General features: G+C 57.5%; 56 protein-coding genes and 1 pseudogene (2 of these 57 only partly in view). 39 read left to right on the forward strand and 18 right to left on the reverse strand.

What is annotated here, in order from left to right:
- Positions 1-32: the 5' portion of a multidrug effflux MFS transporter gene (locus G5179_RS11185; RefSeq protein ID WP_421251493.1), read on the reverse strand. The gene continues 1,096 nt to the left of window position 1, outside the view; the window shows 32 of its 1,128 coding nt (coding positions 1-32); its start codon is at positions 30-32; its stop codon lies beyond the left edge, outside the window.
- Positions 33-124: 92 nt separating this feature from the next.
- Between G5179_RS11185 and G5179_RS11190 the strand changes: the two genes are divergently transcribed.
- Complete coding sequence (locus G5179_RS11190; RefSeq protein ID WP_421251492.1) at positions 125-949, forward strand: AraC family transcriptional regulator; 825 nt, start codon at positions 125-127, stop codon at positions 947-949.
- Here G5179_RS11190 and G5179_RS11195 read toward each other — a convergent pair.
- Complete coding sequence (locus G5179_RS11195; RefSeq protein WP_421251491.1) at positions 879-1,112, reverse strand: hypothetical protein; 234 nt, start codon at positions 1,110-1,112, stop codon at positions 879-881. The genes G5179_RS11190 and G5179_RS11195 overlap by 71 nt on opposite strands.
- A 293-nt stretch (positions 1,113-1,405) precedes the next feature.
- Here G5179_RS11195 and G5179_RS11200 point away from each other — a divergent pair, with 293 nt between their 5' ends.
- Positions 1,406-2,656 (forward strand): valine--pyruvate transaminase, encoded by a 1,251-nt coding sequence (locus G5179_RS11200; RefSeq protein ID WP_421258374.1) that lies wholly within the window; start codon positions 1,406-1,408, stop codon positions 2,654-2,656.
- Positions 2,657-2,728: 72 nt separating this feature from the next.
- On the opposite strand, the gene G5179_RS11205 is transcribed toward G5179_RS11200, so the two are convergent.
- Both G5179_RS11205 and G5179_RS11210 read right to left on the reverse strand, forming a co-directional pair.
- On the reverse strand, positions 2,729-3,169 hold the full coding sequence (locus G5179_RS11205; protein ID WP_005339297.1) for an Hsp20 family protein: 441 nt from the start codon (positions 3,167-3,169) through the stop codon (positions 2,729-2,731).
- A 92-nt stretch (positions 3,170-3,261) separates the two neighbouring features.
- Entirely contained in the window at positions 3,262-3,675 is a 414-nt protein-coding gene (locus tag G5179_RS11210) for an Hsp20 family protein (protein ID WP_005339298.1), read from the reverse strand.
- Positions 3,676-3,954: 279 nt separating this feature from the next.
- Here G5179_RS11210 and G5179_RS11215 point away from each other — a divergent pair, with 279 nt between their 5' ends.
- Both G5179_RS11215 and G5179_RS11220 read left to right on the forward strand, forming a co-directional pair.
- Positions 3,955-4,725, forward strand: coding sequence for an MBL fold metallo-hydrolase (locus tag G5179_RS11215; protein WP_421258375.1), 771 nt, complete (start codon positions 3,955-3,957; stop codon positions 4,723-4,725).
- Between the two features lie 91 nt (positions 4,726-4,816).
- Positions 4,817-5,779 (forward strand): helix-turn-helix domain-containing protein, encoded by a 963-nt coding sequence (locus G5179_RS11220; protein WP_421251488.1) that lies wholly within the window; start codon positions 4,817-4,819, stop codon positions 5,777-5,779.
- 99 nt (positions 5,780-5,878) lie between these two features.
- Here the strand turns inward: G5179_RS11220 and gyrB are convergent, their stop codons facing one another.
- The 4 genes from gyrB to dnaA form a co-directional block, all read right to left on the reverse strand.
- A complete protein-coding gene (gyrB, locus tag G5179_RS11225) occupies positions 5,879-8,290 on the reverse strand; it encodes a DNA topoisomerase (ATP-hydrolyzing) subunit B (protein ID WP_421258376.1) in 2,412 nt (803 codons plus the stop codon).
- Positions 8,287-9,390 (reverse strand): DNA replication/repair protein RecF, encoded by a 1,104-nt coding sequence (gene recF, locus G5179_RS11230; RefSeq protein WP_005339305.1) that lies wholly within the window; start codon positions 9,388-9,390, stop codon positions 8,287-8,289. The genes gyrB and recF overlap by 4 nt, the downstream gene beginning before the upstream one ends.
- 2 nt (positions 9,391-9,392) lie before the next feature.
- Complete coding sequence (dnaN, locus tag G5179_RS11235; RefSeq protein ID WP_421236167.1) at positions 9,393-10,496, reverse strand: DNA polymerase III subunit beta; 1,104 nt, start codon at positions 10,494-10,496, stop codon at positions 9,393-9,395.
- A gap of 83 nt (positions 10,497-10,579) precedes the next feature.
- Positions 10,580-11,950: a chromosomal replication initiator protein DnaA gene (gene dnaA, locus G5179_RS11240; protein WP_005339307.1), complete on the reverse strand. Its 1,371-nt coding sequence runs from the start codon at positions 11,948-11,950 to the stop codon at positions 10,580-10,582.
- A gap of 311 nt (positions 11,951-12,261) precedes the next feature.
- Here dnaA and G5179_RS11245 point away from each other — a divergent pair, with 311 nt between their 5' ends.
- The 9 genes from G5179_RS11245 (at position 12,262) to G5179_RS11285 (ending at position 18,882) form a co-directional block, all read left to right on the forward strand.
- The gene (locus tag G5179_RS11245; RefSeq protein WP_005339308.1) at positions 12,262-13,020 is read left to right on the forward strand and encodes an amino acid ABC transporter substrate-binding protein; all 759 of its coding nucleotides are present in this window, start codon (positions 12,262-12,264) and stop codon (positions 13,018-13,020) included.
- A complete protein-coding gene (locus G5179_RS11250) occupies positions 13,021-13,689 on the forward strand; it encodes an amino acid ABC transporter permease (protein ID WP_019445518.1) in 669 nt (222 codons plus the stop codon).
- Positions 13,690-13,701: 12 nt separating this feature from the next.
- Positions 13,702-14,436, forward strand: a complete 735-nt coding sequence (locus G5179_RS11255; RefSeq protein ID WP_040068428.1) for an amino acid ABC transporter ATP-binding protein — start codon at positions 13,702-13,704, stop codon at positions 14,434-14,436.
- A 270-nt stretch (positions 14,437-14,706) separates the two neighbouring features.
- Positions 14,707-14,841: a 50S ribosomal protein L34 gene (gene rpmH, locus G5179_RS11260; protein ID WP_005307156.1), complete on the forward strand. Its 135-nt coding sequence runs from the start codon at positions 14,707-14,709 to the stop codon at positions 14,839-14,841.
- Entirely contained in the window at positions 14,841-15,200 is a 360-nt protein-coding gene (rnpA, locus tag G5179_RS11265) for a ribonuclease P protein component (RefSeq protein ID WP_005342318.1), read from the forward strand. Before rpmH ends, rnpA begins: the two co-directional genes overlap by 1 nt.
- A complete protein-coding gene (gene yidD / locus G5179_RS11270; RefSeq protein ID WP_075116235.1) occupies positions 15,167-15,415 on the forward strand; it encodes a membrane protein insertion efficiency factor YidD in 249 nt (82 codons plus the stop codon). Before rnpA ends, yidD begins: the two co-directional genes overlap by 34 nt.
- A 5-nt stretch (positions 15,416-15,420) precedes the next feature.
- Positions 15,421-17,067, forward strand: coding sequence for a membrane protein insertase YidC (gene yidC, locus G5179_RS11275; protein ID WP_421251486.1), 1,647 nt, complete (start codon positions 15,421-15,423; stop codon positions 17,065-17,067).
- A gap of 99 nt (positions 17,068-17,166) precedes the next feature.
- The gene (mnmE, locus tag G5179_RS11280; protein ID WP_421251485.1) at positions 17,167-18,528 is read left to right on the forward strand and encodes a tRNA uridine-5-carboxymethylaminomethyl(34) synthesis GTPase MnmE; all 1,362 of its coding nucleotides are present in this window, start codon (positions 17,167-17,169) and stop codon (positions 18,526-18,528) included.
- A 162-nt stretch (positions 18,529-18,690) separates the two neighbouring features.
- Positions 18,691-18,882, forward strand: a complete 192-nt coding sequence (locus tag G5179_RS11285; RefSeq protein ID WP_421223552.1) for a hypothetical protein — start codon at positions 18,691-18,693, stop codon at positions 18,880-18,882.
- Here G5179_RS11285 and G5179_RS11290 read toward each other — a convergent pair.
- The 9 genes and pseudogenes from G5179_RS11290 to G5179_RS11330 form a co-directional block, all read right to left on the reverse strand.
- Positions 18,835-19,815, reverse strand: coding sequence for a hypothetical protein (locus G5179_RS11290; RefSeq protein WP_421258377.1), 981 nt, complete (start codon positions 19,813-19,815; stop codon positions 18,835-18,837). The genes G5179_RS11285 and G5179_RS11290 overlap by 48 nt on opposite strands.
- Positions 19,816-19,831: 16 nt before the next feature.
- Positions 19,832-21,106: a hypothetical protein gene (locus G5179_RS11295; RefSeq protein WP_421258378.1), complete on the reverse strand. Its 1,275-nt coding sequence runs from the start codon at positions 21,104-21,106 to the stop codon at positions 19,832-19,834.
- Between the two features lie 40 nt (positions 21,107-21,146).
- Entirely contained in the window at positions 21,147-23,021 is a 1,875-nt protein-coding gene (locus G5179_RS11300; RefSeq protein ID WP_227341692.1) for an HAD-IB family phosphatase, read from the reverse strand.
- Positions 23,022-23,210: 189 nt separating this feature from the next.
- Positions 23,211-23,444 (reverse strand): annotated as a pseudogene (locus G5179_RS11305) (IS3 family transposase); the annotation flags it as partial.
- Between the two features lie 24 nt (positions 23,445-23,468).
- Positions 23,469-25,451, reverse strand: a complete 1,983-nt coding sequence (fhuB, locus tag G5179_RS11310; RefSeq protein ID WP_421258379.1) for a Fe(3+)-hydroxamate ABC transporter permease FhuB — start codon at positions 25,449-25,451, stop codon at positions 23,469-23,471.
- Positions 25,448-26,332, reverse strand: a complete 885-nt coding sequence (locus G5179_RS11315) for an ABC transporter substrate-binding protein (protein WP_421258399.1) — start codon at positions 26,330-26,332, stop codon at positions 25,448-25,450. The genes fhuB and G5179_RS11315 overlap by 4 nt, the downstream gene beginning before the upstream one ends.
- A 34-nt stretch (positions 26,333-26,366) precedes the next feature.
- Positions 26,367-27,131, reverse strand: a complete 765-nt coding sequence (locus tag G5179_RS11320; RefSeq protein ID WP_421258380.1) for an ATP-binding cassette domain-containing protein — start codon at positions 27,129-27,131, stop codon at positions 26,367-26,369.
- A 46-nt stretch (positions 27,132-27,177) separates the two neighbouring features.
- Positions 27,178-28,824, reverse strand: a complete 1,647-nt coding sequence (locus tag G5179_RS11325) for a multidrug ABC transporter permease/ATP-binding protein (RefSeq protein WP_421258381.1) — start codon at positions 28,822-28,824, stop codon at positions 27,178-27,180.
- Between the two features lie 79 nt (positions 28,825-28,903).
- On the reverse strand, positions 28,904-31,000 hold the full coding sequence (locus G5179_RS11330) for a TonB-dependent siderophore receptor (RefSeq protein ID WP_421258382.1): 2,097 nt from the start codon (positions 30,998-31,000) through the stop codon (positions 28,904-28,906).
- A gap of 396 nt (positions 31,001-31,396) precedes the next feature.
- Here G5179_RS11330 and mioC point away from each other — a divergent pair, with 396 nt between their 5' ends.
- The 26 genes from mioC (at position 31,397) to G5179_RS11460 (ending at position 57,463) form a co-directional block, all read left to right on the forward strand.
- Positions 31,397-31,846, forward strand: a complete 450-nt coding sequence (gene mioC / locus G5179_RS11335; RefSeq protein ID WP_033138545.1) for an FMN-binding protein MioC — start codon at positions 31,397-31,399, stop codon at positions 31,844-31,846.
- A gap of 508 nt (positions 31,847-32,354) precedes the next feature.
- Entirely contained in the window at positions 32,355-34,244 is a 1,890-nt protein-coding gene (gene mnmG / locus G5179_RS11340; protein WP_421258383.1) for a tRNA uridine-5-carboxymethylaminomethyl(34) synthesis enzyme MnmG, read from the forward strand.
- Positions 34,245-34,265: 21 nt separating this feature from the next.
- Positions 34,266-34,892 carry a 16S rRNA (guanine(527)-N(7))-methyltransferase RsmG gene (rsmG, locus tag G5179_RS11345; RefSeq protein ID WP_033115246.1) on the forward strand — a complete coding sequence of 209 codons (627 nt, stop codon included), beginning with the start codon at positions 34,266-34,268 and terminating at the stop codon, positions 34,890-34,892.
- A gap of 26 nt (positions 34,893-34,918) precedes the next feature.
- Entirely contained in the window at positions 34,919-35,722 is an 804-nt protein-coding gene (locus G5179_RS11350) for a ParA family protein (RefSeq protein ID WP_216952494.1), read from the forward strand.
- Positions 35,719-36,627, forward strand: coding sequence for a ParB/RepB/Spo0J family partition protein (locus tag G5179_RS11355; RefSeq protein ID WP_005342343.1), 909 nt, complete (start codon positions 35,719-35,721; stop codon positions 36,625-36,627). The genes G5179_RS11350 and G5179_RS11355 overlap by 4 nt, the downstream gene beginning before the upstream one ends.
- Positions 36,628-36,817: 190 nt before the next feature.
- Positions 36,818-37,228 (forward strand): ATP synthase subunit I, encoded by a 411-nt coding sequence (locus G5179_RS11360; protein WP_019445506.1) that lies wholly within the window; start codon positions 36,818-36,820, stop codon positions 37,226-37,228.
- An 8-nt stretch (positions 37,229-37,236) separates the two neighbouring features.
- Complete coding sequence (atpB, locus tag G5179_RS11365; protein ID WP_005339335.1) at positions 37,237-38,019, forward strand: F0F1 ATP synthase subunit A; 783 nt, start codon at positions 37,237-37,239, stop codon at positions 38,017-38,019.
- Between the two features lie 58 nt (positions 38,020-38,077).
- Positions 38,078-38,320 carry a F0F1 ATP synthase subunit C gene (atpE, locus tag G5179_RS11370; RefSeq protein ID WP_005307205.1) on the forward strand — a complete coding sequence of 81 codons (243 nt, stop codon included), beginning with the start codon at positions 38,078-38,080 and terminating at the stop codon, positions 38,318-38,320.
- 54 nt (positions 38,321-38,374) lie between these two features.
- The gene (gene atpF / locus G5179_RS11375; protein ID WP_421251609.1) at positions 38,375-38,845 is read left to right on the forward strand and encodes a F0F1 ATP synthase subunit B; all 471 of its coding nucleotides are present in this window, start codon (positions 38,375-38,377) and stop codon (positions 38,843-38,845) included.
- Positions 38,846-38,858: 13 nt separating this feature from the next.
- Positions 38,859-39,392: a F0F1 ATP synthase subunit delta gene (gene atpH, locus G5179_RS11380; RefSeq protein ID WP_204480539.1), complete on the forward strand. Its 534-nt coding sequence runs from the start codon at positions 38,859-38,861 to the stop codon at positions 39,390-39,392.
- A 15-nt stretch (positions 39,393-39,407) separates the two neighbouring features.
- Positions 39,408-40,949: a F0F1 ATP synthase subunit alpha gene (gene atpA / locus G5179_RS11385; protein ID WP_216952485.1), complete on the forward strand. Its 1,542-nt coding sequence runs from the start codon at positions 39,408-39,410 to the stop codon at positions 40,947-40,949.
- A gap of 42 nt (positions 40,950-40,991) precedes the next feature.
- The gene (gene atpG, locus G5179_RS11390; protein ID WP_041210471.1) at positions 40,992-41,858 is read left to right on the forward strand and encodes a F0F1 ATP synthase subunit gamma; all 867 of its coding nucleotides are present in this window, start codon (positions 40,992-40,994) and stop codon (positions 41,856-41,858) included.
- 33 nt (positions 41,859-41,891) lie between these two features.
- The gene (gene atpD / locus G5179_RS11395) at positions 41,892-43,280 is read left to right on the forward strand and encodes a F0F1 ATP synthase subunit beta (protein ID WP_026455856.1); all 1,389 of its coding nucleotides are present in this window, start codon (positions 41,892-41,894) and stop codon (positions 43,278-43,280) included.
- An 18-nt stretch (positions 43,281-43,298) separates the two neighbouring features.
- Entirely contained in the window at positions 43,299-43,727 is a 429-nt protein-coding gene (locus tag G5179_RS11400) for a F0F1 ATP synthase subunit epsilon (RefSeq protein ID WP_005339345.1), read from the forward strand.
- 93 nt (positions 43,728-43,820) lie between these two features.
- Positions 43,821-45,188, forward strand: coding sequence for a bifunctional UDP-N-acetylglucosamine diphosphorylase/glucosamine-1-phosphate N-acetyltransferase GlmU (gene glmU, locus G5179_RS11405; RefSeq protein ID WP_421258384.1), 1,368 nt, complete (start codon positions 43,821-43,823; stop codon positions 45,186-45,188).
- Positions 45,189-45,208: 20 nt separating this feature from the next.
- Positions 45,209-46,612 carry an undecaprenyl-phosphate glucose phosphotransferase gene (locus G5179_RS11410; protein WP_421258385.1) on the forward strand — a complete coding sequence of 468 codons (1,404 nt, stop codon included), beginning with the start codon at positions 45,209-45,211 and terminating at the stop codon, positions 46,610-46,612.
- The gene (locus G5179_RS11415) at positions 46,596-47,951 is read left to right on the forward strand and encodes an outer membrane beta-barrel protein (RefSeq protein ID WP_421258386.1); all 1,356 of its coding nucleotides are present in this window, start codon (positions 46,596-46,598) and stop codon (positions 47,949-47,951) included. Before G5179_RS11410 ends, G5179_RS11415 begins: the two co-directional genes overlap by 17 nt.
- 1 nt (position 47,952) lies before the next feature.
- Positions 47,953-48,492 (forward strand): polysaccharide biosynthesis/export family protein, encoded by a 540-nt coding sequence (locus tag G5179_RS11420; protein WP_266135142.1) that lies wholly within the window; start codon positions 47,953-47,955, stop codon positions 48,490-48,492.
- A 15-nt stretch (positions 48,493-48,507) separates the two neighbouring features.
- The gene (locus G5179_RS11425; protein ID WP_421258387.1) at positions 48,508-50,649 is read left to right on the forward strand and encodes a GumC family protein; all 2,142 of its coding nucleotides are present in this window, start codon (positions 48,508-48,510) and stop codon (positions 50,647-50,649) included.
- The gene (locus G5179_RS11430) at positions 50,646-51,860 is read left to right on the forward strand and encodes a lipopolysaccharide biosynthesis protein (protein WP_421258388.1); all 1,215 of its coding nucleotides are present in this window, start codon (positions 50,646-50,648) and stop codon (positions 51,858-51,860) included. Before G5179_RS11425 ends, G5179_RS11430 begins: the two co-directional genes overlap by 4 nt.
- Complete coding sequence (locus tag G5179_RS11435; protein WP_421258389.1) at positions 51,857-53,236, forward strand: capsular biosynthesis protein; 1,380 nt, start codon at positions 51,857-51,859, stop codon at positions 53,234-53,236. The genes G5179_RS11430 and G5179_RS11435 overlap by 4 nt, the downstream gene beginning before the upstream one ends.
- Positions 53,233-54,243: a glycosyltransferase family 2 protein gene (locus G5179_RS11440; protein WP_421258390.1), complete on the forward strand. Its 1,011-nt coding sequence runs from the start codon at positions 53,233-53,235 to the stop codon at positions 54,241-54,243. The genes G5179_RS11435 and G5179_RS11440 overlap by 4 nt, the downstream gene beginning before the upstream one ends.
- Positions 54,240-55,457 (forward strand): glycosyltransferase family 4 protein, encoded by a 1,218-nt coding sequence (locus tag G5179_RS11445; RefSeq protein WP_421258391.1) that lies wholly within the window; start codon positions 54,240-54,242, stop codon positions 55,455-55,457. The genes G5179_RS11440 and G5179_RS11445 overlap by 4 nt, the downstream gene beginning before the upstream one ends.
- Positions 55,454-55,945, forward strand: a complete 492-nt coding sequence (locus G5179_RS11450) for a serine acetyltransferase (RefSeq protein ID WP_139394388.1) — start codon at positions 55,454-55,456, stop codon at positions 55,943-55,945. The genes G5179_RS11445 and G5179_RS11450 overlap by 4 nt, the downstream gene beginning before the upstream one ends.
- Positions 55,932-57,059, forward strand: a complete 1,128-nt coding sequence (locus tag G5179_RS11455) for a glycosyltransferase family 4 protein (RefSeq protein ID WP_421258392.1) — start codon at positions 55,932-55,934, stop codon at positions 57,057-57,059. The genes G5179_RS11450 and G5179_RS11455 overlap by 14 nt, the downstream gene beginning before the upstream one ends.
- Positions 57,056-57,463: a hypothetical protein gene (locus G5179_RS11460; RefSeq protein ID WP_421223517.1), complete on the forward strand. Its 408-nt coding sequence runs from the start codon at positions 57,056-57,058 to the stop codon at positions 57,461-57,463. Before G5179_RS11455 ends, G5179_RS11460 begins: the two co-directional genes overlap by 4 nt.
- Positions 57,464-57,495: 32 nt before the next feature.
- Here G5179_RS11460 and G5179_RS11465 read toward each other — a convergent pair whose 3' ends face one another.
- Positions 57,496-57,535 carry the 3' end of a DUF4832 domain-containing protein gene (locus G5179_RS11465; protein ID WP_421236156.1) on the reverse strand. It continues 1,358 nt past the right edge of the window, so only the last 40 of its 1,398 coding nucleotides appear in the window; the start codon falls outside the window, past its right edge; the stop codon is at positions 57,496-57,498.

Genomic DNA, 57,535 nt, shown 5'->3' on the forward strand with positions numbered 1-57,535 from the left:
ACCAGCCAGAGCGGTGGCAACTTGTTGTTCATGACAAACCTCCTTCACAAGAGGTCGCCATTCTAGAGAGATGCCGCTTGTCTGATTACAATAAGCAGGACTATAAACATCAAAAATCGGACATATGGCCTTTATTCTTCCCGATCACCCTTTTGACCCCGACCAGCTGACGGGCAGCGTGATCGGCATCGCCTCCGCCCTCGGCTGGCACGACTCGGGCCTGCATCAACATCAACGCCATCAGCTGCTGTTCGCCCAATCCGGCTGCATGACCATGGAGCTGGAAGGTCGGGTCTGCCTGCTGCCACCCACCCGCGCCGCCTGGCTGCCTGCAGGCACCGCCCACCGGATCTTGATGCGTGGCGTGGTGGCCTACCGCTCTCTCTACTTCCAGCCGCACCCCGAGTTGCCCGGCACGATGGAGGTGCTGGCGGTCAATCCGCTGCTGCACGAACTGATCGAGCGGATGGCGCTCTGGCCGTGGGACAAACCGCAAGAGCAGCAGCAACGGACGGTGACACTGTTTATGGAGGAGTTGGGGCAGGCGCCGCGGGAGTCGTGGCAGTTGCCGCTGCCGACGGATCCCAGACTGGGCGACTGGCTACAGCAGTTGAAGCGGGAGGATGTCCTGCCCGATCGGCTCAACCGGCTGGCCGAACGGGTGGGTGCCAGTGACAAGACCATTGGCCGCATCTTCATGCGGGAGACCGGCATGAGCTATCAGGCGTGGCGTCAGCAGTGGCGGCTGTTGCGCGCCATGGAGCTGCTGGCAGAAAGCGAGTCCATCAGCCGGATTGCCGCTGCGCTGGAGTTCGCCAGTGACAGCGCCTTCATCAGCTTCTTCAGACAACACACGGGGCAGACCCCGCTGCGCTATCTCAACTCTCGGGGTGAGTCGCATCGGCCGAGCTCGCCTCCACCACCAGGGTCTCCAGTGCCAGCGGCTTGAGGTTGTGGATCGCCTCCTCTACCACCGCATGGGAGGCCTGCTGCAACTCGCTCTGCACATCCTGCTCCAGCTGGACACTCTCCAGCTCGGGCCGCGGGTTTTCGTTGGCCATCACGTTCAGGCTCAGGGCACTCACAATCAGGGTAGCGATCAGGCTTTTCATCTGGTTTGCTCCGGTATGGTTGAGATCACCAGATAGCTATTCCAATAGTTGTGCCAATCCTCACGCAATTCATAACATCATGATTTTGTTTAAATTAACTATATCTCGATACCAAATTGAGTCGCAAAATGCATCCCGCTCGGTCATTTTTAAACCAACAGTTGGTGCTTTTAACCACGCTTGATTTTTGCACCATGTTCCACGTGGAACGTCCCATCTTTTTGATCGACACCCGCTTTTAAACTGAGCTATGGTGCTACATCCCCGTAACTCAAATCTGGATCTGTCACCGAATGGAATTTTCCTTGTTCGGCGAGAAGTTCACTCGCCACGCCGGTATTACCCAACTCATGGATGACCTCAATCAGGGGCTGACCAATCCGGACGCCATCATGCTGGGTGGCGGCAATCCGGCCCCCATCCCCGCCATGCTGGAACGCTTTCAGGCCGAGGCCAAGAGCCTGCTCGACAACGGCGAGCTGGTCAAAGCGATGGCCAACTACGACGGCCCCCAGGGCAAAGACAGGTTCACCAAGGCGCTGGCCGCCCTGCTCAGCAAGGAGCTGGGATGGGATATCTCGTCCCGCAATATCGCCCTGACCAACGGCAGTCAGAATGCCTTCTTCTACCTGTTCAACCTGCTGGCCGGCGAATTTGCCGATGGCCGCAAGAAGAAGGTGCTGTTCCCGCTCGCCCCCGAATACATCGGCTATGCCGACTCGGCGCTGGCCGACGACTACTTCGTGGCCTACAAGCCTACCATCGAGAAGCTGCCCGACGGCCAGTTCAAGTACCATGTGGATTTCGAGAGCCTGCAGGTGGGTGACGATATCGGGGTGATCTGCGTCTCCCGCCCGACCAACCCGACCGGCAATGTGCTCACCGACGAAGAGATCGAACATCTCGATCAGATCGCCCGCGACAAGGGGATTCCGCTGCTGATCGACAACGCCTACGGTGTCCCCTTCCCGGGCATCATCTTCAGCGAAGCCAAGCCGTTCTGGAATGCCAACACCATCCTCTGCATGAGCCTCTCCAAGCTCGGCCTGCCAGGCACCCGCTGCGGCATCGTCATTGCCGACGAGAAGATCATCCAGGCCATCACCAACCTGAGCGGCATCATCAATCTGGCACCGGGCAGTCTGGGGCCTGCCATCACCATCCCGATGATCGAGAGCGGCGATATCATTGCCCTCAGCGAACAGGTGGTGAAGCCCTTCTATCAGCAGAAGGCGGAGCTGGCGGTGCAGCTGCTGCGCGAAGCGATCCCCGACCCGCGCTTCCATATCCACAAGCCGGAAGGCGCCCTCTTCCTCTGGCTCTGGTTTGAAGGCTTGCCGATCCACTGTCAGGAGCTTTACGAGCGACTGAAGGCGAAGAATCTGCTGATCGTGCCGGGTCACTACTTCTTCCCCGGTATCGATGACCCCGAGTGGCGCCACAGCCAGGAGTGCATTCGCCTCAACTACTCCCAGAGCGAGGAGCTGGTGCGTCGCGGCATAGCCATTCTGGCCGACGAGATCAACGCCCTCTACGCTGGTTAATCCAATCCAGCGATACAAAAACAGAAAGGCCTGCAGATGCAGGCCTTTGTCGTTTATCGCTATCAGGTTTGCTTAGCCGGGCAACGCCAGCTGCTCGGGTTTGCCGATGGGGATGGCTCTGGGCTTGAGCGCCTCCGGCAACTCACGGGCCAGATCGATGGTCAACAGACCATGCTCCAGCTTGGCACCCTGCACTTCCACGTGCTGGCTCAGCTTGAAGGCGAGCTCGAAGTCACGCTCGGCAATCCCCTGATGGAGGAACTGACGCTCACCGGCCGCAGCCCCTTTGCGCCCCTTCACCTTGAGGGTGCCGTTTTCGGTCTCCAGCTCCAGCTCTTCGCGCTCGAAGCCAGCCACGGCGACCGTGATGCGATAGCCATCCTGATCGCGCTTTTCAATGTTGTACGGGGGGTAAGCAGCGGTCTTCTGCTCGAACAGACCTTCCAGCTCACGGGCCATCCGCTCGAAGCCGACGGCGTTGGAATAGAGATGAGAAAAATCGAGGTTACGCATAATCCTATCCTTCTAATAAGCAACAGGTTCAACTCTCCACAGGCCCGTCATCGGCACCCGGGAAATTTTAAAATTTCTGTGAATTCAGGCTATCAGCCGTTGATCTCTATCTTGCGCGGCTTCATCGCCTCGGGCACTTCACGCACCAGCTCGATGTGCAGCAAGCCGTTTTTCAGGTCGGCCCCTTTCACCCGCACATAGTCGGCCAGCTGGAAGCGACGCTCGAAACCACGTTCGGCAATCCCCTGATAGAGATAGTTGCGCCCGGTGTCGGCCTGCTTGTTGCCCTTCACCGTCAGCAGATTTTCCTGGAAGCTCAGCTCCAGCTCTTCCTGGGTAAAGCCCGCCACCGCCATGCTGATGCGGTAGTCGTTGTCACCCAGCTGCTCGATGTTGTACGGGGGATAACCGGCATTGCCATTGCTGGCCGCAGATTCGATGAGATTGGCCAGACGATCGAAACCGATGGCAGAACGATAGAGCGGAGAAAAGTCGATAGAACGCATAGTATTACCCTCTTGTGAGCGATAACGGATTGTTTGCCCTCCTTATGGACGGGCGCCTGGTCGAAACCTCTGTCGAGCGTTCCGGCCTTGTTACCTATATAGGGGCTCACTTTTTCCTTTCAAGGGGATTTTTCAAATTTTTTAAATGGCCTCGCCGACCTTTGGCACATCAACCAGTTGGCCCGATAGTGATGATAATCGACCCGTGGGCCACTGATGGCAATGCGCTCCGCACCCCATAATTGGTTGCATATCCACCAGCCAACATGGAGCCATCCCATGAAGATTACCCAGGTTCGCAACGCCACCTTGCTGCTCGACTATGCCGGCACCCGCTTTCTGATCGACCCCATGCTCTCGGCCAAGGGGGCCTTCCCCGGCTTTGAGGGCACCGCCAACAGCCAACTGCGCAATCCGCTGGTCGAGCTGCCGCTGCCGATCGATGAGCTGGTCGATGTGGACGCCGTGATCGTCACCCACGACCATCCCGACCACTTGGATGATGCCGCCAGAGCGCAAATCCCCAAACATCTGCCGCTCTTGGTGCAACATCAGAAGGATGCCGATGCCATTCGTGCCAGTGGCTTTGAGGATGTGCGCCTGCTGAGCGACCAGCCCGAGTTTGCCGGCATTCACCTGCAGCAGACCGGTGGCCAACACGGCAGCGGCCAGTTGATGGCGGTACTGGGCGAGCGCATGGGAGAGGTATGCGGCGTGGTCTTCTCCCACCCCGATGAGCAGTGCCTCTATCTGGCCGGTGATACCATCTGGCATCCCACGGTCGAGCAAGCCCTGCAACAGCATCAGCCCGAGGTCATCATCCTCAACTGTGGCGATGCACAGGTGCCCGGGCTCGGTTCCATCATCATGGGCAAGGAGGATGTCGCCGCCGTTTATCAGGCCGCACCGCAAGCCACGCTGATCGCCAGCCATATGGAGGCGGTCAATCACGCCGTGCTGTCACGCCAGGAGCTGCGCGACTATCTGGCGGAACGGGGCATGACGGATCGGGTACGGGTGCCAGAAGATGGCGAGGCGATATCACTGTGACCCGCAGGAGGGCCATGCCAGAGATGGCCCTTCGGCTTTCACTGCCGAACGCTTATGATGAGTGGTCTGCGCGCAGAGAGGAGTCAACATAATGCCCACCCCGATCGTTGCCGTGGTGACCTTCGATCACTTCAGCCCTTTTCACTGCGCCGTCCCCTGTCTCATCTTCGGCGACATCCTGCCGGGCCAGCCGCTGTTCGAGCTCAAGATCTGCTGCGGCGATGGCAACCCTCATTCACACTCGGCGCAAGGCTTCACCATTCAGGCTCCCCATGGGCTGGAGATGCTGGCCGAGGCGGAGATCATTGTCATCCCCTTCTGGCACGACCCGGCAGCACGGCCACCCGCAGCGCTGCTCGATGCCCTGATTGCCGCCAGAGCCAGAGGTGCCCGACTGGTCGGGCTCTGTCTCGGCACCTATGTGCTCGCCTACGCCGGGCTGCTCAATGGTCGCAAGGCATCGACCCACTGGGAGTACGAACAGGATTTCTGCCACCGCTTTCCCTGCGTGCAACTCGATACCAACGCCCTCTATGTGGATGACGATGGGCTGGTCACCTCGGCAGGCACTGCCGCCGGGCTGGACTGCTGCCTCTATCTGGTACGCCAGTACCACGGCTCGGCCATCGCCAACAAGGTGGCACGGAGGCTGGTGATCCCGCCTCACCGGGAAGGGGGCCAAGCCCAGTTTATCGAACAGCCGGTGCCCGCCTCCACTCGCGATGTCAGGATGAACCAGTTGCTCGATCACCTGCGTGCCCATCTGGCCGAACCCCACACCCTGGATTCTCTGGCGGCCCACACCCTGATGAGCCGCCGCACCTTTACCCGCCGTTTTCATCAGGCTACCGGCCTCTCGGTGGGTGAATGGCTGCTGGCGGAGCGGCTCAGGCGCAGTCAGGAACTGCTGGAGGTAAGCGGCCATTCCATCGATCGCATCGCTGAGCTGGTCGGCTTCAAGAGTGCCACCTCCCTGCGCAATCACTTCCGTGCCCGCTTTGCCATCTCCCCCAGCGAGTGGCGACGCTCTTTTCGTGGTAGTCGGGCAACATAATCAGGCTCCACGTTTCACGTGGAACATGCTTTCAATTCCCCAAAAACAAAAAAGCCGCTCACAAGGAGCGGCTTTTTACTATCTGTCTGACTGCATCGATTAGACGTCGAGGTTGGCTACGCGCAGGGCGTTGGTCTCGATAAAGTCACGACGGGGCTCAACGGCATCACCCATCAGGGTGGAGAAGAGCTGGTCAGCACCGACGGCGTCGTCGATGGTGACGCGCAGCATGCGGCGGGCTTCCGGATCCATGGTGGTTTCCCACAACTGGTCCGGGTTCATCTCACCCAGCCCTTTATAGCGCTGGATGTAGATGCCGCGTTTGCCTTCGCCCATCAGCCACTCGACGGCTTCTACGAAGTTGGCAACCGGCTTCACCTTCTCGCCACGCTTGATGAAACCACCCTCCTCGATCAGGTTGGCGATCTCCTTGCCCAGCGAAACCAGCTGACGGTACTCACCGGATTGCAGGAAGTCGTAGCTGAGCGGATATTCGCGGTCGACACCGTGCTGACGTACCACGGCGTGCGGCACGTACAGGCTGCGCTCTTCGTCACGACGAACCTGGATCTGGTACTGGATACCGTGGTTGCTCTCGTTGAGCACGGCTTCCATACCCTGACACCAGGCCAGCAGATCGTTCTCGCTGTTCAGCAGCGCTTCATTCAACTCCGGCTGATAGATCAGCTGGGTCAGCACGGCTTCCGGCGCACGACGAGACATGCGGGTGATCAGGTGAGTCACCGAGCGGTGCTGGTTGACCAGACGCTCCAGTGCCTCGCCACCGATAGCCGGGGCAGATTCGTTAACGTGCAGGGTCGCACCATCCAGCGCCATGGCGGTCTGGTACTGCAGCAGCGCATCTTCGTCTTTCAGATACTGCTCCTGCTTGCCCTTCTTCACCTTGTAGAGCGGCGGCTGGGCAATGTAGACATAGCCACGTTCGATGATTTCCGGCATCTGACGATAGAAGAAGGTCAGCAGCAGGGTTCGGATGTGCGCACCATCGACGTCCGCATCGGTCATGATGATGATGTTGTGATAACGCAGCTTGTCCGGGTTGTACTCGTCGCGACCGATACCGCAGCCCAGTGCGGTGATCAGGGTGCCCACCTCTTGTGAGGAGATCATCTTGTCGAAACGGGCCTTCTCCACGTTCAGGATCTTGCCCTTGAGCGGCAGAATGGCCTGGTTCTTCCGGTTACGACCCTGCTTGGCGGAACCGCCAGCAGAGTCCCCTTCCACTATGTAGAGTTCGGAGAGAGCCGGGTCTTTTTCCTGACAGTCAGCCAGCTTGCCGGGCAGACCGGCGATATCCAGCGCGCCTTTGCGGCGGGTCAGTTCGCGGGCTTTGCGGGCCGCTTCACGGGCACGGGCCGCATCGATGATCTTGTTGACCACGATCTTGGCATCGCCCGGGTTTTCCAGCAGGAAGTCAGCCAGCTTCTCACCCATCGCCTGTTCAACGGCGGTCTTCACTTCGGAAGAGACCAGTTTGTCTTTGGTCTGGGATGAGAACTTGGGATCCGGCACCTTGACGGAGATAACGGCAATCAGACCTTCACGCACGTCGTCGCCACTGGCGGCAGACTTGGCCTTCTTGCTGTAGTCCTCTTTGTCCATATAGGAGTTCAGAGTACGGGTCAGCGCGGTGCGGAAGCCAACGAGGTGAGTACCACCATCCCGCTGCGGGATGTTGTTGGTGAAGCAGTAGACCCCTTCCTGATAGGCATCGTTCCACTGCATCGCCACTTCAACACCAATCCCATCCTGCTCGGTAGTGAAATGGAACACCTTCGGGTGGATCGGGGTCTTGTTCTGGTTCAGGTATTCAACGAATGCCTTGATGCCACCCTCGTAGCAGAAATGCGCCTCACGGCCGTCACGCTCATCCATCAGACGGATGGAAACACCGGAGTTGAGGAAGGAGAGCTCGCGCAGGCGCTTGGCCAGGATCTCGTAGTGGAACAGGGTGTCGCTGAAGATGGTCGGGCTTGGCCAGAAGCGAACTTCAGTACCGGTGCCGGTGCTGTCGCCAATCTGCTTGAGCGGAGCTTGCGGCTCACCCAGATGATAGGTCTGTTCGTAGACGTGGCCGTTACGACGAATAGTCAGCAACAACTTGTCAGAGAGGGCGTTAACGACGGAGACACCCACGCCATGCAGGCCGCCGGATACCTTGTAGGAGTTGTCATCGAACTTACCGCCAGCGTGCAGCACGGTCATGATGACCTCTGCGGCGGAGCGGCCCTCTTCCGGGTGAATATCGACCGGAATACCACGGCCGTTATCGCGCACGGAGACGGAGCCATCGGAATGGATCTTGACCTGAATATCGGAGCAGTAGCCAGCGAGCGCCTCGTCAATGGAGTTATCGACGACCTCGAACACCATGTGGTGCAGACCCGAGCCATCATCCGTATCGCCGATATACATCCCCGGGCGCTTGCGGACCGCATCCAGGCCCTTCAGCACCTTGATATTCGAGGAGTCGTAAGTATTTTCACTCATAGCTTACTCTCTGCCTTCTCTAACGTTTCGGAGATTTTACCCTGTTCCACGTGGAACAACTTGCAGTCATTCGCATCCATCATGTCTGCGAGCTGACCGGTGTCGATGGCGGTGATAAACACCTGGGACGCACACTGCTTCAGCCTTGCGGCCAGCAAGCGGCGCTTGTCGACATCCAGTTCAGAGGCAAAATCGTCAATTAAAAAAATACAGCCACGGCTGCTATGTTGATTCAAATAGAGCCCTTGGGCCAGTCGCATGGCGCAGACCAGCAACTTCAGCTGACCCCGGGACAAAATATCCTGAGCGGGTACCCCGTTCGCCTTGAGGCGCACATCGGCTTTCTGTGGACCGACACCGGTATAGCCCAGCGCCCGATCCCGCTCAAACCCCGCCTCCAGCAAATCGCCGAGGGGAGTATCTTTCTCCCAGCCCCGGTAAAAGCCGAGACTGATATCGAATTCCGGCAGAAAATCCGCCGTCATCTCCTTGATCAGGGGCGTAATGGCCTGACAATAACTGGCGCGAAACTCGGCCAACTCACCCCCCAGCCGCACCAATTCCTGATCCCAGAACGCCAGCTGGCGGTACTGGGTGCTCTGGCGCAGCAGCGCATTGCGCTGTTTCAGCAGCCGCCGCACTCGCCCCCAGAGGGCAAAGAAGGTCGGCTCCTGATGGAAGACACCCCAATCGAGCCAGGCGCGGCGAGCCTGAGGCCCGCCCGTCAGCAGGTTGAAGCCATCGGGATGGATCAACTGCACCGGCAACAGCTCCGCCAGATCGGCCAGCCGCTGGGCCTGCGCCCCGGCAATCTTGAGCTGGGTCTCGCCACTCTTGTCTTTGGCAAGACCGATCGGTACCTGACGCCCCTCCAGTTCACACTGGGCAAACAGGGTAAAGGCCCTCTCCCCCTGGCGGATGACCCGCCCGGTCAAATGAGTGCGAAAGGAGCGCCCCAGACCAAGGTAGTGAATGGCTTCCAGCACGCTGGTCTTGCCGCTGCCATTGCACCCGACCAGAATGTTGAGGCCGGGCGACAGCTTGAGACTGGCTTGCTGGATATTGCGAAAGTCGCTGAGCTGGAGTTTGACCAGGGACACGACTAGATCCGCATCGGCATCACCACGTACTGAGCATCCTGATGTTCAAAATCCTCAATAATGGCACTGCTGATGGAATCGCTCAGGCTAATCCGGATTTGGTCACATTTTAACGTATTCAGCACGTCGAGCACATAAGAGACGTTAAAGCCGATCTCCATCTCGCCAGCGGCATATTGTACGTCAAGCAGCTCTTCGGCTTCTTCCTGTTCCGGGTTGTTGGCGGTGATGCGCAGCAGGTTTTCCTGCAGATTGAGACGCACCCCACGGAATTTCTCGTTGGAGAGGATGGCGGCGCGGGCAAACGCCTGACGCAGATCCTCACGGCCGGCGATGAGCGCCTTGTCGCTGTTGCGCGGAATGACGCGGCGCCAGTCCGGGAAGCGGCCATCCACCAGCTTGGAGGTGAAGATGAAGCCGTCGAGGGCTGCACGCAGGTTGCTGCGACCGATCTGCAGACGTACCGGCTTATCTTCCGCTTCCAGCAGACGCACCAGCTCCAGTACCCCTTTGCGCGGCAGGATAACCTGATGATCGGGCAGCGATTCCCCGACCACCTCGCGGCGGCAGGTAGCCAGACGGTGACCGTCGGTCGCCACGGTGCGCAGACCGTGACCTTCGCTCTCGAACAGCATACCGTTCAGGTAGTAACGAACATCCTGGCTGGCCATGGAGAACTGGGTCGCATCGATCAGCTTCTTCAGCTCCAGCTGGCTGATATCGAACTCGAGCACGGATTCCCAATCCTCGATGTTCGGATACTCGGTCGCCGGCAGGGTCGATAGGTTGAAGCGGGAACGACCGGACCGGATGATCAGGCGCTCGCCTTCGGTATTGAGACGGATCTCGGCGCTTTCCGGCAGACCACGGCAGATATCCAGCAGCTTGCGCGCCGGTACTGTGGTGCGGCCATCTTCGCTGGCCCCGTTCAGATAGACCTGACCGATCATCTCTACTTCGAGATCGGTGCCGGTCAGTGACAGCAGACCGTTGCTGACATCAAGCAGCACGTTGCCGAGGATCGGCAGGGTCGGTCGGCCGCCGAGGGCGCCGGACACCAGTTGCAGAGGACGTAACAGGGCCTCACGGCTAATTTCGAGCTGCATCTGTGCTCTCCGTTGTGATTAGGAGGAAAAGATTCGGATCAGGTTGGAATATTCGCGCTGCATCTGTCCACTCGATTCCGTTATCAGGAAGAAAGGGTACGGATCAGGTTGGAATAGTCCTCCTTGATGTCGTGACTCTCCTCCTTCAGCTGCTCGATCTTGCGGCAGGCATGAAGAACGGTAGTGTGGTCACGGCCACCAAAGGCATCACCTATCTCCGGCAAACTGTGGTTGGTCAGCTCCTTGGCCAGTGCCATCGCCAGTTGGCGCGGACGAGCAACAGAGCGGGAACGACGCTTGGAGAGCAGATCCGCCAGCTTGATCTTGTAGTACTCCGCCACCGTCTTCTGGATATTGTCGATGGTGACCAGCTTCTCCTGCAGTGCCAACAGGTCGCGCAGCGCTTCGCGCACAAAATCGATGTTGATGGCACGGCCGGTGAAGTTGGCGTTGGCGATAACCCGGTTGAGGGCACCTTCCAGTTCACGGACGTTGGATCGCAGACGTTTGGCAATGAAGAAGGCCACTTCATCCGGCAGATGGATCTGGTTCTCGTCTGCCTTGCGCATCAGGATCGCGACGCGGGTCTCCAGCTCCGGCGGCTCGATCGCCACGGTCAGGCCCCAGCCGAAGCGGGACTTGAGGCGATCCTCGACACCGTTGATCTCCTTCGGATAGCGATCCGAGGTCAGGATGATCTGCTGGTTACCTTCCAGCAAGGCATTGAAGGTATGGAAGAACTCCTCCTGGGAGCGCTCCTTGTTGGCGAAAAACTGGATGTCATCGATGAGCAGGGCATCGACGCTGCGGTAGTAACGCTTGAACTCTTCAATGGCGTTGTTTTGCAGCGCTTTCACCATGTCCTGAACAAACCGCTCGGAGTGCATATAGATGACTTTGGCATCTTTTTTACTCTCCTTGATGGCATTGCCAACGGCGTGCAGCAGGTGGGTTTTACCCAGGCCGGTGCCGCCATAGAGGAACAGCGGGTTGTAAGCACCCCCCGGATTGTCCGCTACCTGACGGGCAGCCGCACGCGCCAACTGGTTGGACTTACCCTCGACGAAATTCTCGAAGGTATAGTTCACGTTGGTGTTGCTCTTGTGGTTCGGCTCGGGCTTGGCTTCAGCCTTGCTTTCCCAGCTCTTCTGCAAGTTATTCACAGGCGCGGCACCCTGTACCGGCGCTCTGGCGACAGCAACAGGATGGGGACGATTACCTATATCAAAACGCAGGGCGGGGCCGTCGACCCCGCAGAGTTCGTTGATGATGCCGTTAACCCGGATGAGATACTTGTCTCGTACCCAGTCCAGAACAAAGCGATTCGGTGCATACAGGGTCAGAGTATTGTCACTCAACTCCGCTTGAAGCGGCCGGATCCACATGCTGAATTCTGCCGAGGGCAACTCATCTTGCAGCCGGTTAAGGCACTGCTGCCATAGCGAAGCAGTCACTCTAAACTCCTGTCGATTGATTAACTAAAGACCGGCTATTCTACGTTTTTAGCCGCCGGATCTCCAGCCATCGCCCGGTGGATCCAGCAAATAAGATCCTTGACTTTCAAGGATCCAGCGCCTTTGGATCGGATTTCATCCCCAAAGTTACCCACAGCTTGATCCACCGTCCTGATTGATCGATCCCGTGCTTCTCTCCTGTTATTTCATATAACCAAATGTCATTTATTTTTTAAATTTTATTCCAATAACATCAGGGCCAAACCAGTTATTACAACTACAAATACAAGACATTGAGAGAGAGAAACACCATGAAAACATCCATCAAACTGATTTCCGGCGCAGCCATCCTGCTCGCCACCCTGTCCGGTCAGGCCATCGCCCAGGAGACCATCAAGGTCGGCATGTCTGGCAAATATTTCCCGTTCACCTTCGTCAAGCAGGACAAGCTGCAGGGCTTTGAAGTGGATATGTGGAACCAGATCGGCGAGCGCACCGGCTACAAGGTCGAATTCGTGACCGCCAGCTTCTCCGGCCTGTTCGGCATGCTGGAAACCGGCCGCATCGACACCATCTCCAACCAGATCACCATCACCGACGAGCGCAAGGCGAAGTACGACTTCTCCCAGCCTTACGTCTATGACGGCGCCCAGATCGTGGTCCGCAAGGGCAACAGCACCATCCACGGTATCAAGGATCTGGAAGGCAAGAAGGTGGCCGTGAACCTGGGTTCCAACTTCGAAGAGCTGCTGCGCAAGAACGACCCGAACAAGAAGATCGATATCCGCACCTATGACTCCGCCTTCGAGCAGGATGTCGCGCTGGGTCGCATCGATGCCTTCGTGATGGACCGCGTCTCCACCGCCCAGCTGATCAAAGAGTCCAAGCTGCCGCTGCAACAGGCTGGCGCACCGTTCGAGACAATCGAGAACGCACTGCCCTTCCTGAAGACCCCGGAGAAACAGGCGCTGCTGAAGAAGGTCGACGAGGCCCTGACCGCCATGCGCAAGGATGGCTCCCTGCGTCAGATCTCCGAGAAATGGTTCGCTTCCGACATCACCGACAAATAAATGATGGAATTTGACCTCGAATACACGCTGGGGCTGTTTCCCATCCTGCTCAAATACCTGGGCACCACGATGGAAATGGCCCTGTGGGGATTCGTGCTGGCACTCGTACTCTCGCTGGCCCTGGCGATAGTACGGGTGTTTCGCGTCCCCGCGATTCACTGGCTGGCGATGCTCTATATCTCGTTCTTTCGGGGTACACCGCTACTCGTTCAGCTGTTTCTGCTCTACTACGGACTGCCGCAACTGTTCCCGATCTTCGTGGGGATGGATGCCTTTACCGCCGCCATCGTCGGTCTGACCCTGCACTTCGCCGCCTACATGGCCGAGTCGATCCGCGCAGCCATCCTCGGCATTCACAAAAGCCAGATGGAAGCGGCGCTCAGTATCGGCATGAGCCGTTATCAGGCGATGCAGCGGATCATCCTGCCGCAGGCGGCCCGTATCGCCACCCCGTCGCTGATGAACTACTTCATCGACATGATCAAGAGCACCTCGCTGGCTTTCACTCTGGGAGTGGCCGAGATCATGGGCAAGGCGCAGATGGAAGCCTCCTCCTCCTTCAAGTTCTTCGAGAGCTTTATGGCGGTGGCGCTGATCTACTGGGTGGTGGTGATCTTCTTTACCCGCTTGCAGCATCTGCTGGAAGTCCGTCTCAACCGTGCCTATTAAAGGAGGGCTCTCATGATCAAGCTAACCGGCCTCTCCAAGGCATATCACGGCAATCAGGTGCTCAACGGTATCGATCTGGAGGTCAAAAAGGGGGAAATTGTCGTCATCATCGGCCCCTCCGGCACCGGCAAGTCGACCCTGTTGCGCTGCCTGAACCTGCTGGAGACCCCGGATGCGGGCACCCTTGCCATCGACGATCTCAAGCTGAATCTGGCCAAGGCCAGCGAACAGCAGGCGATCGAGCTGCGCAAGCGGGCCTCCTTCGTGTTCCAGAACTACGCCCTGTTTGCCAACAAGACGGCGCTCGACAACATCGCCGAAGGGCTGATCACCGTCTGGAAGCAGCCAAAAGCGGAGGCCCGCGCCACAGCGCTCGGCATCCTCAAGGACATTGGCCTCGCCGACAAGCAGGATGCCTATCCGGCCTCCCTCTCCGGCGGCCAGCAGCAGCGGGTCGGCATTGGCCGCGCCATGGCGGCACACTCCAAGGTGATCCTGTTTGACGAGCCCACCTCGGCCCTCGATCCCGAGTGGGTCGACGAGGTTTTGGGACTGATGAAAGAGTTGGCCCGCCAGCACCAGACCATGGTGGTGGTGACTCATGAGATTGAATTTGCTCGTGATGTTGCCGATCGGGTGATCTTCATGGAAGGTGGGCGGATCGTCGAGCAGGGCCCGCCGGATCAGATATTGGTCGATCCCAAGGATCCCCGTACCCGGGAGTTCTTGCGGAAAGTCCTTAAATAGCTCTCTCTTTGGCGGCTTGGCCGCCTTTTTTATTGAGGGATCCCTTGTTTAACCCCGGGTTGCCAGTATAATCCGGAGCCCTTGATCCTCTGGATCCTCACGCTCGGCAGTGGCCTTTTCAAGACCATGGCAGGATGAGAGGGAACGGCGGATTGACTAAAAGCCGAACTCTGTTTAGAATTCGGCCTCTTTTGCTAGTCGTCACACGCTATAGCTGGCGCGTCGGCTAAGTGTGACAATCAAAACTGTACAGAAATACGGAATCGAATCATGAAACGTACTTTTCAACCGTCCAACCTGAAGCGCAAGCGCTCTCACGGTTTCCGCGCCCGCATGGCAACTGCCAACGGTCGTAAAGTTCTGGCCGCTCGTCGTGCCAAGGGTCGTGCCCGCCTGGTAGTCTAATGCCTACCCAGCACACCTTCTCTCGGGAGTTACGTCTGTTAACTCCCGAACACTTCAAACGCGTTTTCGCCGAGCCTGTCCGGGCCGCCTCTCCGCAGATAACCCTTCTCGCTTCTCCCAATTCGCTCGAACACCCTCGTCTTGGTCTCGCTGTGCCCAAAAAAGCACTCAAGCGTGCCGTTTGGCGTAATCGTGTCAAACGGGTGGTTCGGGAAAGTTTCCGCCTCAAACAACATCAGCTGCCCGCTATCGACATCGTGGTGATCGCCAAGGCCGGTGTGAAAGAGATGGATAACGAGGAACTGTTCAAGTTACTGGAAAAGCTATGGCGCACCCTGTCACGCCGTTGCAATGGGTAGCTATCAAACTGATACGCCTGTATCAGCTAATCATTAGCCCTCTGCTCGGGCCGCGCTGCCGTTTTACCCCGACTTGTTCCCAATTTGCGATAGAAGCCATCCGACTTCACGGTTTCATAAAAGGCGTTTGGTTAGCCAGCAAACGTCTATTAAAATGCCATCCCTTATCCGAGGGTGGTTATGACCCGGTTCCGCAACCAAAGCGAAGAAACTGAAAACTATGGAATCACAACGCAATCTACTCCTGATCGGTTTGCTGTTCGTGAGCTTTCTGCTCTGGCAACAGTGGGAGTCCGACAAGGCTCCGAAGCCGGCCCCGACTACCGTGGCCCAAACCGAACATTTCGTACCTGAAGCCGGTCAGACCGGTGATATTCCTCAGGTTTCCGAGCAAGCCAATGCGACTGCCGCACGCAAGCTGATCACCGTCTCCTCTGACGTGCTCAAGCTGACCCTGGATACCCAGGGTGGCGACATCGTGTCTGCCGAACTGCTGTCTCACAAACTGGAAGAGGGCAAGGACCAACCGTTCGTGCTGCTGACCAGCAAGCCTGAGCACCTCTATATCGCCCAGAGCGGTCTGGTGGGTCGCAACGGTCCGGACAGTCAGGCCGAAGGTCGTCCTACCTATGAAGCCGCCCAGACCAGCTATCAGCTGGCCGATGGTCAGGATCAAGTCGTCGTTCCGATGACCTGGACCGACAGCAAGGGCGTGGTCTTCACCAAGGAGTTCATCCTCAAGCGTGGCGACTATGCCGTTGGCGTTGATTACAAGATCGACAACAAATCTGCCGAGCCGGTTCAGGTGCAGTTCTATGGTCAGCTGAAGCAGACCGTAGCCACACCGAAGGATCAGGAAGGTCATGCCATGGTAGCCAGCGCTTACCGTGGTGGTGCCTTCTCCACTGAAGATACCCGCTACAAGAAGTACACCTTCGACGAGATGAAGGATACCGACCTGAACAAGACCACCAAGGGTGGTTGGGTCGCCATGCTGCAACACTACTTCGTCTCTGCCTGGGCTCCGAATGCCGACGATACCAACAGCTTCTACAGCCGCGTGATCCCGGGTCAAGGCCAGGCCATCATCGGTTACAAGGCGCCGATGGTTGACGTGGCTGCCGGTCAACAGGCCGAAGTGACCAGCAAACTGTGGGTTGGCCCCAAGCTGCAAGACCAGATGGCCAAGGTGGCTAACCATCTCGACCTGACCGTCGACTACGGCTGGCTGTGGTTCATCGCCCAACCGCTGCACTGGCTGCTGACCGTGTTCCACGGTTTCGTCCAGAACTGGGGTCTGGCCATTATCATGCTGACCCTGCTGGTACGCGGCATCATGTTCCCGCTGACCAAGGCCCAGTACACCTCCATGGCCAAGATGCGCATGCTGCAACCCAAGATTGCGGCACTGCGCGAGCGCTTCGGCGACGACCGCCAGAAGATGTCTCAGGGCATGATGGAGCTGTACAAGAAGGAGAAGGTCAACCCGCTGGGTGGCTGCCTGCCGATCCTGGTTCAGATGCCGATCTTCATCGCCCTCTACTGGGCACTGATGGAGTCCGTCGAACTGCGTCACGCGCCGTTTGCCCTGTGGATCACTGACCTGTCAGTGAAGGACCCCTTCTTCGTGCTGCCAATCCTCATGGGTGCCTCCATGTGGTATCTGCAGAAGATGAGCCCGACCACCGTAACCGACCCGATGCAGCAGAAAGTGATGCAGTTCATGCCGATCATCTTCACTTTCATGTTCCTCTGGTTCCCGGCTGGCCTGACTCTCTACTGGCTGGTGAGCAACGTCATCTCCATCATCCAGCAGACCATCATCTATCGTCAGCTGGAGAAGAAAGGACTGCATTCACGCAGCTAATCTTCCCGTGATGACAAAAGAGGCGGCCTTCGGGCCGCCTTTTTTATTACAATGTCTCCCACTACGTTTTCCTATCAGCGAACAAACGAGCCAAGCAAGATGACAACAGATACGATCGTGGCCCAGGCCACCGCGCCAGGCCGTGGTGGCGTCGGCATAGTCCGGGTCTCCGGCCCCGCCGCCGAACAGGTCGCCGGGATAGTGCTCGGCAAGCTCCCGCGGGTGCGCTACGCCGAATATCTGCCGTTCAAGGATGAGCAAGGCCAGATACTGGATCAGGGCATCGCCCTGCTGTTCAAAGCTCCCAACAGCTTCACCGGCGAGGATGTGCTGGAGCTGCAGGGCCACGGCGGCCCCGTCATCATGGACATGCTGATCCGCCGCATTCTGAAAATCGATGGCATCCGCCCTGCCCGCCCCGGCGAGTTCAGCGAGCGCGCCTTCATCAACGACAAGCTGGATCTGGCCCAGGCCGAAGCTATCGCTGACCTTATCGAAGCCTCCAGCGAACAGGCCGCCCGCAGCGCCATGCACTCCCTGCAGGGGCAGTTCTCCAGCAAAATCCAGCAACTGGTGGAGAGCCTGATCCGGCTGCGCATCTATGTGGAAGCGGCCATCGACTTCCCGGACGAGGAGATCGACTTCCTCTCCGACGGCAAGGTGGCGGGCGACCTCTACGCCATCATGTCCGAGCTGGACGACGTGCGCGGGGAAGCCAAACAGGGCGCCCTGCTGCGGGAAGGGATGAAGGTGGTGATCGCCGGTCGTCCCAACGCTGGCAAATCGAGCCTGCTAAATGCCCTGGCTGGGCGCGAGTCAGCCATCGTCACCGAGATTGCCGGTACCACCCGCGACGTGCTGCGCGAGCATATCCATCTCGATGGCATGCCTCTGCACATCATCGATACAGCCGGTCTGCGCGACACTCAGGACAAGGTGGAGCAGATCGGTATCGAGCGCGCCTGGGCCGAGATCGAACAGGCCGACCGGGTGCTGTTTATGGTGGATGGCACCACCACAGACGCGGTTGACCCGCGGGAGATCTGGCCGGAATTTGTTGATCGGTTGCCAAAAAACATCGGCCTCACCGTCATTCGCAACAAGGCCGACCTGACCGGCGAGGATCTGGCACCGAGTCAGGAGCTGGGCCACGCCGTCTACCGCATCTCCGCCAAGACCGAGCTGGGACTGCCTGCCCTGCGCGAGCACCTGAAAGCCTGCATGGGCTTCCAGGGCAACACCGAAGGGGGCTTTATGGCCCGCCGCCGCCATCTGGATGCGCTGGAGCGTGCCGCCGAGCGCCTGCTGGTGGCCAAAGAGCAACTGGAAGTGTTCGTGGCTGGCGAGCTGGTGGCCGAAGAGTTGCGCCTGGCGCAGGAGTCCCTCTCCGAGATCACCGGCGAATTCAGCTCCGACGATCTGCTGGGCCGCATCTTCTCCAGCTTCTGCATCGGGAAGTAATGTGGTGAAAAATCAGCAATAAAAAGCAGCCAGTGAGAACATAAGATATTGTAAATATTGGATTTTGTTTTTTACTGGCTATTCTTGCCTGATCTTGTTTCGTGAGAATTTACCCCGAAAGTTCCCCGAAGTAACCTCTCGGGGTACTTTCGGGGGACACTCATGAAGATCAGCATCGAATTCTGCGCACCGGACGCCGAAGGCAAGCGCGCTCTGCGCTTAACCTACTACGCCGGCTCCTACCTTGATCCAGCCACAGGCATCCGCAAGCACAAACGCAACTGCGCCATCACAATGACCACAGCATCACTTGCTGATGATGTTTTCCACTACACCATAATCAAAGTGGGCTGACGGGAAGTTGCTGTGATATTTCATCGCCTGCTCGACAAACTCATCTGCCAATGGTGCTCGTTGTCGATAGTCATGAAACAGAATGGCCTGGAGATGTCCCAGCTTGCTGCGCTGCTCATCGGATGGCAAGCCCTCATCATCCAACAGGCAGACTGTGGGCCGCCCCATTAGAATGGACTCGGCATGTATGGAGGAAGCACCGTTGCACAACACAACATCAGCCTCCTGAATCGCTCGGATCGAGCACTCCTCAGCGGGAATGATGCAATCGGGAAAACGATTATTGAATAATTTCTCTACCTGCGCCACGTCCCGCCAAGCAGGTAACTTGACTCTGACATTTTCCGTTATAAGCGGAGCAAAGTAATCGACTATTCCTGAATCACCAAATCTCAGACGCAAGTGTTCAAACATACTGATGAACAGTACAATCCTCGGTTTATTTTTTTGGGCTGGCTGGCTAGGACGAGCACTTTTTGTATGCTTTATCCATCCACTTTCTATGACTTTCGTATGACGACCCAAGGTCGCCTGGAGTGCAGAGGATGAAAAAGGCGTAAGTATGTAGTCAAAAAGATCCAAAAACCTTAGTTCATTGAGATTTTTATCTCCAAAAGGAGTAAGAAGATCATGTGGAATATATATGGATTTCTTAGGTTTTAATTTTTGAATTATTTCTAATGGCGATAAATAATTTGGGTAGTGTTCATTAAATTTTGGCGCCAAAAACTTTGCAACATCTCTAGTTAAATTAGTATGTGCTGATGTAATGTAGACAACATCCTCACCAATAAAGGGGGCAAGTAAATCTTCATCCTGCGCTGTGAGTTGGCCAAAATCCAACTCTGTGACATCATAACCAACCGCCCTAAGGTATTTGCATAAATCAACCAACACATACTCAGAATCTACGCCTGAGGTAACAATTTTCATGAGGTCTGGCCTTTTATTATGTGGTAATTTGAGAAACAGCAAACTGATTATCGCTTGCTCTTATCCCCACTCGCGGTGTACGCGTCAACTTGGTGTCAATGACATCAATAATGAGAGTGCTGCCAACCTCAACCATTACTTTGGTAGACATGACAGAGAGTGCAATAATAGTAGAGTACTGCCCAGCGGTAACATTCACCTCTTCACTTGGTATAAATTTAGGCTCACTTATTATCCTCCAACTACCATCATTAACCCATAATGTGATAACAGGCATATCTGCCGTGGATGCCTGAAGCATACAGGCATACATATGACTATCTTGCGGGCCTGAATAGCAAGCGACCAGAGAAGCATGTCCACTCCCAGCCCCCAACCACGAAAATTTAGCCTTTATACTAATCACATCATCTACAGCAGTTTTTGCCTGAGCAATGGCCAGAGAAAAACCATCAGCTGGCGCCATAAAACCAATCTTGGTCGAATCAAATGGTGTTATCATCAAATTCTCCCAATAGAAATTTTCGGTATTGCAAATTGGGAGTCTAGCCGCCCTAAGTGTTACACAGCTGGGCGACTCAGTATAAATCGCCGGTGCAGAACCAAATACAGAATAAGAACCATCAGGCAAACATCCAATAGAGACAAAATCACATTTTTGATTTTCCGAAAGCTGTGCTATCTCATAGAAACCAACCTTATGAAGACGTTTTCTAGTGTTCTTACTATGTACCACAAAATGGCAATTATCGATATATAAAATATGACTTTGACAAGCCCTCAGAAGTAGATTTAGGATATGTCGCTCACCAATAAAATCCTGCATCAGCCAAGGTGATGTGATACCAATACTTGTTACATGACGATCTTTCAAATGCAATACAAAATCGTCAACATTGCGAACATAAATAACTTCCTGATCTTGCAACAGTAACGAGACACCATCATGTAGCACTGGACATGCAAAAACTATATTGCACTGCTGCCAACTCTTGATATTTTTAGAAATACCAACAAAAACATCTTCAAGCTCAGCCGCTGTAACTATCACATCGTGGACATTGGCTGATGACATCACCGGTAATGAACTGACTTTCTCGCGCAGAAGTTCTGTTATAGCCTGAAGTCTGGAGATATCATCACGCAGAGTTAGCTGCCCCTCTGACAGTTGCTGGTTACCTTGCTCAATCCCCTGACTCAGATTAACCAGCTGTTCTGAAAAAATGAGATCAGCATCGCACTTTCCTGAACGCCTCAGGAATGATTGGAGAAAACGCGTAAATCGACTCATGGTATCGTCATCCAATAATTATTATTCAGTACAGTTTTGCCTAACTGCTCTCTTCAGGTATACAGACAAGGGCATAGAAATGGGTGTTATCCCATCGGTTGTACTCTTTTGGATAAATATCAACAACTTCCTTAATGCTGAAACCGGCTTGACGTATAAGATCTATCTCATGCTGTAGCCATCTATATTCAGAGTAGTAATCTGTTCCTAGCTCTTTGGAGTAACCATCAACAATGACATCTTCAGTACACCCCATCTGATGCTTGACTATCAAAGTACCAGCAGGTCGTATCCATGAGCGAGCCTTCTGATAAATCCGTTCCGCCTCTGTTCTATTGAAGAAATTCATCACACCAAAAATGGTAACAAGATCAAATTTCTCTGCCACATCAAATATATTGAGATCTTCATTAATAACTTTCAGGTTGTCCGTTCTTTTTATAAAATCGCTAAAGTTAGAATATTTTTCTACAGCGACTATTTTAGAGAAATCTTCTGTAAGGTGATTAACAAGCAGCCCAGTACCAGCACCAAGATCAAGCAGGGTTTTACTTTTATCTGAGAAACGTTTGACTAACTCAATATCAAAAATAGAAAAATCGGGGGCTTTATTTCTAGTCTCTATTGGTGATTTTATTTTGCTGGCTAGTTTTTCATAATAACTATTTATTTTATGATTACCACTACTCCACGAGTCCACAAAATCAACAGCTTTCTTATAGTCTTCATAAGTGTCAATATCTTGCGCTCGTATTATCTTCGCAGACATTGGCAATAATGGTTCTAAAAGATTGTAAAGATGGCCCGAGGTAAATCTTATATTTTCCCTGCGGATGGCAGCAGGTCCAGACCACTCGTAATCACCATCATCTCTGGAAAATGAAACAACTTGTTCTTGTTCATTAAGCTTCACAAAAACTGCGTCTTCGCTCACTTTTTGACTCACCCCAATAAATTCTTGCTCTGCTTCAATGCACTGAGCAATATCATCTGGGTGAACTAATAGATCCCCATCCCAAGCAATAATCATTTCATTAGCATGTTTACCACCAAGATAGAGACTAGCGCCAGTTTTAGAGTGAAAATAATCGTGATTGAAAACAAAAATAATATCTTTTCTGATCGAGCATACTTCATCAATAAGACTGCTAGCCTGAAAACCAACAACTATTCTAAGATCACTTACATGCCGGAATTGTTCTAGCTGTAGATGAATAAGTGGCACCCCTTGTAGCTTAATAAGCGACTTTGTTTGTCCCAGCCCAAGGCGCGAACCAACCCCCGCAGCACTAATTACCACTGACCTTCCATTTTGAGGTGATTTTATCTGTTGCAGTAACCTGAGCATAGCAACAGAATCATATACTGCATAATCTGCAACTTGCATGACCGTATTTGCCGGTTGGTGAATCAAGCCGCAAGCAATAGAAACATCAGCGATCCTCATGGCCTCAGCATCATTATTTCCATCACCGATGAAAACGACTTGCTCACCTTGCGCTTGATACTCTTTAACAATATCTTCTTTCTTTAGTATTTTGGTTAATCGAACCTTGCCATTGGCATCAACTTCCCCTTCTGATGAACGAATTACGCACTCTATTTTTTTGGCTAATTCTGCGATCCAGCCATTATAATTTCCAGTGGCAATAATACAGTCATCACGGTTACTATTGATAAAATCGAGCAGAGACTGGTTAAGGGGAATATCCGCTACGATGCGAGCAACTTGAGCCACATCTAGGTGACCAAGTATGTCAACCCGCTTGATGAAACTTTCCATGAATGGGATCTGACCATTAATAGTCTGGGCAGTTAACTCTTCTATTTGCGTAGTGACATTGAAACTTTTAGCTATGATAGGCAATGTTTCACAGCAGCTAAGAGTTCCGTCGAGATCGAAAATAAATTTCATCCTTTGCCTCGCTAGGTTGGCAATATCTAAACGTTTGTATTTATAAGACAATAAGCAAGTGAAGTCGAGACAATCTGGCGCAGGATCATACCCAGATCAGATGGACTTAGCCCACGATGGTAGACATATTCTGTTCTCACGACGAGACTTATTCGAAGACCTCTGGTGTGACGCGCATCCAAGGTGGCTCTAGCGTCGCACTCTGTAGTAGAACGCTTCAATGCAATCGAAGATTTCGGCGCGGGCCAGATCGTGGGTTTTGTTGATCCTTTTTATGATGCGATCTTTTTTTCAGCGAACTGAAGAACGATTCAGAGACAGCATGATCCCAACAGTTGCCACGTCGGCTCATATTGGGGGCCAAGTTATTGGCCCCAAAAAACACTGCCTATCGTTACTGCCATATTGGCAACCCTGATCCGACTACACGATAGCCAATCCACAAACCTAAAGGCGGCGCAGGCACCACATGAAGTAAGCGCCCCCTAATAGGGTGGAGACCAGCCCGACCGGCACCTCCTGCGGGAAGAGGATCTGCTGGCCGACCCAGTCCGCCGATACCATCAACAGGGCGCCGGAAGCGGCGGCCCCAAGCAGGTGCCAGCGTGCCCGCACCAGCCCCATCAGCTTGGCCATATGTGGCGCCAGAAGACCGACGAATGAGAGCGGCCCGACCACCAGGGTGGCACTGGCGGTGAGCACGGCCACCAGCAGCAGGATGGCGAGCTGGGCACGGTTGAGGCGAATGCCAAGCGCGGTCGCTACAGCACTCCCCATCGGCAGCAGATCGAGCCAGCGGCTCACCAGCAGGCAGACGGCCAGCATTAACAGCGCCAGCCCCACCAACCCATAGGCTACCGGCAGGGTGACGTAGTAGGTGGAGCCGGACATCCAGGAGAGCAGTTGCTGCACCCGCATGTCACCGTTGGCCAGCGCAATGGCCTGCAGCGGCTCAAACAGTGCCGTGATGGCGATGCCGGAGAGCAGGATCCGCTCCGGCTGGAAGCCGTGCTTGCGATTGACCACCACCAGCAGCAACAGGCAGCCGAAGGCACCGAGCAGGCCACCGGCCAGCATCAGCGGCAAAGGCAACGCGGGCAGCAGCAGCGCCGTGGCAATCACCCCCATAAAGGTGCCACCGCTCACCCCCAGCAGCTCCGGGCTCGCCATCGGGTTGTTGCTGACCCGCTGCAACAGGGTGCCCGCCAGCGCCAGCAGCACGCCAGCCGCCCCCGCCGCCAGAGTGCGCGGCAACCGCCACTCCAGTTGAGCCTGCCAGCGGAGCCAGCTCGGCCAGCTCCAGCCCGTCATTCCCTGACCCAACAGCAGGGAGGCGACCATGGCCAGCAACAGCCCGACCAGCAACAGGCCGATAAGGCGAGCCGGTGCCGGATGGCGGGCCACCAGCAGGCCGGCGTTTGCCTTTGGCGTACCCGACTTGATGCCAAGGCGCGGGATCAGCCAAAGCAGCAGCGGCGCGCCCAGCAGGGCGGTCATTGCGCCGGTGGGGATCAAGACTGGCCAGAAGCGGCTCAGGCTCTGCAGCAGCAGATCGGTCGCCGCCAGCAGCAGGGCGCCGAGGATCGGTGCCCACAGCAGCCGCTGGCCAAGCTGGCGGATCCCGAGCAGCCGCACCATGGCGGGCGCCGCCAGCCCGATAAAGCCGATCAGCCCCACCACGCTTACCACGCAAGCGGTGATAAACACCGCCAGCCCCAGTCCGGCAAAACGCAGATGCTGCAGGGAGACCCCCAGACTGCGGGCGCTGGCATCATCCAGCTCCAGCACTGCCAGCGGGCGTACCAGCACAACGGCCAGCGCAGCGGCTGCCAGCAAGCGGGGTAACAGGTAACTCACCCCGCTCCAGCTGTTCTGCACTAGCGAGCCACTGCCCCACACCAGCAAGCCTTTCAGCTCCTCCTGAAAGAACAGCAAGAGTCCCATGCTGATGGCCGCCAGATAGAGGTTGATCACCAGCCCGGCAAAGACGATGACCACCGGATTGAGCTGGCGACGCCAGGCCAGGGCAAACACCAGTGCCATCGCGAGGCTGCCACCGGCCATGGCGATCCACTCCCGCCCCAACAGCAACCAGGAGGGGGCAAACAGGGTCACCATCATCAACGCCAGTTGGGCGCCGGAGGCCACCCCCAAGGTGGTCGGTGACGCGAGCGGGTTGCGCAGCACCTGCTGCATCAGGGTGCCTGCCAGCCCGAGCGCCGCCCCAGCCAGCAGGGTGACAACCAAGCGGGGCAGCCAGCTGAAATGCACCACCGCTTGGCTGACATCATCCAGATTGGGGGCGAAGAGGCTCTGCCACCAGAGCGCAGCGGGCAGCTGGCGAGCCAGCTCCCAATACGCGAGCAAGAGGGTCAATCCCAGCAGGATCGAGACCGGCCGCAGCAGCGGCGATGTGAGCAGTCGCTTCATCGGCTAGCCTCCATACGCTCGGCATCTTGCAGCAATGCATCGCTGAGCAGACCGGCGAAACGGCGGGCGGCCAATACGCCACCAAAACTCCAGACCGCAGGCAGATGCAGCACAGGCGCCTGCCGTACCTGCGGCAGATGCTGCCACAGCCCAGGCTCCTGCAGCCGTTCGCTCACCCCTACCGGGATGGGATCGACCACCACCAGCCGCGCGGTTGGCAAGGTCATAAACTGCTCGATGCTGACCACCGAGAAACCCCAGTCATTGGTCTGCTCCTGCCAACCATTACGCAGCCCGAGCCGCGTCATCACCGCATCGAACAGGCTGTGGCGACCAAACACCCGCACATGGCGCTCATCGATAAACTGCACCACCAGCAGAGGCGGCAGATCCGCAGACAATCCGGCCTGCATTCTGGCGAGATCCCGATCCAGCCCGGCCAGCAGCCGTTCGCCCTCGGCGGTTTTGCCCACCATGCGGGCGAGGGTCAGGGTCACCTCGTGCAGCCGCTGCCACAGATCGGTTTGCCCATCATAGAGGGCGATGGTGCTCACCGGCGCGATGCGGGAAAGAGTTGGCGCCAGCGGGGCCGCCAGCGGCGAGATGAGGATGCGATCGGGTTTGAGCTCCGCCAGCAGCTCACGGTTGGGCTGGGTGCGCAGGCCGATATCCACCACTCCGGCAGGTAGCCGTGGCTCGCCGACCCATGCCTGATAGGGGCCTGCATCCCCAACGGCCAGCGGCGTCACCCCGAGCGCCAGCAGGGTCTCGGCGATGGTCCAGTCGACAGTGGCAATACGGGGTAGCGGCGCAGAGGCGATCGGGGATGTGTCGGCCTGCGCCGCTAGTGGCAGCAGCAGGCTAATAAGGCAGGGTGCCATCTTCTTCAATAAACGGTTCAAGAGAGCCCCCCGGTCAGACGATGGCGATGGGATGAGCATGAGCCGGGTGGCGAATGACCTCCATCGGAATGCCATAGATAGCGTGCAGGGTCTCGCTGGTCATGAGCCCCTCAGGTTCACCGTGGGTAAGCAGGCGGCCGGAGTGGAGCGCCACCAACCGATCGCAGAAACGGGAGGCCATATTGATGTCGTGAATGACGATGATGACCCCAAGGTTAAGCTGACGACTCAACTGCTTGACCAGCGTCAGCACCTCCACCTGATGGGCCACGTCCAGCGCGGCCAGCGGCTCATCCAGCAGGATGAAGCGGCTCTCCTGGGCCAGCAGCATCGCCAGCCAGACCCGGCCCCGCTCGCCGCCGGAGAGGGTATCCACCAACCGACCGGCAAAGCGTTCGGTATGGGTAAGGGCGATGGCCCGCTCGACCTGACGGTGATCCTCCGCCCCCATCCGGCCCAGCAGGCCGCGCCAGGGGTAGCGGCCCATCTCCACCAGCTCCCGCCCGAGCAGATTCTCGGCGCTCGGCAGATGCTGGGGCAGATAGGCCACCTGACGGGCAAACTCCCGGTTGCCCCAGTCGGGCAGCGGCTTGCCATCGAACATGATCTCGCCGTCACTGAGGGGTTGCTGGCGTGCCAGCAGCTTGAGCAGGGTCGATTTGCCCGACCCATTGTGGCCGATGAGGCCATAGACCTGTCCCTGCTCGAAACGTAGGTCGGTGGGGTGCAGCAGCGTGCGGTCATTGACCGTGAAGCTGGCTGATTTCATCTCGAACATAAGCAATTCCTGTGCTGGCTTGCCGCCAGTCTCATCGGTGCCGGTATCAAGCCGGCACCTCGCAATCCAGATGGGCGATCGCATCGCGGCTCACTTCGGCGCGGCGCGCCCCGGTCAGCTCAGTGAGCTGGCCCTGGCGCATCTCCAGCAGGCGATCGGCCAGCGGGAAGTAGTGATCGTCGTGACTGATGGCAATCACTGTCTTGCCCATCTCCTTGAGGCGCGGCAACAGCACCTGATAGAAGATGCGGCGGAACTGGGGATCCTGATCCGCAGCCCACTCGTCAAACAGCATCACCTCGCGCTGCTCGGCCAGCGCCAGCAGCAGGGCGACCCGCTTGCGCTGCCCTTGGGAGAGATCGATATCGGCGATAAAGCCATCCTTGATGGTGAGCTTGCTGCCCATCTGCAACCGCTCCAGCCACTCGGCCACCAGCTCATCCTTGGGTTCCGGCCCCAGCAGGTGCTGGAACAGGTGATAGTCGGTAAAGATGGCGGAGAAGAGCGCCAGATAGCCGTTGCGATCGGTGATCGGCTCACCATCCAGCAGGATCCGGCCCGATACCGGTTGATAGAGGCCGGTCAGCAGCATGGCCAGGGTCGACTTGCCGGAGCCATTGCCACCGATGATGAAGATCTGCTCCCCCTTTTCGATGACCAGATCGATGGGGCCAACGGCAAAACCGCCCTCCCCCTGATAGTGAAAGCTCACCTGCTCCAGCTCGATACGCTGCCAGGGTCGGATGGCGGGCGGCAGCGGGAAGTCCGCATCCGGCTCGGCCAGATTGAGGGCGGCGATCTTGTCGAACGCCACCTGAGCGGCAAGCAGGGTCGGCAGGGCGCCAATTCCCTGCAACAGCGGGGTGCGCAGGAACAGCAGGGTCAGGGCGAAGGTGGCGGCCACATTGGTGTTGGCCCAGCCAAGGCCGTTGGCCAGAAAGAAGACCAGACCGATGGCCCCCAGCATCATGATATTCGACCAGTTCACCGCGCTCAGGTGATAGGTGTCGGCGCGAATGATCTGCTGGCGGTAGTCACGGGCATTCTGCTCATAGAGCTGGTGGTAAACGAAGTGAGCCCGCTCGCGGTTGAGCGCCAGCTCCTTGCTGCCGGCGATGATGGCCTGATAGTTCTGATAGAGCCGATCTTCGGCCTGACGCATGTGGGAGAGATGGCGATAAACACGGTTCACCAGCAACCAGCCCACCACCATGGTGACGGTGACCCAGAGCGCAGTCACCCCGAGCAATGCAGGAGAGAGCCAGCCAAGGTAAAGGGCAGAACCCAGCGTGAGCACCAGCCCCTGCACCAGCTCAGGCAGGCGCACGAAGGCGATGGTGATCTGGCCGATATCGCTGGAGAGGGAGGCCAGCAGTGGCCCCTGACCAATCTGGCGGATGCGGGCGACATCGGTATCCAACAGTTGCTTGAGCAGACGGCCACGCAACCGGTAGACAAAATGGTGACCGAGAGTGGTCAGGGCCAGCTGAGATCCGAGCGTGATCACCAACAGCAGCACTATCAGGCCGACCAGCTGACCGAGGATCGGCAGCGGATCACCTATAGATTCGATAAGAGACTGATTGATAAAAGCAATGACGCCAATCCCGCTGACGGCACTGAGCAGACTGAGCAGGGTGATGGCGATGAAGGGCCAACGATATTGGCGATAAACCAGAGACAATAGTTCCATAACGGACCGGTATTCCAGAGAGATCAGAACAACTGCGGGTGAAAAGAAGGGCGGGAACCCGGTTCCCGCCCGACTTCGATTACCAGCGGTAGTTGATGCTGCCCACTACGCTGCGCGGCTCGCCGTAGTAGCAGTAGTAGTCACAACTGGCCACGTAGGTTTCACCCAGCAGGTTGTTGACGTTGAGCTGAGCACGCCAGTTCTTGGCAAAGTCATACCCGATCATCGCATCCCAGACGGTATGGGCCGGCACCTCGGCAGAGCCGTAGATGGGGGTGTAGTCCGCATTCACGGCGCCAATACCCACGCTGGAACCGATATAACGCACACCGGTACCCAGCTCCAGACCCGAAGCCACCCCTTGCTGCACCTTGTAGTTACCCCAGAAGGAGGCCTGGTGGCGCGGGATCAGGCTGGCACGGCGATCGCCACTGCCGGTGTCGTTGGTTTTGGCATCGGTGTAGGTATAAGCAGCGGTCAGACGCAGCGCATCGGTCACCTGCACGCTCCCTTCCAGCTCAACCCCCTGAGAGGTCACTTCACCCGCCTGGGTCTGCTGGCCGGAACCGGTAGAGACCAGCGAGTTGGTCTGGGCCAGATCGAACAACGCCAGATTGATGTAACCGTCGAGGAAGGCTGGCGCATACTTCACGCCGGTCTCGTAGAGCTTGCCCTTGAGCGGCTTGTAGGAGTTTCGGGTGTTGGGATCGATCCCCGGCAGCACTTCGAACGACTCGGCATAGGCAAAGTAGGGAGAGAGGCCGTTGTCAGCCAGATACATCAGGCTGCCCGAGAGGGAAAGCTCGTGATCGTACTGGCGCTCGTCCTTGCTGGTATTGGTATTGTGGGTCTCCACATAGTCGAAACGGCCACCGGCAGTCAGCAACCAGCGATCGTCCCAGCGGACCTGGTGCTGGGCATAGAGGCCACTCTGGCCCTTGCTGCTCTTCTGGTGAGTAGCAGTCGACTCATCAAAACCGGGGAAGCCGCTGTAATCCGGGTTCATGGTATTGATGGAGCCCATACCGTAGTTGTCGGCCTCGACCCCTTCATTGACGTGACGCTGCAGATCCACCCCCAGCAGCAAGGTCTGCTCGGTGCTGTCGGAGTTCCAGTAGCCCACCATCTGGTTATCCATGGTGGCACTCTTGGTATTGCCATCGCGGTAAACCAGGCCACGACTGGCGGTTGTGCCTTCATAGGTCGGGAAGATATAGGTCTGGCGCAGCAGCAGATCGTTATAGTTGAAACGGACGTTCTGCTTGAACTCCCAGGTCTGGTTGAGCTGGTGGGCCAGCTCGTAACCGGTGGAGATCTGGGTATTGCGGTTGCGATCGTAATCCGGCTGGCTCAGGTTGGTGGAGGGATCAATCTGGCCACCTGACGTATTCAGGGTGCCATAGACCGGGAAAAAGCCGTTGGTCGGGACCCCTTCGTCGTGCAGGAAGCTGGCCAGCAGGGTCAGGCTGGTACGATCCGAAAGATCGAAGGTGACGCTCGGCGCCAGATAAACCCGATCGTTGTAAGTACCGGTAAGCACCCCATCACGCTCTTTATAGAGAGCAACCATGCGGTAACGGCTGTTGTCGGAGAGCGCGTCAGAGACGTCCACCCCGACCTGACGATGATCACGGCTGCCAAGCTGCAGATCCACCTGCCCTTGCGGCGTGGCGGTCGGTCGCTTGCTGATGGCATTGATCACCCCGCCCGGAGGCGCCTCACCGTAAAGGATCGAGGCTGGCCCCTTCAGCACTTCCACACTCTCCAGACCGAACGGTTCCGGCGTCCAGACGTAGTAGCCGGTGCCAAACAAGCGGTTGCCATCCAGATAAGAGGCGGCATCGAAGCCACGCACCTTGAACCAGTCGGTGTTGTTGTCTGAGCCATAGAGGCCGGTCAATACGCCGGAACGGTAGCGAATCGCTTCATCCAGCTGCAACACGGCGTGCTGATCCAGCTCCTCGCGATTAACCACTGAGACGGCGCGAGGGGTCTCGGCCATCGGCACTTCCACCTTCATAGCAGTACCTGTCACCACCATGGTTTCGCTGGCTTTGGGCAGCTCAGCGGTGGTTTGTTCGGCCATCAGCGGCAGGGAGACGAGCAAACCGGAGAGCGAAAGCACGCCGAAGGCGCCCTTCTTGCCGGGTCCTGTAGTGTATTTTTGCGCAATCATATTAAAGTCTCGTTTATCAATGAGTTATGTTGTTTTAATTGTTATTTGTGGTCGTTTGTCACGACATCACCCTGTTTCATGGGCGAATAAAGCAGCGCAATCCTACTACAGGAGCCGTGATCGAATCGATTCAATAATTGCTAATCATTTGCACCTACATTGTTATCTGGCTGCATCGTTGGCAGGATTTCGCGGGAGATGGGAGCCATCAGGAGAGCTATGAGCGGAGAAGAAAATGGAGAGGAATATAAAGAAGCAGAAAAAAGATCGGCAGGATGGATCCGGTGGCATTATCTGACTGGATCCATTATCCCCAAGCTTTATCCATATTTATCCACACCCTTTGGCGGTAGAATCCGGCTTTCCGTTTCTTTGTCTGAAATCAGGATCCATTCCATGGCCAAACTCAATCTCGTCGTCGGCTCCATGCTGGGCGCCGCCGAATATGTCGCAGACCACGTCGCCAACCTGCTGGAACAGGCTGGCCACCAGACCCGGATCCACAACCCGGCCAAGCTGGCAGAGGTACTGGATGATGCGGGATCCATCCTGCTGGTGGTCACCTCGACCCACGGTGCCGGTGATGTACCCGACAACCTGCAACCCTTCGCCAAGGATCTTGCCGAGCAGCATCCGGATCTTAATTCATTGAAATATGGCGTGATCGCCCTTGGCGACAGCAGTTATGACACCTTTTGCCAGGGTGGCAAGACGCTGGATCGCCTGCTGGCCGAGTGCGGTGCCAGCCGGATCGGCGAGCGGCTCGACATCGATGTGACCCAACACGAGATCCCCGAAGATGCCGCAGAAGTGTGGATCCGCGACTGGATGACGATGATCGCATGATCAGAGTGCGGGAGATCCTGAAAAAAAGCTTGATCTCCCCACTTATCCCCAGATCGACTATCCACCATGTTATTAACAGATTGATCCGGGGGAATTGTTCTACACGGTTACCCACAACGCCCAGGGGTAATGTGTATAACTACGGTGTAAAGCTCTGCAAAACCTATAGTTATCCATGTATTAGATCCAGACCGACAGACCTCTGTGTATAAAAGTCCTGGTTATCCCCTCGTTCACCGGGCCAGGATCCAAGCTTTTCCACAAGCTAGGATCGTCCTTAAATTAATGATCTTTATGATCAAAAAGTGCTTATCAACAGAAAGGGCGGATCCTAATAAGAGATCCAGTAAAAGATCGATCTAAAGATCCTTAAGATCTAATTAGTGGATCCTCCCTTCATACTGAACGTTAAGTAGACGTTCCCCTCAGGACGCGAAACAGATAGAATGTTCCGCCCTTTAGCCCAGGCAAATAAAGATCTTCAGGCGTGCAGATCAAGGTGATCCCAATGCAATACCATGAACAATTTGATGTGATCGTCGTCGGTGGCGGTCATGCCGGAACCGAAGCAGCAACAGCGGCAGCCCGTATGGGCATGAACACCCTGTTGCTGACCCACAATATCGATACGCTGGGACACATGTCCTGTAATCCGGCGATCGGCGGGATCGGCAAGGGACACCTGGTCAGGGAAGTTGACGCACTCGGCGGGATCATGGCGCGTGCCATCGATCTTGGCGGGATCCAGTTCCGCACCCTCAACTCCTCCAAGGGCCCGGCAGTGCGAGCCACTCGTGCCCAGGCGGATCGCCTGCTCTACAAGGCCGTCGTTCGCCAGATGCTGGAGAACTACCCGAACCTGAAGATCTTCCAGCAAGCCTGTGACGATCTGATCATGGACGGGGATCGTGTTGCCGGTGTGGTCACCCAGAGCGGGATCCGCATCAGCGGCAAGACTGTGGTGCTGACGGTCGGTACCTTCCTGAATGGTTTGATCCACATAGGGATGGAGAACTACAAGGGCGGCCGTGCCGGGGATCCTCCCTCGATCGCCTTGGCCCAGCGCCTGCGCGAACTGCCGCTGCGCATCGATCGCCTCAAGACGGGCACCCCGCCGCGCATTGATGCCCGCAGCGTCGATTTCTCCGTCATGCAGGAGCAGCACGGCGACGATCCGCGCCCCGTCTTCTCGTTTATCGGCAATGCCAGCCAGCATCCCCGTCAGGTGCCCTGCTACGTCACCCACACCAACGAGCGTACCCACGAAGTGATCCGCAATAACCTGGATCGCAGCCCCATGTACGCCGGGGTGATCGAGGGGATCGGCCCGCGCTACTGCCCGTCGATCGAAGACAAGATCACCCGTTTCGCCGACAAGACGGCGCACCAGATCTTCGTCGAGCCGGAAGGCCTGACCACCCACGAACTCTATCCGAACGGGATATCCACCAGCCTGCCGTTTGACGTGCAGGTGCAGATCGTCCGTTCCGTGCGCGGCTTCGAGAACGCCCACATCACCCGCCCCGGCTATGCCATCGAATATGATTTCTTCGATCCGCGGGATCTCAAGGCCAACATGGAGAGCAAGTGCATTCTAAACTTGTTCTTTGCTGGCCAGATCAACGGTACGACCGGTTATGAAGAGGCGGCGGCACAAGGCCTGATGGCCGGTCTGAACGCCGCGCTGCGTGCCCAGGACAAGGATCCCTGGAACCCGCGTCGGGATCAGGCCTACATGGGCGTGATGATGGACGATCTCTCCACCCTGGGGACCCGCGAGCCTTACCGCATGTTCACCAGCCGCGCCGAATACCGCCTGCTGCTGCGGGAAGACAACGCCGATATCCGTCTGACCGCCATCGGTCGCGAGCTGGGTCTGGTAGATGACGAGCGCTGGGGCAAATTCAACGCCAAGATGGAACAGGTCGAGCTGGAGCGTCAGCGCATGCGTTCAACCTGGATCCACCCGCAACATCCGTCACTGGAAGCGGTCAACGCCCTGGTCAACACCCCGCTGACCCGCGAACAGAGTCTGGAAGAGCTGCTGCGTCGTCCCGAGGTGACCTATGATGCGCTGATGGCCATCGAGGGTGTCGGCCCTTCCGTGACCGATCCTGCTGCGGCCGAACAGGTTGAGATCCAGATCAAGTACGCCGGTTACATCGAGCGTCAGCACGATGAAGTGGAGAAGCAGCTGCGCAACGAGAACACCCTGCTGCCGCTGGATCTGGACTATCGCGAGGTGAACGGCCTCTCCAACGAGGTGAAAGCCAAGCTGAACGATGCCAAGCCGCAGACCATTGGTCAGGCTTCCCGCATCTCCGGTATCACCCCGGCGGCCATATCCATCCTGCTGGTTCACCTGAAAAAACACGGCCTGCTGCGTAAAACCGCCTGAGGATTCTTACCGTTGGAAAATATGCTGGAAAGATTGAACGGCCTGCTCATGCAGGCCGGAATTGTTATCACCGATACCCAAAAGAGCCAACTGGTGCAGTTGGTCGAGTTGCTGCACAAGTGGAACAAGGCTTACAATCTCACCTCGGTGCGAGATCCGGACGCCATGCTGGTCAAGCATATCCTCGATAGCCTGGTGGTAAGCCCCCACTTGCACGGTGAGCGCTTCATCGACGTGGGGACAGGTCCCGGCCTGCCGGGATTGCCGCTGGCGATCATCAATCCGGACAAGCAGTTCGTTCTGCTAGACAGTCTGGGCAAACGGATCAACTTCATCCGCCAGGTCATTCTGGAGCTGGGGTTGACCAATGTGACGCCGATCAAATCCCGGGTGGAAGAGTATCAACCCGAAGTCGGGTTTGATGGTGTACTCAGCAGAGCGTTCGCTTCGCTAGAGGACATGCTGAGCTGGTGTCACCACCTGCCGTCAGAACAGGGCAGCTTCCTCGCGCTCAAGGGACAATATCCCGCAGAGGAGCTGGCCCAGTTGCCTGCCAATATCCGTCTGGTAGCCTGTCATGAGCTGCGGGTGCCGGAGCTGGAAGGCGAACGTCATCTGCTGGAATTCAAACATATCCAGCCCGAATAGGGTCGCAGTTTCATTTAGGGGATAGTGTGGGAAAAGTCATTGCCATAGCCAACCAGAAGGGTGGAGTGGGTAAAACCACCACCTGTGTGAACCTGGCCGCCTCCATGGCCGCCACCCGGCGCAAGGTGCTGGTGATCGATCTGGATCCGCAGGGCAATGCCACCATGGGCAGCGGCGTCGACAAGTACGAAGTCGAGCGCACCGCCTATGAGCTGCTGATCGAAGATGCTCCCATCAGCGAGGTGATCATACCCGAAACTTCCGGTGGTTATCACCTGATCGCCGCCAACGCCGACGTGACCGCAGCCGAAATCCGCCTGATGGAGTTTTTCGCCCGCGAGATCCGTCTGCGCAATGCGCTGGCCTCGGTGCGGGACAAGTACGACTACGTCTTCATCGACTGCCCACCTTCCCTCAACATGCTGACCGTGAATGCCATGGCCGCCGCCGACTCCGTGCTGGTGCCCATGCAGTGCGAATACTATGCGCTGGAGGGGCTCACCGCCTTGGTCGACACCATCAGCAAGCTGGCCGCCGTGGTCAATCCCGATCTCAAGATCGAAGGTGTGCTGCGTACCATGTACGATCACCGCAACCGGCTGGCCAATGATGTGTCCGATCAGCTAAAACAGCATTTCGGCGACAAGGTCTACCGCACCATCATTCCCCGCAACGTCAGACTGGCGGAGGCGCCGAGTTTCGGTGCGCCGGCCATGCACTATGACAAATCATCGGTGGGCGCCAAGGCCTACCTGGCTCTGGCTGGCGAGATCCTGCGCCGCCAGGAGCAGGAACGTCAGGCGACCATCGCAGACCGAGAGAGCATATGACTCCGAAAAAACGTGGACTGGGCAAGGGGCTGGATGCCCTGCTCAGTACCAGCACGGCTGCCCGCCAGAAACAGGTGATGAGCGATCAACGTACTGAAGAGGCCATGGCCCCCACCAATCAGGGCGAGCTGCGCAAGCTGCCGGTGGAGTGGTTGCAGTCCGGCAAGTACCAGCCCCGCAAAGACATGTCCCAGGATGCACTGGAAGAGCTTGCCAACTCCATCCGCGCCCAGGGGGTGATCCAGCCCATCGTGGTACGCCCTCTCGGCGAACAATCCTTCGAAATCATCGCCGGTGAACGGCGCTGGCGCGCGTCCCAGCTGGCGCGGCTTGAGGTGGTGCCCTGCATCGTCAAGGATGTACCCGACGAGGCTGCCGTCGCCATCGCGCTGATTGAGAATATTCAGCGGGAAGACCTCAATGCCATCGAAGAGGCGGTCGCTTTACAAAGACTGCTGACCGAATTTGAACTCACCCACCAGCAGGTGGCCGAGGCGGTGGGCAAGTCCCGCACCACGGTGACCAACCTGCTGCGCCTCAACCAGCTCAACGATGACGTGAAGCGTTTCGTCGAGCATGGTGACCTCGATATGGGCCATGCCCGTGCCCTGCTGGCACTGAGCGGCCAGGCCCAGTCTGAACTGGCCAAGCTGGTTGCCCAGAAGGGGCTGACCGTACGCGATACCGAGAAGCTGGTGCAAAAAGCGCTCGAACCGGCAAAAGCCAGGGTCGAACCGGCCCGTGATCCGCAGATCGGCTACCTGGAGCGCCAACTGGCAGAAAAAATTGGCAATCAGGTGCAACTTCAGCCTGGCAAGCGGGATAGCGGGAAGTTAGTAATAAGTTACGAGAATTTGTCCGATTTGGACCGTATATTGGGCTATTTTGGCGTGTCGGAATCGTGATTTTTACGCTTTTTGTAGTAATAAAACATCCATTCCTTTTGATATGACCATAACCCTGATTTGCCGCGGAAAGCCGCAAAAATTAAGGATTTTTGTCATATTGCAATAGCTGCCCTCAAGGGTATAATTTGACCGGCTTTAAGAGCTGTTAACATGGGGTCTTCGGATCCCGATTTTTTACAGTTCTGTAATGTTCAGGGGTAGGTTGGTGAAGCAGAAAATAGCCTTGGAAGGTTTGACACTGGCCTTGGTTATGCTCGTTTGTCAGCTCATCCTGATCCTGGCGATGAGTGCCGTCTGGTTTTACCTGACTGGTGCCAGCGCCGGTTATTCCGCCCTCTACGGAGGGGGGATGTACTGGGTTCCTCAAGCCTTGTTTACTGTCTGGGTGCTGCGCCGCAAGGTGACAACCGAGAGTGTGGGCCTGGTTTTGCGGGACTTTTATGGTGGGGCAGGGATTAAGCTCATTTCTACAACAGGTCTATTCGCCCTGATGTTTGGTGCGGGAGTCGAGGTCGTTACCGTCTCGTTTTTCGCCACTTATATCCTCGCCCTCGTTGTACAGTGGATGGTTTCATTCACGCTTAACAACCACTATTAGGAAAACTCATGTCTGCAACCGGAGAAGTCCTGACTCCTCAGGGATATATCTCCCACCACCTGACCCACCTTCAAGTCGGGTCCGGGTTCTGGACGGTCAATATCGACTCAATGGTATTTTCCGTCGTGCTAGGCGCCCTGTTTATCCTGCTGTTCCGCAAAGTAGCCGTTAACGCTACCAGCGGGGTGCCGGGTAAGCTGCAGTGCTTTGTGGAGATGCTGGTCGAGTTTGTGAATGGTAACGTCAAAGACATCTTTCACGGTCGCAACAAGGTCATCGCACCTTTGGGGCTGACGGTGTTTGTGTGGATCTTCCTGATGAACTTCATGGATCTGATCCCCGTTGACTTTATCCCTCACGCTGCACAATTGATGGGTATTCCCTATCTGCGTGTGGTTCCCTCTGCTGACGTTAACATCACCATGTCCATGGCTTTGGGCGTGTTCTTCTTGATCCTGTATTACAGCATCAAGGTCAAGGGTATCGGCGGGTTTGTGAAGGAGCTGACGCTTCAGCCTTTCAATCACCCGGCGGCCATCCCGGTTAACCTCATCTTGGAAACTGTTACGCTGATTTCCAAACCTGTTTCTCTGGGTCTTCGACTGTTCGGCAACATGTATGCTGGCGAACTGATCTTTATCCTGATTGCTGGTTTGTTACCCTGGTGGTCACAGTGGATCCTGTCCGTGCCTTGGGCAATTTTCCACATCCTGATCATCACTTTGCAGGCATTCATTTTCATGGTTCTGACCATCGTCTATCTGTCGATGGCGCAGGAAGACCATGGTTGATGCAACTCAAATAATCCTTTTTATACAATCAATTACATCTAAATAACTGGAGATCCTCATGGAAAACTTGAACATGGACCTGCTGTACATCGCTGCTGCAATGATGATGGGTCTGGCTGCTATCGGCGCTTCCATCGGTATCGGTATCCTGGGTGGCAAGTTCCTGGAAGGTGCTGCTCGTCAACCGGATCTGATCCCTGTTCTGCGTACCCAGTTCTTCATCGTAATGGGTCTGGTGGATGCGATCCCGATGATCGCCGTTGGTCTGGGTCTGTACGTGATGTTTGCGGTTGCTGGCTAAGTCGTTACGACTCTCCAGACATAACCCATTAACTAACTTAAGAGGACATCGGCTGTGAATATCAATGCCACCCTCCTCGGCCAAGCAATTGCTTTTTTCTTCTTCGTAGTGTTTTGCATGAAGTACGTATGGCCGCCGCTGATTGCTGCCATCGAAGCCCGTCAGAAAGCTATTGCTGACGGTCTCTCTTCTGCCGAACGAGCCAAGAAAGATCTGGATTTGGCCAAGGCCAACGCCGTCGATCAGCTGAAAGAAGCCAAGCTGCAGGCTGCTGAAATCATTGAACAGGCCAACAAACGCAAGGCCCAGATCATTGATGAGGCAACTGTCGGTGCTCAGGCTGAGCGGGAAAAAATCCTGGCTCAAGGCCGTGCCGAGATTGAAGCTGAACGTCATCGTGCCAAAGAGGAACTGCGCAAGCAGGTTGCTGCTCTTGCCATTGCGGGTGCAGAGAAGATCCTGGCGCGCCAAATCGACCAGGCTGCCAACAGCGACATCGTCGACAAACTGGTAGCTGAACTGTAACGGGAACGGGGCTATGTCTGAACTGACTACAATCGCTCGCCCCTACGCCAAGGCTGCTTTCGAGTTTGCCGTTGAGCACAAGGCGGTTGATCAGTGGCTGGGGATGCTCAGCTTCGCTGCGGAAGTAGTGAAGAACGAGACCATCCACTCCCTGGTTAACGGCTCTGTGGCTGCCGACGAGCTGGCAAAACTGTTTGTCAGCATCTGCGGGGAGCAACTCGACGAGCATGGCCAGAACCTGATCCGGGTAATGGCAGAGAATGGTCGCTTGGGTGTGCTGCCGGCGGTCGTTGCCGAATTTGTGGTGTTCAAGTCTGAACTGGACAAAGAAGTTCAGGCTGACGTGATTTCGGCGATTGCACTGACCGACCAGCAGAAAGCCAATATTCAGGCTTCTCTGGAACAACGTCTCGCGCGCAAAGTGAAGCTGAATTGCAGCATCGACGCGTCCTTGATGGCCGGGGTGCTCATCAAGGCCGGTGATCTGGTTATCGACGGAACTGTCCGCGGCAAGCTGGATCGCATGGCTGACGCGCTGCAATCTTGATTGGGGTATTAGAGCATGCAACTGAATTCCACTGAAATCGCCGAGCTGATCAAGCAGCGCATTGCGCAGTTTGATGTAAAGAGCGAAGCGCGTAACGAAGGTACCATCGTCTCCGTGAGTGACGGTATCATTCGTATCCACGGCCTGGCCGATGCCATGCAGGGTGAGATGATCGAGCTGCCGGGCAACCGCTACGCTCTGGCATTGAACCTGGAGCGTGACTCCGTTGGTGCCGTAGTGATGGGTCCCTATGCCGATCTGGCCGAAGGGATGAAAGTAAAAGGTACTGGCCGCATTCTGGAAGTGCCGGTCGGTCGTGGTCTGCTGGGCCGGGTGGTCAACACCCTGGGTCAGCCTATCGACGGTAAAGGTCCGGTCGAGCACGATGGCTTCTCTCCGGTAGAAGTGATTGCCCCGGGCGTTATCGAGCGTAAGTCTGTTGACCAGCCGGTCCAGACCGGTCTGAAAGCCATCGACTCCATGATCCCTATCGGTCGTGGCCAGCGTGAGCTGATCATCGGTGACCGCCAGGTAGGTAAAACTGCCATTGCGATCGACACCATCATCAACCAGAAAGACTCCGGCATTAAGTGTGTCTACGTTGCGATTGGCCAGAAGGCCTCCACCATCGCCAACGTGGTGCGCAAGCTGGAAGAGCACGGTGCTCTGGCCAACACCATCGTGGTTGTTGCCTCTGCTTCCGAAGCGGCTGCCCTGCAATACCTGGCTCCGTATTCAGGTTGCTCCATGGGTGAGTACTTCCGTGACCGCGGTGAAGATGCCCTGATCATTTATGATGACCTGTCCAAGCAGGCCGTTGCATATCGTCAGATCTCCCTGCTGCTGCGCCGTCCGCCAGGACGTGAAGCATTCCCGGGCGACGTATTCTATCTGCACTCCCGTCTGCTGGAGCGTGCAGCTCGCGTCAACGACGAGTACGTAGAGAAGTTCACCAAGGGTGAAGTGAAGGGCAAAACCGGTTCTCTGACCGCGCTGCCGATCATCGAAACCCAGGCGGGCGACGTATCCGCGTTCGTTCCGACCAACGTGATCTCCATCACCGATGGTCAGATCTTCCTGACTTCCCAGTCTTTCAACGCCGGTATTCGTCCTGCGGTTGATCCGGGTATCTCCGTATCCCGTGTGGGTGGTGCCGCCCAGACCAAGATCGTCAAGAAGCTGTCCGGTGGTATCCGTACCGCGCTGGCCCAGTATCGCGAACTTGCTGCCTTTGCCCAGTTCTCTTCCGACCTGGACGATGCAACTCGCAAGCAGCTGGACCACGGTCAGAAAGTGACCGAGCTGATGAAACAGAAGCAGTACTCTCCGATGAGCGTGGCTCACCAGTCTCTGGTGCTGTTCGCCGCGGAAAAAGGCTATCTCTCTGATGTCGAGTTGAGCAAGATCCTCGACTTCGAAGCCGCTCTGCTCTCTTTCGCCGATACCCAGCATGCTGAGCTGATGGCTGAAATCAATGCCAAGGCTGACTACAACGACGCGATCGTTGGCAAGCTGACTGCGTTGCTGGATGACTTCAAGGCAACCCAGACCTGGTAAGCGAGTGTGGCAGCGCAAGCTGCCACCTGATGGAGAGAAGAGATGGCCGGCGCAAAAGAGATACGTAACAAGATCGGGAGTGTTAAAAACACTCAAAAGATCACCAGCGCTATGGAAATGGTGGCAGCAAGCAAGATGCGCCGTGCGCAGGATCGCATGTCTGCCAGCCGTCCGTACGCTGAAACCATGCGCAAGGTGATCGGCCATATCGCTCAGGGGAACCTGGAATACAAACACCCCTACCTCATCGAACGTGAGGTCAAGCGAGTGGGTTACATCGTCGTCTCCACCGACCGTGGCCTGTGTGGTGGTCTGAACATCAACCTGTTCAAGGCTGCCCTCAATGATATGAAGCAATGGAGCGCGAAAGGTGCCAAGGTTGACCTGGCTCTGATCGGCAACAAAGCCTCCAACTTCTTTGAACGGCACGGCGCCAAGGTGAAAGCTCATGTCGCAGGACTGGGCGATAACCCGAGCGTCAATGACCTGATTGGTTCAGTCAAGGTCATGCTGAAGGCTTACGACAACGGTGAGATTGACAAGCTGTATCTGGTGTACAACAAGTTCGTCAACACCATGGTGCAGCAACCACGGGTCGATCAACTGCTGCCTTTGCCCGTAACTGAAGACAGCAAGCTCGCCAAGAAACACCACTGGGATTACCTCTATGAGCCGGATCCCAAGAAGCTGCTGGATACCCTGCTGGTTCGCTATGTCGAATCTCAGGTCTACCAGGGTGTAGTGGAAAACTTGGCCAGTGAACAGGCAGCCCGAATGGTTGCCATGCAAGCCGCGACTGACAACGCCGGTAACCTGATTAACGATCTGCAACTGGTATACAACAAGGCCCGTCAGGCCAGTATTACCCAGGAGCTGACAGAGATCGTATCCGGTGCTGCTGCGGTGTAAGGCAAGGGTTATCAAAGGTTTAGAGGATTTGACATGAGTAACGGTTTCATCGTCCAAATCATCGGCGCTGTAGTGGACATCGAGTTCCCGCAGAATGCCGTGCCCCAGGTGTACGATGCACTGAAGGTCGTTAGCGAAGGTCAAGGCCAGGGTCTGGTGCTGGAAGTTCAGCAACAGATCGGTGGCGGCGTCGTTCGTTGCATCACCATGGGTTCCTCCGACGGTCTGCGTCGTGGGTTGGAAGTAATGAATAGCGGTAAATCCATCCAGGTTCCGGTCGGTACTGCGACACTGGGTCGGATCATGAACGTACTGGGCGAGCCAATCGACGAGAAAGGCCCGATCGGTGAAGAAGAGAGCTGGTCAATCCACCGTGAAGCCCCCAGCTACGAAGATCAGTCCAACAGCACCGAGCTGCTGGAGACCGGCATCAAGGTTATCGACCTGGTATGTCCGTTCGCCAAGGGTGGTAAAGTGGGTCTGTTCGGTGGTGCCGGTGTAGGCAAAACCGTAAACATGATGGAGCTGATCCGTAACATCGCGATCGAACACAGTGGTTACTCTGTATTCGCCGGTGTAGGTGAGCGTACCCGTGAGGGTAACGACTTCTACCACGAGATGATGGAGTCCAACGTACTGGACAAAGTATCTCTGGTTTACGGTCAGATGAACGAGCCGCCCGGAAACCGTCTGCGTGTAGCGCTGACCGGCCTGACCATGGCCGAGAAGTTCCGTGACGAAGGTCGTGACGTGCTGTTCTTCGTGGACAACATCTACCGTTACACCCTGGCCGGTACAGAAGTATCCGCACTGCTGGGCCGTATGCCTTCCGCAGTAGGTTACCAGCCGACCCTGGCCGAGGAGATGGGTGTTCTGCAAGAACGTATCACCTCCACCAAGACCGGTTCCATCACCTCCGTACAGGCAGTTTACGTTCCTGCGGATGACTTGACTGACCCGTCTCCAGCGACCACCTTCGCCCACCTGGATGCGACCGTCGTACTGTCCCGTCAGATCGCGGCACTGGGTATCTACCCGGCCGTTGACCCGCTGGACTCTACCTCTCGTCAGCTGGATCCGCTGGTGGTTGGCAAGGAGCACTACGAGACCGCTCGTGGCGTTCAGACCGTACTGCAGCGCTATAAAGAGCTGAAGGACATCATCGCCATCCTGGGTATGGATGAACTGTCAGAAGAAGACAAACTGACCGTAGCCCGTGCCCGTAAGATCGAGCGTTTCCTGTCCCAGCCGTTCTTCGTTGCAGAAGTGTTTACCGGTTCTCCGGGTAAATACGTGCCGCTGAAAGAGACCATCCGTGGTTTCCAGGGCATCCTGAAAGGCGAGTATGACGATCTGCCCGAGCAGGCGTTCTACATGGTTGGCGGTATCGACGAAGTCGTCGAGAAATCCAAGAAACTGTAAGCCTCGACAGGAGGGCCCATGGCAGAGATGATCTCCTTTCACCTGGACGTGGTGAGCGCCGAAGGAAAACTGTTTTCCGGTCGCGTGCAATCCGCTCAGGTATCAGGCTCCGAAGGTGAGTTGGGTCTCCGCCACGGTCATGCTCCGTTGCTGACTGCCATCAAGCCGGGCCTGGTCCGCTTGGTGAAGCAGAATGGAACTGAAGAGGTGCTGTACATCTCCGGCGGTATGCTGGAAGTACAACCTGAATCCGTGACCGTGCTGGCGGACACCGCGATTCGTGCTGACGACTTGGATGAGGCGAAAGCCCAGGAAGCCAAGCGCGCAGCCGAAGAGCGGATCCACAGCTCCCATGGTGATATCGACTACGCCCAGGCCGCCACAGAGCTGGCCAAGGCGATGGCTCAACTGCGAGTCATCGATATCGTCAAAAAGAATTACCGCTAATAACGGTGATGTAAAAAGCGACCTTCGGGTCGCTTTTTTTTTACCCGTTGGATAGACTCCGCCGAGTATTTTTCATGTTCCAAAGGCCAATTTATGTCCCTCAACGTCGTGATCCTGGCTGCGGGTAAAGGTACCCGTATGCGCTCTTCCCTGCCCAAGGTACTGCACCCGGTAGCCAACAAACCCATGGTTTCCCATGTGATCGATACCGCTCGTCATGTCGGTGCCGAGCAGCTGCATCTGGTCTATGGCCACGGTGCCGAGCTGCTGAAAGAGCGGATCGTGGCGGCTGATGTGAACTGGGTGCTGCAAGCTCAGCAGCTGGGAACTGGTCATGCCGTCGCCCAGGCCATCCCGTTCTGGAAGGATGAAGACGATGTGCTGGTGCTCTACGGCGATACCCCGCTGATCCAGCCCGAGACCCTGCAGCGCTTGCTCGCCGCCAAGGCTGAAAACGGGATGGCACTGCTGACCGTGGTGCTGGACAACCCCACCGGCTATGGCCGCATCGTCCGTGAAAATGGTCAGGTAGTCGGTATCGTCGAGCAGAAGGATGCCAATGCCGAACAGCTGGCCATTCGTGAGGTGAACACCGGCGTGCTGGTGGCCAATGGGGGCCAGTTGCGTCAATGGTTGTCTCGTCTCGACAACAAAAACGCCCAGGGCGAGTTCTATCTGACCGATGTGATCGCCATGGCTCACGGCGATAATTGCCCGATTGCCGCCGTTCATCCGGAGCGTGCCGCCGAGGTGGAAGGGGCCAACAATCGGGTGCAATTGGCTCAGCTTGAGCGCAGCTATCAGCAGATGCAGGCCGAGAAACTGATGATTGCAGGTGCAACCATGATCGACCCCGCACGCTTTGATTTGCGTGGGGTTTTGGAAATTGGTGAAGAGGTTGTTATTGATGCAAACGTCATCATTGAGGGCAAGGTGACTCTCGGCAATCACGTTCGTATCGGAGCCGGTTGCGTACTGAAAGATTGTGTCATTGGCGATCACACCGAGGTGAAACCCTACTCGGTTATCGAGGGTGCACAGGTGGCAGATCAGTGCTCAGTGGGTCCGTTTACCCGCTTGCGTCCGGGGGCGGTTCTGGAGCAGGATGCGCACGTTGGCAACTTCGTCGAGATGAAGAAGGCCCGTCTTGGGGTTGGTTCCAAGTGCGGTCATCTGACCTATCTGGGTGATGCCGAGATCGGAGCCGGGGTGAATATCGGTGCCGGTACCATCACCTGCAACTACGACGGGGTCAACAAATTCCAGACCATCATCGAGGACGATGTGTTCGTCGGTTCTGATACCCAACTGGTAGCGCCTGTTCGCATCGGCAAGGGGGCCACCCTGGGTGCCGGCTCTACTATTACCAAGGACGTGGGTGAAAATGAACTCGTGATTACCCGGGTACCCCAGCGTCACATCAAGAACTGGGCTCGTCCGGTCAAGAAAACTGATAAGTGATATCAGTATGAAGGCGACCCATGAACAAGCGAATCATCAAGCTCGCAGACGCGAGCCACAGTCTGTTTTCCCGCTTTGTCGATCTGGTGGGAATTTCAGTCTCAATGGTGCTGCTCGCACGGCACTTTGGCTTGTTTCATGGGTTGGACGAGATGTCCCTGGTCACGCTGGGCATGGTGGTCTTCTTTCTGGTCTCCCAGAATACCGGGCTCTATTGCAGCCGGGTTCGTAAACATCTGGCGCAGTCTCTGCTGCGCCTCATCTTCTCCTGGTTGGTAACTGCTACCCTGCTCTACCTGCTGGTCTATCTGGTTCCCATCTTTAAACCCTACCACCCCTTCCCGCTGGAGCTGGCGGTGCTCTGGCTTGCCATGGCCTGCCTCATTTCCACCGGCTATCGGGTGTTGTACCGACTGGTGACCCTCTGGTTCAGCGATGCCTCCTGCTGTCGGCGTGTGGCCATCATTGGCGTAACTCCGGCCGGACTGGCGCTGGAAAAATCCCTGTGGGAGAGCCCGCGTCACGATATTCAGATGCTCGGATTTTTCGATGCCCGTAGCGAAGAGCGCTTCGGTTACCCGACTCGCAGTCCTCTGTTGGGTGATGTCGACGAGCTGCTCGAGCTGGCACGCAAAGGGCTGGTCGACGAAATCTATCTGGCGCTGCCTCTGACCGCCCGGGAGCGTATCAATCACTACCTCTACGAACTCTCCGACACCACGGTTAATACCTATCTGGTTCCCGATTTCTATGAGTACGGCCTGACCGTATCCCACATCGATCGGGTGGGCGATATCTATACCTTCAGCTTTTTCGATTCCCCGTTTGAAGGTGGCGCCGCCCTGCTCAAACGCATTGAAGATCTGGTGCTGGGTTCACTCATCCTGCTGCTCATCTCTCCGGTTATGGCGCTGGTGGCTCTCGGGGTGCGTCTCTCTTCCCCTGGACCCGTGCTCTTCAAGCAGGATCGCTACGGCCTGGGGGGGAAACGGATCCAGGTCTGGAAATTCCGCTCCATGCGCGTCATGGAGAATGATGCCGTGGTGACTCAGGCAACCAGAGGCGATCCCAGAGTGACGCCATTCGGTGCGTTTTTGCGTCGCACCTCGCTGGATGAGCTGCCGCAGTTTTTCAATGTGATTCAGGGCACCATGTCGATCGTGGGGCCACGTCCCCATGCCGTGGCGCACAACGAGCAGTACCGCTCACTGGTGGAGCGGTACATGCTGCGCCACAAGGTCAAACCGGGGATTACCGGGCTGGCCCAGATAAATGGATTTCGTGGTGAAACCGACACCCTCGACAAGATGGAGATGCGGGTCAAGTTCGATCTCAAGTACATCCAGTACTGGTCGCTCGGACTGGATTTCAAAGTCATTTTCCTGACTGTATTCAAGGGGTTTGTCGGTGCATCCGCTTACTAGCCTCGTTTGCGTCGGACTGCTGCTCTCCCCCTCTCTTTCAGTCCGTGCCGAGGTCACTCCCGTATCCCATCAGGGGCCGCTGGGTCTGGAGGTCCAGACCGAGATGGAGAGTCGTTATGGTCACGACAGCAACCTGCTGTGGCTGCGTGACAGTGGTCAGGCGATTGGCTCCGATTTCATCGGAATCACCCCGGAATTTCGCATGGTGGGCAAACGCGGCCTGGATCGCTATCAGTTCAGCTATCTGGGTGATTATCGTCGCTATGGCAGCAGCCATGCGGATGACTATGCCGATCACCAGTTCCAGTTTGACGGCAGCTGGCGCTTCTCCCTGCGCAACGCCTTCAAACTGATGTACCAGTATCGGCTGGGCCATGAGGCGCGTGGCGAGGGGCTGACCGAAGGCTTTATGTTGCAGGGAGATGCCTCTCCTTGTCCCAGCGACGCTGATAAGAAAGGTCGTGCGCTCTGTGGTGATGCCACATTCGGCAGATTTCAGATAAATGAGCCGTTGCGCTTCAAACGCAGCGAAGTGGGTGGCCGCTACAGTTACGGTGCACCCGATGCCAGAGGCAAGCTGGAGCTGGCGCTCTCCCACAAGGATCTGGGCTATCTCGACAAGCACCTCTACCAGCATGACTTTGAACGCTATGTGGCCGAGCAGGAGTGGCAGGAGAACACCGCCATTGTCGAGCTGTTCGATCAGGTGAGCCATGTCAGCCGTTTTCGTTACACCCTGCAGACCAATCTGCGACGCTATCCGGCCAATCCGCGCAAGGATTCCGACGAATTTTTCCTCATCACCGGGGTGATGAGCCAGCTGACCGGCAAGACCCGGATCGATGCCAATATCGGCGGGATCTACAAGCGTTTCGTCAACGATCCGCAGGCAGAGAGTTTCAAAGGGCTGAACTGGGATCTACGTCTGGAGTGGCAACCGCTCGATTACAGCAAGCTCGCGCTGCTCTCCAGCCGGACCATTCGTGATCCGGGTGGTGACGGCGGCTATGTCAGCAGCCAGCTATATGGCGCCGAGTGGCAGCACCACTGGTCACCCGGAGTGGCGACCACGCTCTCTTATCACGATATCCGGGATGATTATCACCAGTCGGTGGTCTGTGGTAACGACAACCGCCACCGTCAGGACGACATCCATCGCTGGGGCATGGGCATCAGCTACGACATTCGTCCCTCCGTCAATCTGGGGCTCCACTACCTGCAGGCCGACTCCGGCTCCAGCTTTGCCGGGCAGCCCATCGACATCGGCGGCAATTGCTATGGCCGTGCCCTCGGTTACGACAAACAACAGCTTTCTCTTTCACTCAAGGTAGCCATTTAACATGAACAAAAGCGTGATGGTGCTTCTGCTTGGCTGGTTGTTCAGCCTGTCGGTCTGGGCTGGCCAGAGCCCGCAAGGCAACGATTCCGCCTACCGGCTGGCGCCGGGGGACGAGGTCGAAATCCGGGTGTATGGCGAGCCGGATCTGTCGATGAAGTTCAAGGTCGATACCAGTGGCCACGTCAATTACCCCTATCTGGGTCAGGTGTTGCTGATGGGCCATACCACCGCTGAGGTGGCCGAGCTGCTGACCAGAGGGCTCAAGCACGGCGTGCTGCTCGATCCCATGGTGACGGTCAACGTGACCACTTTCCGCCAGGTGTTTGTTGCTGGCGAGGTGGCTCACCCGGGGGGCTACGAATACCAGCCCGGCCTGACGGTGGAGAAGGCCGTCGCGCTGGCGGGTGGTTTCACCGATCGCGCCGCCAGACGGGATATCAGCCTGCGCCTCAATGGCTGCGATCAGTTGCTGGAAGAGGTGAGCCTGCAACGGCAGCTCAATCCCGGCGACATCATCATCATCGAACAAAGTTTCTTCTAATCCAGGACGCTCTTCATGACTTCATTGTTGGTTGAAAATGGCCGTGCGCTAGAGAGTCGCCTCGATTTCAGCGGCCCCTGGCGGGTGCTCAAGGCAAACTGGTGGAAGGTGGTATTGTTTGCCGCCGTGGTGACCTTGGCGGCAGCCCCCTTTATCCTCAGCATGCCGCCCTATTATCAATCCAGTGCGACCCTGCTGCTGAAGGCAGATGCCAACAGCGCTTCCCCTATCGAGCCCGTCTACCGGGTCGATACCAGCCGCCGCGAGTACTACAACACCCAGTTCGAGCTGCTCAAGTCACGCCGGGTAGCCGAGAAGGTGGTTACTCATCTGGGTTTGGCCGAGTTGCCGGAATTCAACGGACAGCCCAATCCCGACAGCTGGCTGAGCCGCATCAAGGGGCTCTGGAGTGCCGCACATCAGGAGGATGCCTCCTCACGCCACCAGCATGCGCTGGAGTATCTGGCCAGACACCTGACCGTCTCGCCGGTGCGCGATACCCAGCTGGTCAGCATAGGGTTCGAATCCCGCTCTCCCGAGCTGGCCGCCAGCGTCGCCAATGAGGTGGCCCAGACTTACATCGATCTCAATGTGGAGGAGCGGGTCGATGCCAACACCACGGCATCGCACTGGAACCAGAGCCGGCTGGTGGAGATAAAGGCCAGTCTGGAGAAGCAGGAGAAGCAGCTCGGCGATTTTCTTGCCCGCAATGATCTGCTGACGTTTCGCGGCGTAGATGGTCTGCAAACCGAAGAGCTCGGTATCATCACCAACAAGTACGCGGATGCCCGCGAGCGGCGGCTGGCGGCGCAGGCCGAATTCCAGTCCATTCAGGAGTACGGCCGCAATCCGGCGGCGCTGGCTTCCCTGCCCGAGGTCTCCAACCACCCCCAGATGCAGGATCTGCGCATCGCCCTCATCAAGGCCCAGCAGGAGCTCTCCGAGCTGGCCAAGCGTTATGGCCCTAAGCATGACCGTATTCTGCAGGCCGAAGCACGCATCAAGGCGCTCAATACCCAGTCAAACCAGCTGATGCGGGAGATTGCCGACGGTATCGAGGATCGCTACCAGAGCAGCCAGCGCAAGGAGCAGGAATACCTCGCCCAGCTTGACGAGAAGAAGCGGGAGTTCTCCTCGCTGGCAGTCAAGAAGGATGAGTACAACAACCTGAAGAACAATATCGACAAGACCCGTCAGCTTTATAACGAGCTGTTCCGCCGTCAGGAAGAGACCCGCCTGAACGCTCAGCTGCACGAGTCGAATGCCATCCTCTACGATGCGGCATCGGTGCCCTTGTTGCCAGCCAAGCCAAACAAGATGCTCTTTCTGCTGATGGTGGTGATCATGGCGGGCATGGTTGCCGTGCTGGCCGTCATCACTGCCGGAGCGCTGCGCAATACCCTGGATCGTCTGAGCCAGCTGGTTTCCCAGCTCGGTGGGCGGGTGCTTGGTGAAATCCCGCGGCTGGCGGCCCTGCAGGATCAGAGTGCCCTGCTGCGGGTGGGGGCGGTCAATCCCAGAGTAGGTGCCAGTGCCGATGACCTCTACGCCATCATGCGGCTGGAGCCGGGTCAGCTGCAGCGCATCATGATCACCTCGACCCGTGCTGGTGAGGGCAAGTCGACGTTGGCGGCTCTCTGTGCCGCCAGCTTTGCCCGCCATGAGCGGGTGCTGCTGGTGGATGGGGATCTGCGCCGGGGCTCCCTTGGTCGCCAGTTGCTGGGGCAGGCAGCCAGACCGGGGTTGGCCGAGCTGCTCGCAGGCGAAGCCGATTTGGCTGCCTGTCTGGTGCCAAAAGAGGGATTGACCCTGCTGCCGGCTGGCCAGCCGGTCTCCTCCCCGCTGGCACTGCTTGGCTCGCCACGCTGGAGCGAACTGCTGGCAACTCTGGCCGGGCAGTTTGACCGCATCATAGTGGACACCCCTGCGCTGGAGGTCGGCAAGGATGCCCTGCTGCTGGGGCAGCCGCTGGATGGTGCCATTCATGTGATCCAGTCCGGCCAGCTGCCGGCCAGTCGGGTGCTGAGCGTGCTGGCACAGCTGCGGGATGCCAGAGTGGCGGTGTTGGGGACAGTGCTGACCCAGGTCGTCGAGCGGGATCTGGAAGGGGCGGAGAACCTGAGATTCTGTGGTGCACCCACCCGGGGCGCGCTATGAAACTGCTGCGCAGCATCACCACCATAGGTGGTGCTTCCGTGCTATCCCAGCTGATCGGGGCGTTCTCGGTCTGGTCACTGTCGCACAAGTTCGACATGGTTGCGGTCGGGCTCTATGCCCTCAGCTACAGTCTGGTGCTGATCGGTGCCCAGCTTGCCACCTTTGCCTCGCAACTGCTGTTGCCCAAGCTGGAGGAGGCCGAGCTGCCCGGCAACCTGATCTTTTCCCTGTTGCAGGTCTGGCTGCTCCCCATCCCCTATGTGCTGGTGGTGGTCTGCTTTTTCTCGCTGCCGCTCTGGCCGCTCTACCTGCTGACCGTGACCCACGGGTTGATCCTCATCGCCGAGAATCTGGCTCTGCGGGCCGGCCACTACCAGCGGCTCGGTCTGCAGCGTATCTCGGCCTCTGCCGTGGTGCTGCTCTGTCTGCTGTTGGCCCCTGACATGGCGCACTTCTATCAGTTATGGGCCTGTCTGCTGCTGGTGGTGATCGGGGGCTGGTTGTGGTCTGCCTTTACCTGGCACAGTGCCATGCTGAGGGAGGCTGCCCCGCGCCGCTTGCAGCACTTCTTCTCCCGCCATAAAGCGCATCTGGCTGGTGTCGGCAGTGCCGAGGTGCTGGCGATGGTGACGGCCAATCTGCCGACCGTGTTGATCAACTTCTGGTTTTCCCCTCTGGTGGCGGGCTACTTTGCCGTGGTCAACCGCTTCTGTCTGGCGCCCGTGGTGATTGTCGGCAACGCCATCCGCCACTCCATCTTCTCGCGATGGTCGGAGGATTTTCGCCAGCGCCGTTTCAACGGGGAGGAGTTTCGCAAGGTGAAGCGGCTGCTGCTGGCGATGGGCAGTGCGGCCACCCTCGGGATCCTCATCTGCTATCCGCTGGTGATGAAGTGGTTCTTCAATGCGGAGTGGATCGCCTCCATCGATACCTCCCGCTACATGTTGCCCTATGTCTTTACTGCGGTGGCCATCTGCCCGCTGACCGTAATCGAGCTGGTGTTCGGCTCGCCCCGCTACTTTTTGCAGATCCAGCTTGAGCAGCTGCTGGTCGTGGTGATTGCCTTCGTGCTGTTGCCCTGGTTGCAGCAGGAGTACGAGCTCTGCGTGCTGGCCTTCTCTCTGCTGACTGCGGTGCGCTACGGCTTCGTCTTTTTGCGGGTCAACCGCCGGGCTGCCGAGTTGCAGGGGCGGATGGAGCTGCCCTCGTGAACAGTGCCCTCATCATGCAGGCCAATCTGCTGCTGTCGCTGGTGATCTGCGGCCTGGCCCAGTACGTCACCGGTATTACGGCCTTCCTCTGGCTGCCCTTCCTGCTGGCCATTGCCACCTTGATGTTGCTGCCGCTGCAGACGCGTTACAGCCCGTTGCGGCTCGACTATCAGGAGAAGGTGCTGCTGCTGCTCTACTGTGGCTTGCTGGTGCTGGCGCTGCTGGGCACCCTGCTTCAGCAGGGGGGCATGGTGACTATCATCGGTTTCAAGAACGAGCTGGCGCTCTCTCTGCTGCTACCCTGTCTGTTGCTTGGCTTCTGCCGCGAGTCACAGATTTACCGCATCATGAAGCTGGTGGAGTGGGTCTTCTACCTGCAGATCCCGGTGGTGCTGTTTCAGGTGCTGGTGGTGGTGCCGAAGCGGGTGGCAATGCGCGGCGAGTTTGAGAAGTGGGACTCGGTGGTCGGTACCTTCGGGGGGGATCCCATGGGTGGCGGCAATACCGGTGCACTCGGCTTCTTCTGCCTGCTGGTGATGCTGATCAAGCTCTCCGAGTTTCGCCACGGCCTCATTTCGCGTCGTTCGGTCGCTTTTCACATTCTTGCCGCCTTTGCCATCTGTGTGCTGGCCGAGGTGAAGTTCGTCATTCTGTTGTCCCCCTTGCTGCTGGCCTGGGTCTGGCTCTCACCCAGCTATGTCAGGGGGATGAAGAGCTATGACCTCAAGCGTCTGCTGCTGATTGCGCTGGCGATGACGGCGCTGGTGGCAGTGGCCGTTCTGGTGCTGGCTGCCTCCTACTCATCCGCGTTCGAGGGGGCCGAACAACAGGGGGCCATTGCGCTGTTTATCGACTCCCTCGGCTATATCTTCGATCCCAACCACATCAACCCGGAAACCGGCGAGCTGGGGCGGGTGACGACGCTCTTTTTCTGGGCCAGCAACGGTGATCACCACGGTCTCAGCAATCTGCTGTTTGGTTATGGCCTCAACACCACCAACCATGGCAGCACCCTGCCCGGTTTTCTCAACCCCCTGTTCAACGTGCTGCTCGACTCCACTTCCCTCAGCGTGTTGCTGTGGGAGGTGGGACTGATGGGCACCCTGATCTTCATCGCGCTAATCGTTCTGCTGCTCTGGTGCAGCCGTCCCCGCCCATTGCTGGATCGCCAGCTGCTGAGCACGGCAGATGTGCGTCTGCTCAGCTACCAACCCGCTTTCATCGCGTTCGGGATCGCCTGTCTGCTGAGCTTGCCTTACAGCCAGCTGCTGATGCTGATCCCGGTGCAGCAGTTCCTCTTCTATTTCGTGCTGGGTGCCGCCCTGGTGATCCGTTCTTCGGTTCGGCAGGCCACCCGTTCCTGTGAGGTGTCATGACTCCATCCCCCCTTATCTCTGTCATCATCAAGACCTACAACGAGGAGGCAGGGATTGCCGACACCATTGCCAGCATCAGAAGCGCTCTGGCCGACTACACCCACCAGATTATCGTGGCGGACAGTCTCTCGACTGACCGCACCCAGGCGATCGCCTGCCAGCTGGGAGTGACTGTCGTCAGCCTGACCAACCCGGCCGATCGCTGTTGCGGCGTGGGGCCACAGCTTGGCTACCTCTTCAGCGAAGGGGAGTTCCTGCTGCTGCTCGATGGCGACATGAAGCTGGAGCCGGAGTTTGTGCCGGCCGCCCTTGCGCACATGCACTCCCACCCCGAATGCGGTGGCGTGGCCGGGCGGGCCGAGATGGATGATGCCCACAGCTATGAGTTCAAGTCGCGCAAGCAGCGCATCAACCAGATCTATCCGCTGGGCGAGTCGCGCTGGCTGTGTGGTGGCGGCCTGTTTCGACGCAGCGCCATCGAGCAGATCGGCTATCTCACCAATCGCAACCTGCACGGTTACGAAGAGGCGGAGCTGGGTATCCGGCTGCGTCAGGCTGGCTATCGGCTGGAGCGGCTCGATGTCCCCTTCTTCTTTCACACCTCCCACACCATGGACTCCCTTGCCCTGATCCGTTACCGCTGGCGCATGGGGTATCTGTTTGCCAGCGGCGAGCTGGTGCGCTCGGCGTGGGGGCAGCCCTATTTTCGCGAGGTGCTGTCGGTGATCCGCTCCGAGCTGCTGTTCGGACTCTACCTGCTGACACTCCTGTTCTGCGTACTGCTTTTCGTAGCCGGGCTGCCGTCCTGGTTGCCGCTGCTGGCGCTGGCACCGCTGGGTGGCTTCATCGCTCTCAAGTGGTTGAAGAACCGCTCCCTGCAAGATGCCTTGCGCAGTGTCATGAACCTCTCCATCTATGCAGCCGGGCTGGTGCGTGGCCTGCTGTTGCCCCAGCGCTCCCCGCGCGAGGCGCCCGCCCATCGTCTGATCCAGGAGTCATTGCCGTGAAGGTGCTCTTTGCCAACAAGTTCTTTTTCATGAAGGGAGGTGCCGAGACCGTCCTCTTTCAGGAGCGGGAGATGGTGCTTCAGGCGGGTCATCAGGTGATCGACTTTGCCATGCAGCATCCGGAGAACCTCCCCTCGCCCCAGAGCGGCTACTTTCCGGCCAACGTCGATTATCACCAGCGGCACGGGCTCTTCGATCGGCTGAAGATCGCCGCTCGCTTCATTCACAATCAGGAGGCCTGTGATCGGCTGGCGGAGCTTATCCGTGCCGAGCGGCCCGATATCGTTCACTTTCACAACATCTACCACCAACTCACCCCGGCAATCATCCGGGTGGCCAAATCCCTGGGCTGCAAGACGGTGCTGACAGCCCACGACTACAAGGTGGCCTGTCCCAACTACAGCATGCTGGTCGATGGCGAGCCGTTCGATCTGACCCGGATCGAGGGTTCCTGGCTCAAGCTGTTTCGCCATCAGTGGCAGGAGGGGTCGTGGGGCAAGAGCCTGCTGCTCTCTGCCGAGGCAGCCTGGCAGCAGTGGCGCCGCAACTATGAGCAGGTCGATGCATTGGTGGCGCCGAGCGCCTTCATGGCCGGGATGCTTCGCACCCGGCTGCCCGCTTCCCGCATCGAGGTGATCCTCAATGGCATAGATGTCGAGTCGAGCCGCGAAAGCGGAGAGGATCGGGGGTACTTTCTGTTCCTCGGCCGCCTGATGGTCGAGAAAGGGGTCGAGACGCTTGCCCGTGCCCATCAGCGGATGACGCGGCCGGCGGGCCTCAAAATTGTGGGCGGTGGCCCGCTGCTGGCGCACCTCGGGCAGCATTATCCCAATGCCGAATTGCTGGGGTTCAGGCAGGGGGAAGAGTTGCTCGATCTGCTGCGCCACGCCAAGGCCGTGGTGGTGCCGTCCGAGTGGTACGAGAACTGCTCCATGTCGGTACTGGAGGCGATGGCCTATGGCAAACCGGTGATCGGGGCTCGAATTGGCGGGATTCCGGAGCAGATCCGCGACGGTCTCGATGGCCTGCTGTTCGAGGCGGGCAATGCCGACGAGCTGGCCCGCTGCATGGACAGGCTGGTGGCCGAGCCGGAGCAGACGGCGGCCATGGGGCGTTCGGCCCGTCAGCGGCTGATCGACAACTACTCCCTCGCCAGCCACCAGCAAGCTCTACTGGCGCTCTACCAGTCGTTGCTGGAGGAGAAACGGAGATGAGTTTCTGGCACGAGTTGAAAGCCGAACTGGCACTCAATCCGAGCAAGACGGCGCGCCTGTTCCTGCTCTGCTACCGGCTGGCACAGGGAGGCCGCTTTATGAGGTTGCCCGGCTTGCTGCTGCTCAAGGGATTCAAGCTGCTGTGCGGCCTCGATATCTCGCCAAGAGCCCGGCTGGGTTGGGGTCTGCGCCTCTATCACCCGCAGAATATCGTCATCGGTGACGGCGTGCAGATGGGGCGTGACTGCACCCTGCGCCACAACTGCACCCTGGGCAACAAGCCAGATCGTCAGAGCGGCCAGCTCCTCTCGCCCACCGTGGGGGACGGGGTCGAGTTCGGCACCGGCGCCATCGTTATCGGGGCCATCGCCATTGGTGATCATGCCTGTGTCGGTGCCGGCGCCGTCGTTACTCGTTCCGTCCCGGCTCGCGCCGTTGTTGCGGGCAATCCCGCCAGAATCATTCGAGAAGATCATGAAGCAGATTAGTGTGACCGTGCTAGGTACCCGGGGGATCCCCCATGTACTGGGCGGTGTCGAAACCCATTGTCAATCCCTCTATCCGGAGTTGCACCGCCAGTTCGAAGTGGCCGCGACCGTGCTGGCTCGCGCCCCCTATGTGGATTACCGACGCGGCGAGTTTGAAGGGGTGGCACTGAAGGCGTTGCCTGCCCCCAAAAAGAAGTCGCTGGAGGCAATCCTCCACTCTCTGCTCGCGGCTTTTTACTGCCGCAGCCATGCCTGCGATCTGGTGCATGTCCATGCCATCGGACCGGGTCTGGTGGTGCCGCTGCTGAGGTTGCTTGGCAAACGGGTGGTCTTTACCCATCACGGCCCCGACTATGACCGCCAGAAGTGGGGGACGCTGGCCAAGTGGGTATTACGCCTTGGCGAGCGCTGGGCGGTACGTTATGCCAGCGAGGTGATCGTCATCTCCGAAGTGATCAACGAGGTGATCCGCCGCCAGTACGATCGCCAGGATGCCCACCTCATCTACAACGGGGTGAAACGGGTCGAGCTACCGGCAGCGGACAAGAGGGAACTGACGCTGGCCCGTTTCGGACTGACCGCTGGCAGCTATCTGGTGGCGGTGGGCCGCTTCGTCGAGGAGAAGGGGCTGCACGATCTCATTGCAGCCTATCGCCAGCTTGATACCGAGCTGCCGCTGGTGCTGGTGGGGGATACGGATCACCCTACCCCCTATAGCGAGCGCTTGCAGCGAATAGCGGATGAAACACCGGGGGTGATCCGTACCGGTTTCCTCAATGGCGAGGCGCTGATCAGCGTCTTTTCACAGGCGGCCCTGTTTGCCATGCCCTCTTATCACGAGGGGTTGCCGATAGCCCTGCTGGAGGCGCTCTCCTTCTCCCTGCCGGTGGTGGTGAGCGACATTCCCGCCAATCTGGCGGTGGCGCTGCAACAGGAGTGCTATTTCCCGGTCGGCGATGTGAGTGCACTGGCTGAGCGGCTCAACGCCCAGTTGACTCGCGGCAAGGTCGATTACAGCGACTATCTGCAACGGTATGACTGGCAGCGGATCGCCGGTCAGACCATGGAGGTCTACCGCAAGGCTTTGGGCTTGCCCGCAGGAGAAAACCAATGAGCCAATTACCGCAGAAAACGCAGGGGGCGATCGACCGCTTCTACCGTGCTCTCTCCCCCGAGGTGGGCGAGAGCCTGAGTGAAACCCAGCGCGACGGTATCGAGCAGGCGCTGCGGCTGATGAGTGATGGCAAGTCGCACGCCATCAACGTCAACAGCGCCTTCGGCATCGGTCGCTGGCGCTGCTATCTGGTGGTGTTGATGGGACGGGATCGCCGTCATCGCGGGCGGGAGAGCGGCTTTCGCTTTCACCTAAAGGTGCTGCTGACCACCCTGCTGTTACTGCTGGGGATCTGCGGCATGGTGCTGCTGCTCTATCTGGTGAAGTCGGCCCTTGGCATCGACATCTTCAAGCACTTCTCGTTCGGGGTGTGGGATCTGTTTAAAAAGAGCGTGCTGATGTAATGAAAGAGGGCTCCTGCGGGAGCCCTCTTGCGTTACTGGATGTCTATCTCGGCCAGACGATACCAGCCACTC

The organism is Aeromonas sp. 600886 (genome assembly GCF_049174935.1).
Lineage (GTDB): Bacteria > Pseudomonadota > Gammaproteobacteria > Enterobacterales > Aeromonadaceae > Aeromonas > Aeromonas veronii_A.

Bases quoted from the DNA above. Each gene is read 5' to 3' on its own strand.
- G5179_RS11190 (WP_421251492.1), top strand. From the start codon at position 125: ATGGCCTTTATTCTTCCCGATCACCCTTTTGACCCCGACCAGCTGACG.
- G5179_RS11195 (WP_421251491.1), bottom strand. From the start codon at position 1,112: ATGAAAAGCCTGATCGCTACCCTGATTGTGAGTGCCCTGAGCCTGAAC.
- G5179_RS11200 (WP_421258374.1), top strand. From the start codon at position 1,406: ATGGAATTTTCCTTGTTCGGCGAGAAGTTCACTCGCCACGCCGGTATT.
- G5179_RS11205 (WP_005339297.1), bottom strand. From the start codon at position 3,169: ATGCGTAACCTCGATTTTTCTCATCTCTATTCCAACGCCGTCGGCTTC.
- G5179_RS11210 (WP_005339298.1), bottom strand. From the start codon at position 3,675: ATGCGTTCTATCGACTTTTCTCCGCTCTATCGTTCTGCCATCGGTTTC.
- G5179_RS11215 (WP_421258375.1), top strand. From the start codon at position 3,955: ATGAAGATTACCCAGGTTCGCAACGCCACCTTGCTGCTCGACTATGCC.
- G5179_RS11220 (WP_421251488.1), top strand. From the start codon at position 4,817: ATGCCCACCCCGATCGTTGCCGTGGTGACCTTCGATCACTTCAGCCCT.
- gyrB (WP_421258376.1), bottom strand. From the start codon at position 8,290: ATGAGTGAAAATACTTACGACTCCTCGAATATCAAGGTGCTGAAGGGC.
- dnaN (WP_421236167.1), bottom strand. From the start codon at position 10,496: ATGCAGCTCGAAATTAGCCGTGAGGCCCTGTTACGTCCTCTGCAACTG.
- G5179_RS11245 (WP_005339308.1), top strand. From the start codon at position 12,262: ATGAAAACATCCATCAAACTGATTTCCGGCGCAGCCATCCTGCTCGCC.
- G5179_RS11250 (WP_019445518.1), top strand. From the start codon at position 13,021: ATGATGGAATTTGACCTCGAATACACGCTGGGGCTGTTTCCCATCCTG.
- G5179_RS11255 (WP_040068428.1), top strand. From the start codon at position 13,702: ATGATCAAGCTAACCGGCCTCTCCAAGGCATATCACGGCAATCAGGTG.
- rpmH (WP_005307156.1), top strand. From the start codon at position 14,707: ATGAAACGTACTTTTCAACCGTCCAACCTGAAGCGCAAGCGCTCTCAC.
- rnpA (WP_005342318.1), top strand. From the start codon at position 14,841: ATGCCTACCCAGCACACCTTCTCTCGGGAGTTACGTCTGTTAACTCCC.
- yidD (WP_075116235.1), top strand. From the start codon at position 15,167: ATGGCGCACCCTGTCACGCCGTTGCAATGGGTAGCTATCAAACTGATA.
- yidC (WP_421251486.1), top strand. From the start codon at position 15,421: ATGGAATCACAACGCAATCTACTCCTGATCGGTTTGCTGTTCGTGAGC.
- mnmE (WP_421251485.1), top strand. From the start codon at position 17,167: ATGACAACAGATACGATCGTGGCCCAGGCCACCGCGCCAGGCCGTGGT.
- G5179_RS11285 (WP_421223552.1), top strand. From the start codon at position 18,691: ATGAAGATCAGCATCGAATTCTGCGCACCGGACGCCGAAGGCAAGCGC.
- G5179_RS11290 (WP_421258377.1), bottom strand. From the start codon at position 19,815: ATGAAAATTGTTACCTCAGGCGTAGATTCTGAGTATGTGTTGGTTGAT.
- G5179_RS11295 (WP_421258378.1), bottom strand. From the start codon at position 21,106: ATGAGTCGATTTACGCGTTTTCTCCAATCATTCCTGAGGCGTTCAGGA.
- G5179_RS11300 (WP_227341692.1), bottom strand. From the start codon at position 23,021: ATGAAATTTATTTTCGATCTCGACGGAACTCTTAGCTGCTGTGAAACA.
- fhuB (WP_421258379.1), bottom strand. From the start codon at position 25,451: ATGAAGCGACTGCTCACATCGCCGCTGCTGCGGCCGGTCTCGATCCTG.
- G5179_RS11315 (WP_421258399.1), bottom strand. From the start codon at position 26,332: ATGGCACCCTGCCTTATTAGCCTGCTGCTGCCACTAGCGGCGCAGGCC.
- G5179_RS11320 (WP_421258380.1), bottom strand. From the start codon at position 27,131: ATGTTCGAGATGAAATCAGCCAGCTTCACGGTCAATGACCGCACGCTG.
- G5179_RS11325 (WP_421258381.1), bottom strand. From the start codon at position 28,824: ATGGAACTATTGTCTCTGGTTTATCGCCAATATCGTTGGCCCTTCATC.
- G5179_RS11330 (WP_421258382.1), bottom strand. From the start codon at position 31,000: ATGATTGCGCAAAAATACACTACAGGACCCGGCAAGAAGGGCGCCTTC.
- mioC (WP_033138545.1), top strand. From the start codon at position 31,397: ATGGCCAAACTCAATCTCGTCGTCGGCTCCATGCTGGGCGCCGCCGAA.
- mnmG (WP_421258383.1), top strand. From the start codon at position 32,355: ATGCAATACCATGAACAATTTGATGTGATCGTCGTCGGTGGCGGTCAT.
- rsmG (WP_033115246.1), top strand. From the start codon at position 34,266: ATGCTGGAAAGATTGAACGGCCTGCTCATGCAGGCCGGAATTGTTATC.
- G5179_RS11355 (WP_005342343.1), top strand. From the start codon at position 35,719: ATGACTCCGAAAAAACGTGGACTGGGCAAGGGGCTGGATGCCCTGCTC.
- G5179_RS11360 (WP_019445506.1), top strand. From the start codon at position 36,818: ATGTTCAGGGGTAGGTTGGTGAAGCAGAAAATAGCCTTGGAAGGTTTG.
- atpB (WP_005339335.1), top strand. From the start codon at position 37,237: ATGTCTGCAACCGGAGAAGTCCTGACTCCTCAGGGATATATCTCCCAC.
- atpE (WP_005307205.1), top strand. From the start codon at position 38,078: ATGGAAAACTTGAACATGGACCTGCTGTACATCGCTGCTGCAATGATG.
- atpH (WP_204480539.1), top strand. From the start codon at position 38,859: ATGTCTGAACTGACTACAATCGCTCGCCCCTACGCCAAGGCTGCTTTC.
- atpA (WP_216952485.1), top strand. From the start codon at position 39,408: ATGCAACTGAATTCCACTGAAATCGCCGAGCTGATCAAGCAGCGCATT.
- atpG (WP_041210471.1), top strand. From the start codon at position 40,992: ATGGCCGGCGCAAAAGAGATACGTAACAAGATCGGGAGTGTTAAAAAC.
- atpD (WP_026455856.1), top strand. From the start codon at position 41,892: ATGAGTAACGGTTTCATCGTCCAAATCATCGGCGCTGTAGTGGACATC.
- G5179_RS11400 (WP_005339345.1), top strand. From the start codon at position 43,299: ATGGCAGAGATGATCTCCTTTCACCTGGACGTGGTGAGCGCCGAAGGA.
- glmU (WP_421258384.1), top strand. From the start codon at position 43,821: ATGTCCCTCAACGTCGTGATCCTGGCTGCGGGTAAAGGTACCCGTATG.
- G5179_RS11410 (WP_421258385.1), top strand. From the start codon at position 45,209: ATGAACAAGCGAATCATCAAGCTCGCAGACGCGAGCCACAGTCTGTTT.
- G5179_RS11420 (WP_266135142.1), top strand. From the start codon at position 47,953: ATGAACAAAAGCGTGATGGTGCTTCTGCTTGGCTGGTTGTTCAGCCTG.
- G5179_RS11425 (WP_421258387.1), top strand. From the start codon at position 48,508: ATGACTTCATTGTTGGTTGAAAATGGCCGTGCGCTAGAGAGTCGCCTC.
- G5179_RS11430 (WP_421258388.1), top strand. From the start codon at position 50,646: ATGAAACTGCTGCGCAGCATCACCACCATAGGTGGTGCTTCCGTGCTA.
- G5179_RS11440 (WP_421258390.1), top strand. From the start codon at position 53,233: ATGACTCCATCCCCCCTTATCTCTGTCATCATCAAGACCTACAACGAG.
- G5179_RS11450 (WP_139394388.1), top strand. From the start codon at position 55,454: ATGAGTTTCTGGCACGAGTTGAAAGCCGAACTGGCACTCAATCCGAGC.
- G5179_RS11455 (WP_421258392.1), top strand. From the start codon at position 55,932: ATGAAGCAGATTAGTGTGACCGTGCTAGGTACCCGGGGGATCCCCCAT.
- G5179_RS11460 (WP_421223517.1), top strand. From the start codon at position 57,056: ATGAGCCAATTACCGCAGAAAACGCAGGGGGCGATCGACCGCTTCTAC.